Raw genomic sequence first — 53,077 nt, forward strand, 5'->3', positions numbered from 1 at the left:
ATAATAAAACAGCCTCCTATGATTTTTTATTTTATCATAGAAAGCTGCATTTTACAGACTTTTCTTCACAGGCTCCAAATTTTAATTAATAATAACTCCTTCTGCGTCTTGAGTATTTCCTTTATATTTCCCTGCCAATGCTTTTTAAAAATTCTATATATAATCTTCTTTAAAATTAATAAATTTTTACATTAGCAGCCATAGGCCCTTTTTTTCCTTCTACTAGTTCAAATTGAACTTCTTGACCAGACTCTAATTGCTTATCCATAAGAACTGCACTATGATGAACAAAAACGTCCTCTCCTCCATCTTGAGCAATGAAACCAAAACCAATTCTTGGATCAAACCATTTTACCACACCTGTTTCCATGTAACTCACTTCCTTTGCATAATAAAATTATTCAAAATTATTATGCCAAAAGTTTTAGTTTATCATACTATTTTAATAAACATATACTTTGTGAGGAAATGCCTTCACCTCTTCCTGTAAAACCCAAACCTTCTTCAGTGGTTGCTTTTACGTTAACTTTATCCTTTGGAATTTCTAAAGCATTCGATATATTTTCTACCATAGTAGAAATATGAGGAGCCATTTTAGGCATTTGAGCTATAATGGTAGAATCTATATTTACTATTTCATAGCCTTTATCTTTAACAAGCCTTCCAACTTCCTTAAGCAAAAGCAAACTAGAAACTCCTTTATACTTTATATCAGTATCAGGAAAGTGCTTCCCTATATCTCCAAGAGCGGCCGCTCCAAGTAGGCTATCCATAATTGCATGTAAAAGTACATCAGCATCTGAGTGCCCTAAAAGTCCTTTTTCATATTTAATATTTACTCCGCCGATTATAAGCTGCCTTTCTTTCACTAATTTATGTACATCATAACCCATACCTATCCGCATAGCATCAACTCCTTTGTATTTCTTATTATTCTCACAAGTATTATCAACCTTTGATTTGATACCTTTATTTCCGCTGCATATAAATACATTAATATTTGTTACACTTACTTTTAATTATATTTATATTCTACCATAAGTAAATTTTTAAATGAAGAATGAAAAAGGTCGAGAAACCATGAAAAATAAGGAACGAATTTAAGAATAAAAATCATTAAATAGCTTTCAATAAAAGGGATTAATAGGTAAAATATAAAATAGATATATCAGGCATAAGTTACATATAAGTTTTGAATTTAAATATAAATTTAGAGAAGCAGTATTTGGTGGTAATAACAGGAGGATAAGGATGAAGTTTAAATTGTCTCCTAAGGGAAAAAAAATCATCATTGGTATTACTTTTATTTTATTTATAATTATTACTTACATAATTAGCACTGAAAGTTATAATCTAATTCAATATGCAATTGAATTAGCTACTATTATCATTGGTTTTAGTATATTTATAATGGCGAAAAATACACATAAAGTATCCCAAAACAACTACTTTTTATTTCTTGGGACTACTTTCTTTATAGTATCTGCCTTTGATATAGTACATATTTTAACTATAATGAATATGTCAATATTCAATTATGATACTACAAATATTTCACTGCAATTAAGAGCTGCTGCTAGATGTTTTCAAGCTAGCTCTTTGATTGTCTTTAGTATTCTCTTATCTAGGGAAGAAAAACCGGTTAGAATTAATCGCATAATAAATATATATTATATAACAGCCATAATATTTTTAAGTGAAATAATATACGGGAATTTAATTTTTAAGCATAATTTATATAATATTAGGGATCTACCAATTAAATATATTAGTGAAGCAATTATCTGTGCTTTTTTTCTAATTGCATTAATATTAATTGTTAAAAATAAGAAGAAGATGCATGATGACATAATATTATATTTGCTATTATCAGTTTCATTTTTACTATTTTCTGAGCTTTGTTTTACCTTTTCTAAAAATAGCTATGATGTCTTAAATATCTCTGAGCATATAGCCAAATTAATCAGCTATTATCTTATTTATAAGGCGATTATTCAGACTACACTTGAAAATCCTTATAATATTTTATTTTATAAGTTAACAGAGACAAATAGCAGCCTTGAAATTAAGACCAGACTTTTAATGCAAATAAATAAAAAGCTAAACGGTGAAATAAATGAGCGTAAATCTATTGAAGAAAATTTAAGAGAAAGCAAAAGAAAATACCAAGTACTATTAGATTACCTTCCATTTGCAGTACTTACAAATACAGAAGGGAAAATAGCATATGTTAATAATGCTGCCTTAAGTCTTTTAAAAGCTAAAAAGTATAAGGACCTTTTAGGGAAGGATATATCAGAGATAATTCATCCTGAATTTCGCGATTTATCCATTCAATCTATAGAAGAAGGGTATGAGAATGATTCTAAAGAAATGCATGAATTTAAATTTATTGCCATGGATAATTCAGTTATTGATGTAGAAATCAAAGCTGTTCCTCATATTTTTAATGATAAGGTTTCTAGCCTGATTGTAATAAGGGATATAAGTGAAAGAAAAGAGGCGTTAAAGAAGGAAGAAGCTTTAAAGGAAGCAAAAGAGTACGATAGAATTAAAAATGAGTTTATGGCGAACATATCTCACGAACTTAGAACTCCTCTTAATGTAATATTTAGTTCTGCTCAGATTATTGAACTCTATTCACAAAACAATAATAACAACGAAAATAGTAAAAATATATTAAAATATTCTAAGAGTCTAAAGCAAAATTGTAATAGAATGTTGAGGTTAGTTAATAATTTAATAGATTTAACAAAGATTGATTCTGGTTTCTTAAAGCTTAATATGCAAAATCATAATATAGTAAATGTTGTGGAGGAGATAACTCTTTCTGTTGCAGAATATATTGAAAATAAAAAAATTAACTTAATATTTGATACCGATATAGAAGAAAAATACATGGCCTTTGACGTGGACATGATTGAGAGGATTATCCTTAATCTACTATCTAATGCCGTAAAATTCACACCACCTGAAGGTAATATTAAAGTAAGTATAAGTGATGAAGATAATTTTATTACTATATCCGTTAAGGATTCAGGTATTGGTATTCCAAATGATAAGCTTGAAATGATTTTTGACCGTTTTAGACAGGTGGATAAATCCCTTACAAGAAATACTGAGGGAAGCGGAATCGGCTTAAATCTTGTTAAATCACTTATAGAATTACATGGAGGAGAAATTAAGGCTTATAGCACTGAAGGGGTTGGAAGCGAATTTATTATTAAGCTTCCTGTGACTCTAACAGCAGAAGATGAGGTGGCTGCGGCTATAGACATTAGAGAAGAAAAGGTTGAGAGAATTCATATTGAATTCTCAGATATATATAATTAATTTAGCGGGGGAAAGTATGATTGAAGTAAAAAATTTAAGTAAGGCATTTAAAAACATAATGGCTGTAGACAACATTAGTTTTAAGGTTAGCAATGGTGAAATAGTTGGACTTTTAGGTGAAAATGGGGCAGGAAAAACAACTACCTTAAGACTCTTAGCTACTATGCTAAAACCTACAGGTGGAACTGCAGCTATTAATGGATATGATATTGTAAAGGATGCAGGTAAAGTAAGAGGTGAAATTGGAATTCTTTTTGGAGGAGAAGTAGGACTTTATGATAGGCTCACAGCAAAGGAAAATATAAAATATTTTGCAGAGCTAAATGGAATGAGTAAAGAGGAAACAGATAAAAGTATAAACAATTTAACTGAAATACTAGAAATGTGTGAATACATAAATAGACGAGTTGGAAAGTTCTCTAGAGGCATGAAGCAAAAGGTTGCAGTTGCACGTTCCATAGTTCATAAACCAACAGTAATGCTTTTTGATGAGCCTACTGCAGGCCTAGATGTAACTGCCTCAAGAATCGTACAGGATTTTATAATAAAATGTAAGGAAGACAACAAGGCCATAATATTTTCAAGCCACAGCATGGCTGAAGTTGAGAAATTATGTGATAGAATAGTCATTATTCATAAGGGGAAAATTTTTGAGGAAGGAACTGTGGAGGATTTTAAAAGAAAATATAATAATGAAAACATGGAAGACATATTTATGCAGTTAGTGGGTGATAGTAATGGGAAATAATATTATTTGGATAGTTTTTAAAAAAGAATTGATAGATATCTTTAGAGATAAGAAAACACTCATTATGAGCATATTAATTCCTCTTATAATTTTCCCGGTACTTTTTGGAGTCATTGGAAAAAGTATTGATAAAAATACAAAGCAGGTGGAAAATAATTTAAAGATTGCAATTATAGATGAAAGTGAAAATAGTAGTTTAGCAAAGTTTTTAAAAGAGCAAAAGAATATAAATGTTATAGCCTCAGCAAATATTGCTGAAGATGTTAAAAACGGAAAAATTTTAGCTGCCCTGCAAATTCCAAGTGATTTTGATGTGAATATGGGAAAGGAAACTGCAGTAAACATAAAATTAACTTATGATAACTCAAGTCAGCAGTCTCAAATGACTATGAGCAGTATTAATTCCTATATTGATGCCTATTCAAAGGCTATTGTTGCTGAAAGACTTGGAAAAAGAAACATAAGTGCCGAAATATTAAATCCAATTAAGGTAGAAACTATAACCTCAGTTAAAGAAGACGAAGGAACAGGAAAGCTAATGCTTTCATTAATGCTTCCTCTACTCCTTGTTGTATATAGTGTTTCAGGACCTATGAGTGCTGCTGTAGATTTAGGTGCCGGAGAAAAAGAAAGAGGAACCTTGGAGCCATTGTTAACCACTCAAGCGGGCAGAATGTCCTTATTATGGGGAAAATTTTTAGCCATTACAATAATGGGACTTATAAGTACCTTATCATCTTTAGCTGGCCTTTTTATTGCAATGAAACAAAAGAATGGATTTTTTAATGGGGCTCAAGGAAGTTTAAGTACAGAGGTTATCTTATTAATAGGCTTAGTTACATTGCTGCTTACTATGGTATTTGGAGCCCTTGAATTATCAATAAGCATTTATGCAAGATCCTTCAAGGAGGCACAAACCTATATAGCTCCGCTTCTGATGATATCCTTTATACCCACATACGCTACTTATATGCTGGACGCAAAGAGTATAGACAATTTCTACTTTCATATACCCCTTGCAAATGCTGTATGTTTATTAAAAGAATTTATAGCGGGTATTTACAATTATTCACACATTGGAATTACCTTTGGTTGGATAACGGTATATATTGTTACAGCAGTTTTATTTGCAAGATACATGTTTAGTAAAGAAACTGTAATTTTTAGAACCTAAAAGGCTCGCCCTAGGTATTAATGGCCTAGGACGAGCTTTTCACATAGTTGATTTATTATAATTGTTATTATATTGCGGTTTCTTATTATGTCTATCCTTATAATAAAATAAATTTTTAATTTTATTAAGTAATAAAGAAAAAAACTTTTTAAACTTAGCCCTTCTTTTTTGTGCTGCAGTGAAATTGACCTTAATTATATTATTTCTCATAAATGCACCGCCCCCCAAATATTAAATCCCCTTTTTACTATTATAGCATGTTCATGAAAATATAGGAATGTATTTCCAAAATTTTCTGACAAGTTTTATTTCTTTTATGATATAATTAATATAACTAAATATGTAGTATTTTAGATTAATTACTTAAAAAGCTTTAATAATGAGGTGAAGAAATGAGAAGAAAAATTGGTATTATTTTTATCGTAATTGGACTAGCAGTTATAGGAACTGCATTTTATATGAGGTATAGTGCAGAAAAAGTGCAAAGGGCAATGATAGATAGTTTTGAACATACTATAGAAGATATTGATAAAGGAAGTAATGATGCATCCCCTTCTGAAAAGCCGCCCATTGATGATATTAGTGCAGCTATTGGTATTATGAAAATCCCTAAAATTGATTTAAAGGTGGCAATTGGTGAAGGGATAGATAATAAAACCTTAAAATATGCTGTAGGGCATTTTACAGGTACTGCAATGCCTGGAGAAAAGGGTAACTTTTCTGTAGCAGGTCATAGAAGTTATACCTATAGTGAATACTTTAATAGATTAGATGAACTAAAAGATGGAGACGAAATTATTGTACAAACTAAAAAAGGGGAGTTTACTTATAAAATCTACGAAAAGGAGGTAGTTGAACCTACTGAAGTATCTGTACTTAACAGTACTAAGGATGCTACTATTACTTTGGTTACATGTACACCTATAAGAATAGCAACCCATAGACTTATCATTAAAGGAAAGCTGGAAGGGTAAAAAGTTATCCACAAGATATCCACATATAAGTTAATAATGTGTATAAATCAGCAAATATTTAGCTAGAAACCTAGAATATAAACAATGATTTTTGTTAAAATGTATAAAAAAGATAATTCAGCATAATACATTTTTGAATATTAACATCATATTAACAAGTTACACACAGTATATTGTGGATAATGTTGAAAGAATAATTAAAATTAAGATAATTCATGAAATATTATGTGCAAATTTTAGAATAAATACCTGTAAACTAACAGGTATTTATCTTTTTTCAGACAATTAATAGTAATTATTATGTAAAAATAACAACTTATCAACATTACTGATGTGGATAATGTTAATAATTCTTAGAAGCTTCTTCTGTTTTTGTTGAGTTAGCAATTAGATTATTTAAGGTTATTAATTCTTCACTTGTTAAGTCTCGCCACTTCCCTATGGACAGATTTTTTAGGTTGATGTTCATTATTCTAAGTCTTTTAAGCTTTGTTACTGTAAAGCCTAGAGCCTCACACATCCTTCTAATCTGCCTGTTTAAACCTTGAGTAAGAATAATTCTAAAGGTATATTTGCCTTCTTTTTTTATAATACAAGGTTTTGTAATTGTATTTAATATTCTTACACCTTTTGACATGCAGTCTAAGAATTCTGCAGTCAGGGGTTTATCCACAGTAACTACATATTCCTTGTCATGATTATTTCCTGCTCTTAATATCTTATTTACAATATCTCCATCATTAGTTAGTAGAATTAAGCCTTCAGAGTCTTTATCTAGCCTTCCTATAGGGAAAATTCTCTTTTCATGATTAATATAATCTACTATGTTGCCTTTTATTTTATGTTCAGTAGTACAAGTTATGCCAACAGGCTTATTAAAAGCTAAATACACAAGGTCTTCTCTATTTTTAAGAAGCTTACCATCTAGCTTAACTATATCAGATAGCTTAACCTTTGATCCAGTAAGCGCCTTTATATCATTTATTGTGACTCTCCCTTGCTCAACAATCTTATCTGCTTCTCTTCTAGAGCAAAAACCCATTTCACTAATGAATTTATTAATTCTTACTTCAGATGTTTTTTCTTTGTGATTTATGATACTTTCTTTATTAATAACCATATTAACCTCTCAAACTCTATTTAGAAATAAAATTTATAATATCTTATATTATTGTATAAAATTCTTATGAATAATCCAACCTAAAAATAATATTTGACAAAGAAATATAGTAGATATAAAATATAATTAATAATTATTATCAATTGATATTGACGTAAGATTATTGTAAAGAGGTTAAAGTCCTAAAAGGGCTTTAATGTATAATTTGTGAGTGGAACGAAGGTGGTTGTTACCCTATGTTCCGACAAAAGGAGGCAAGTGTAATGAAAAATGTAGTAGTTTATACTTCAAATACATGCACATATTGTGCACAAGCAAAGGAATATTTAAAAGATAACAATGTGGCTTATGAAGAAAGGAATATTAAAGAGCCTGCTTTTAGAAAAGAATTAATGGCAATGGGTTTTATGAGTGTTCCAGTTATTAAAATTGATGATGAAACAGTTTTAGGTTTTGACAGAGAAAAAATAGATTCAATTTTAGGACTATAATAAATGACTTCTAAATAATTAAATATTAAAGCTACTTTTATTTCTTATAGCAGCTTATGCTGTGAATTACTACAGCAATAAAAAAGTTACTGAAAAAGTAACTTTTTTTATTTTCCATATTGACAAAGTTTCCAAATGTGATATTATAATACATGTAGGAAGTAATTATTAATTAATAATTACTATTAAAAATTTAATTGTTAAAAAATAATATTAATTATAAAATGAAAGTGGAGGAATGAAAAATGAAAAAATTTGTATGTAAGGTTTGTGGTTATATTTATGAAGGAGAAGCAGCACCAGAAAAGTGTCCAGTATGTGGAGCACCTAGCGATAAATTTGAAGAGCAAGCAGGTAATTTAGTGTGGGCAGATGAACATAGAGTTGGTATTGCTAAGGATTTAGATGAAAGAGTTGTAGAAGGATTAAAAGCTAATCTTCAAGGAGAGTGCTTTGAAGTAGGTCTATATTTAGCAATGGCAAGACAAGCATTTAGAGAAGGTTATCCAGAAGTTGGTCTTTACTATGAAAAGGCAGCTTACGAAGAAGCAGAACATGCATCTAAATTCTGTGAACTATTAGGTGAAGTAGTTACAGATTCAACAAAGAAGAACCTTGAGATGAGAGTTGCTGCTGAAAATGGAGCTACAGCTGGAAAGAAAGAACTAGCTACTTTAGCAAAAGAATTAGGCTACGATGCTGTTCATGATACAGTACATGAAATGGCAAAGGATGAAGCTAGACACGGAAAAGCATTCCTAGGTTTATTGAACAGATATTTTAAATAAAATTGAATAAATAAAAAATGACTCGAGACATCGAGTCATTTTTTTATATAATTCCTTCGGATTTTAAAATAGATTCAAGTTCAGTGAGTTTTTTAGTTAAAATTAAAAACTTTTCCTTAACAGCATCTTTTACAAGCTCTTCACCATTTAAATTGCTTTCCATTTCTTCAATAGTTTCTAATGCTTCATTAATATCATTTTGAACTTTTTTTAAATTGTCTTCCTTCATTGTATTCTCCTCTAATTTAAATTCATTTTCAATTTGCTAGTATGCTTCTCATCAATAAATGGGGCGATGAATTCAAAGGCTCTTTCGTGGCCACAGTTTGAACAAACACAAGAACAAATATCAAAAGGTATATCGTCAATAAGAGCTAGCTCTATTTCCTCAGTGATAAAATCACCGCCGCAAACTTCACATGGTGTATGATTTATTACCTTATATTCGCTTTCAATATATTTCATTATTTCCCTTACGGTCATAATATCCTCCTAGCATTCCTTATTAGCACTCAACAATTATTTATTGTTGAGCTCCAAATCATTAGAATATATAAATGGTATCACTTTATTGTTACAAATGCAATAATTCTTCATTCTCCATTCTTAATTCCTACTTAATTCTCATATATATTAAAAGTAACCAATTTTCTCTATAAAATAACTAATGAAATATTTATTTAGATAAAAAGTAAGGGAGGATAAAAGTTGATAAATGTAATTTGGTTTGTAATTTTAACCTTTGGCTTAGGTTTTGGACTTATCACAGGTAAGGGGGATATAGTTTCCAAGTCTGTAGTTACTACGGCTGGTTCAACAGTAGAATTTATAATTAAGCTAGCTGGGCTTATGTGTATTTGGTGTGGAATTATGAAAATAGCTGAACAAAGCGGCCTTACTGATAAATTAGCCAAGCTTTTAAGGCCGCTGCTAAAACATATTTTTAAGGAGGCAGCAAAGGATGAAAAAGCTATGGGGGCCATTGTTATGAACCTAACTGCCAATATGATGGGCCTTTCTAATGCAGCAACTCCCTTTGGAATTAAGGCTATGGAAGAAATGGATAGATTAAACAAAGACAAGGGAATTGCAAGTAATGACATGGCATTATTTTTAGTTTTAAATGCTGCATGCATTCAGCTAGTACCAACCACCGTATTGTCCATAAGGGCAGCAACCGGCTCTTCAAATCCAGGTGCAATTATTATCCCTGCAATGATAGCTACATTAGCAGCGGCTATTATGGGAGTGATATTTGCTAAAATTCTGCAAAGATATTTTTAATGGAGGCTTTTATGATTTTTAACTATATAATTAAATCAATAATGGCAATAATAATTTTAGCAACTGTAGTTTATGGAATGATAAAAAAGGTAAAGGTATATGAATGTTTTGTTGAGGGAGCTAAAGATGGCTTAAACATCTGCCTTAGGATTTTTCCTTACCTACTAGCAATGCTGGTAGCCATAGCTGCATTTAGAGAATCAAAGGCTTTAGATTATTTTATAGCTATTGTAAAGCCAGTAGTAAAGCTAATAGGGCTTCCTCCAGAAATAGTACCATTGGTGCTTGTTAAACCCCTTTCAGGGAGTGGAGCACTTGGGGTCCTTTCTGATTTATTATTAAAATATGGGCCGGACAGCCACATAGGTATGCTTTCTTCCATCATCATGGGAACTACTGAAACAATTTTTTATACACTTACAGTTTATTTTGGTGCTGTAGGAATAAAAAAAATCAGACACACTCTTTGGGCAGCAATGTTAGCTGATTTTGTTGCAATAATTATGGCTATAACTTTGGTAAGATTAATTTTTTAGTTATTACTTTTAAAGCTTTATTTAGCTTAAAGTAAGTATTAGAAATACTTCAGCAATATTGGAAACGTTGCAAAATAAAGAAAGCTGGAGATAATATAAGCTTGTAATAGCTTAAATAATAAAAGTTAACTAGCAAAGGGAAATAAGTTATTAAATAACTCTTAATGCTGACTAGTCTAGCTTGATTCCATAGGAAAGTACATATATAATAATGACATAGTTGTTAAAGTATTTACATAATTACAAAATTTAACACTATAATATTTATTTTCTGTAGATTAATATTAATAATGTTTATGAACAGAAAAGATACGGGGGAAAATTATGATTGAAATTAGTAATGTAAGTAAAAGTTACAATGGCACTACAAAAGCTGTAGACAACTTAAATTTAACAATTCCTAATGGTTTAGTATTTGGCTTCTTAGGACCAAATGGAGCTGGGAAAAGTACAACAATAAAAATGATAACTGGTATTTTAAATCCAGACAGCGGGGATATCAAAGTAAATGATATAAGTATAAAACAAAAACCACTTGAGGCCAAAAAACAATTTGGTTATGTTCCGGATAATCCAGATATGTTCTTAAGACTAAAGGGGTTAGAGTATTTAAACTTTATGGCAGATATTTATGAAGTACCTAAGGAAGTGCGAAAGGAAAGGATTGAAAACTTAGCGAAAAGATTTGAGCTTTCTGATGCACTTGGAGATAAAATACAAAGCTATTCTCACGGCATGAGGCAAAAAATAGTTTTAATGGGCGCACTAATTCATGATCCCTCTGTGTGGGTGTTAGATGAGCCAATGACTGGACTTGACCCTAAAGCATCCTTTACCTTAAAGGAAATGATGAGGGAACATGCTGAAAATGGAAAGACTGTATTTTTCTCAACTCATGTATTAGAAGTGGCTGAAAAGATTTGTGATAAGGTTGCAATTATTAACAAAGGAAATGTTTTGTTCTGCGGAACACTTGAGGAAATGAGGGAGCACTTTAAATCAAATGAATCCTTAGAAAATATGTTCTTGGAGCTTACTGAAAATGAATAAGTTTTTGACCTTAACAAAGGTACTTTTTAAAAGCACTGGTGAGAGTTTAATACAAAAGGACAAAAAGAAGCTCCCAAGAACTATTGGACTTTTAGTATTACTTGCCATAGGTTTTATTCCAATGATAATCTCCTTTGTTGCCATGGCTGCAGCTTCCTATAATGGACTTGCGATGATGGATCAGGAAGGCATTATTATTTCCTTTGGAGTAGTGGCTGCCTGTTTAATTGTATTTATATTTGGTATTTTTTATGTAATGGCTACTTTTTATTTTTCCTCGGATATAGAAAGCCTTCTGCCGCTGCCATTAAAACCTTCTACAATTTTAGGTGCTAAATTCACCGTAGTACTTATATATGAATATTTAACAGAACTATTATTTATGCTTCCTATATGCGTTACTTATGGAGTTTTAAGCCACTCAGGAATTGTATTCTATCTATATTTAATAGTTACCTTTCTAACCTTACCTATAGTTCCACTTGTACTAGCAAGTTTTATAAGTATGATTATAATGAGGTTTACTCCTTTTGCAAAGAATAAAGATGCCTTTAAAACTATTGCAGGCATATTGGGACTTGCAATTGCCTTAGGAGTTAATTTTGCATTTCAAAGACTTGGTTCTAGTATGAGTAACGAAAAGCAAATGCTTGATCTTATGACAATGGGAAATAATTCTTTGATTCAAACGACTTCTAGCTTGTTTCCAACAGCTAAGCTTGCAACTACTGCATTAGTCTTTAATACATCTTTAAATGGACTACTAAATATGCTTTTATATTTAGTAATTACAATTGCCCTTTTAGCTGTTCTATTAATCTTAGGGGAGGCTATATATTTTAAGGGGGTAATTGGAATTTCAGAAGCAGCCTCAAAAAGGAAGAAGCTTAGCAGTAAAGAATTAGACGAAAGCACTGCTCAAAGCTCTGCTTTAAAGTCCTATACTATAAAGGAACTAAAACTTTTATATAGGACACCAGCCTATTTTATGAACTGCGTGCTAATAACTTTCTTATTACCAATATTTTTATTAATTCCTTTGTTTTCAGAGAAGAAACTAGGCCTTCAGCTAAACGCGGCAAGAACGTTTCTTAATCAGCCTGTAATTCCCGGAGTTTTAATTGCAATTGCTTTCGGGGTAATGGTATTTATTTCCGTAACAAACCCAACTGCTTGTACTGCAATATCCAGGGAAGGGAAAAATTTATTTACATGTAAATACATGCCTATAGGTTATGGAAAGCAAATAGCAGCGAAAATACTATCAGCAATTATGCTAAATCTTATAGGTGTAGGCCTTTTAATAATAGCAGCAATGGTAATATTAATACCCCCAGTATATCTATTGCTTCAGTTGATTATAATTGCAATTTTAGTAGTATTATTTTCAGCTTTTCTAGGAATTTTAATTGACTTAACCTATCCAAAGCTAGATTGGGATAATGAACAAAGAGCTGTAAAACAAAATATGAATGTTATTATTACAATGCTTTTAGGTGTTGTAATAGCAGGCCTAACTATAGCTGCTATAATCTACTTTAAATTAAGCTTATGGCAAGCCTTTGGGGCTATAGTTATAGTTTTCGGGGTTCTAGACTGTATTTTGTATTGGCTTGTAAGCACCTATGGTGTTAATAAATTTAAGAATATTTAAAGGCGCAGCAAAAGAAACGTAACTCTGCCGCGCAAGAAACATCCCTATGACACACTAAAAAAAGTGAATGGAGGCTATAGCCTCCATTCACTTTTTTTATTCAAAGACGCTTACTGTTATTCCAAAGATGCCTTTATTTGCTTTGATTTTTTCCTCGTTTCCTAAAACACAGAAATAATTTTTTTGCATTGTTTCTTCAACTAGATTGGAAAATGCTTTAATATCTTCTACCTTTGTACTTAATATCTCGTCTCTTTCTTTTTGTATATCTTCCTGTTTTATATGTCTTATATAATACTCATCAGCAACTATACCCTTCATTGCTGGAGTTAGAGGAGAGTCATGCTCACTAATAGTTCCGATTATATATTTTGTCATTTCCCTATTATCTGCATTAAAGCCTTCTACAAATTTTCCTGCTTTATTGTAAGCATCTAAGGTTTCAACTATATTTGGATCTCTATAAGAGGCAAATACTGCGTTACCGCCCCACTGGAAGCTGGCGAAGGCCCCATAAGCACCGCCTTGTACTCTCACTCTGTTCCATAGATAATCATAGCCTATTATTGTTTTTAAAACCTGAAGGCTGCCGGAATACTTATAACCAAGGTCCTTAAAGTTAAAGGCCTTCGCTACATATTGAACATCAGAAGAAGTCATAAGTCCTTCGTTAAATGCCCTAAGGTCAAAGCTATACTGTACAGTTGGAAGGTCTTCGTTATTTAAATTAGCATATAACATATTGAAGCTTTCTTCAAAACTTGAGTAGTCTTTTTCCTCACCTGTAAAGCTTAGTAGTAAATTTGTCTTATTGAATATACCATTACACATAATTGTAAGTACTTTAGAAACTTCCTCAAATTTTTCATCATAATTTTTTTCAATATCAGTTATAAATTTATAGTAGGAAAGTCCCATTAAGGTTTCTTCATACTTTGCTACAGGTGAAAAATATGAAGTGGCTCTTTTTGAAGCTATAGTGTGCCCTCTTTGAAGCATCCTCATCTCAATACGAGATTTAAGCTCTTCAATAATTTCACGCATTCTATCCTTATCTTGAAATTTTGTGTTTCTAGTAATTTCATTTATGATTTCCATTAACTTTGGAAGCTTATCTATAAGCACCTTGGCTCTTATGGATAATTTAGGATAATAGGTTTTGCTGCTGCCGTTTTCTGCAAAGCTATCACCTGAAAATCTTATTCCACCTGTATTAATGTTAATTAAATTTGAAAGCTCCTCATAGCTGTAATTTTCAGTTCCAAGTTTTCCAAGCATTGAGCATAATAAACTTATGAATGGAAGTCTATTTTGAGGAACTACTGTTGAATCAAAGTAAATATTTATATAGCCTATGCCGCTTGTGAAAATTGGATGAAATAAAACCTTTGTTTCATCAATACTTTTTTCTATAGTTGGAAGGACATCTGCTTCAGGTGCTATATCCTCTAAGGATAAAAGGGGCAGCTTTTCTAAGTCTTTTTGACTATCAGGAGTTTCCTGTCTCTTTTTTAAATTTTTAGTTTCTTCTATTATATTATTCAAATCTGCTTCTGATAGATTTGATTTATAGGCAGCAAGCTTATTTCTTAAGGCTTCAGATTTTTTCTCAGACAAGCCTTTCATTGGCTTAACAACTACTAAAGCACAATGATTGTTATTTAAAAGATGTTTTTCTATAAGTTTTTCAAAGTAGTTTGTAGTTAAGGCTTGCTTAATCCTTTCTAAAGTTTCCTCATATTCTAAGTGCATAACTGGATCACTATCATAAAGCCAGCTGTCCATGCACTTTATTCCATAGATAAGCCCCTTTGGATAACCTTCAAATTCTGCTTCTCTAAGCTGGAATTCCTTTATGTTAATTGAAGATTCTATAAGAGCTTTATCAATGCCATTAGTTACTAAATCCTTTAGAACTGTGTATACTATTTTCTTAAATTCCTCAATTTTGTCTTCATTGGAATTTTTAATAACTACACTAAAGGTTGGCTGAAGCACGCTGTTGTCGTAGGAACCAAAGACATCCTTACCAAGCCTTGCAGCTATAAGTGCCTTTTTAAGTGGTGCTGCAGGGGTCTCTAAGAGCAGGTGCTCCAAAATATCAAAGGCTAAGTAAAGCTCCTTATCTGTTGCTTTTCCTATTGCAAAGTTTAGGCTTAAAAAGGTTTTATCTTCTTCCTTCTCCTTTTCAGATATTGGGTAATTTAAAATAAGCTTTTTTTCTTCTTTAAAAGGCTTTTGCTCTTTAATAGAAGAATCAACATTTATCCTGTTAAAATTCTTTAAGTATTCGTTATCAATGAAGCTTAACTTTTCTAATATATCCATATCTCCATATAAGAAGATATAGCTGTTAGAAGGATGATAATATTTTTTATGAAAGGCGATAAAATGCTCCTGTGTTAATTCAGGTATAAATTCAGGGTCACCGCCGGATTCATAGCTATAGGAATTATCAGGGAAAAGTGCTTCCTGCACCTTTCTCATAAGTATGGATTCAGGGGAAGATAAGGCACCCTTCATTTCGTTATAAACTACACCTTTGTATGTAAGTTCTCCGTCCTTTGTTTCAAGCTCATAATGCCAGCCCTCCTGCATCATGATTTCTTTAGTCTTATAAATATTTGGATAAAATACAGCATCTAAATAAACATCCATTAAATTATTGAAATCCTTTTGATTCCTGCTTGCAACAGGATACATTGTTTTATCTGGGAAGGTCATGGCGTTTAAAAAGGTATTAAGAGATCCTTTAACAAGCTCTACAAAAGGTTCCTTTGAAGGGAACTTTCGTGAACCGCAGAGCACGGAATGCTCTAAAATATGGGTAAGTCCGCTGTTATCTTCTGGAGGAGTTCTAAAGCTTATGGAAAAAACCTTATTATCATCCTCATTTTGCAGATAAAATAGCTTTGCTCCAGATTTTATATGCTCAAAATACATTGCAGTAGAATTTAATTCTTTAATTTGTTTTTCTCTAAGAAGTTTAAAACCGTTATATACTTTATTTATTTCTAAACTCATAAAATAAGTCTCCTTTCGCTACCTTCTAAACTTATAATGTGCATAATATGGTATTTATATTATAAACTCATTATAAATTATTTATTATTATAAAGCTATATCCTTTGTATTCTAGATCATTAATAATTTGATGAAGAGCAGAATGCTGTGAATAAGTATAAGAGGTATATCCATTTGCTTCTTTTATTATTTTAATATTATTAAATTCAATATTAGGATGAAAGAAAAAACTTGCTATAACTCCTGATTTTAAGATGCTTATTTTTTTAAACATAATAGGGAGATTACTTTTTCCATCTATAATTGAAATTATTTTCTATTACCTTTAACTGATCAGAGGTTCTGGAATAATGAAGGGTTTCAAAAAAATCAATTGGGATATTAAGCTTTTTTGCTGATTCTTTTGCCATATCGATTCTCTTTAAAGCAAATCCATTTGTAAAAGACTCTTTATTTTTTGAATTCCTAAATTCAGCGCTAACTATGCTTCTTTCATTGCCAGCTTGATGTGTATAGCCATGTAGTCCAATAATACCACCTCTACTTATGAAATAGTCCAAGGTATATAAAAAGTCAGCGTTATTTAAGGAGTTTATATTGGCCAAATCATTATCTATATGCTCTTCCATTTCATTATCTATGTATCTTGGTACCCATGCAGCATGAAATGGTACTCCCTTTGAATAAAGATAATCTGCAATTATTCTCAGTTTATATTTAGCTTCGGCGGTGTGGTATCTATAGGTTTTCCCTGCTGCTATATCCTCAAGTCTTAAAAGAGCGGTCTTATTTGAATTATTTTTCTTTGAAACAGATAAAACTTCTTTGTTTTTATAAAAGAAAATGGTATTTTTATCATAATCAAAGCTAGGCTTAATACCAAATATATTAGTAAAATCAAATAAAGAAATATAAGATGTATTCTCAAAGTATATTATTTTCTGCATAAATCTATACGTAAGTTTATCTTTTTTCATAAAATCCTCCAGATTAATGATGGGGATATATATGGGTTTTTAGCAATTATTTTTAATTGTTTAAATTAATATAACTTTATTTATTTTATTATTTTGCTTTTTTGTATAAAATATAAGTTATGAAGTAAAAATTGAGGTGTAAAAATGTTTGATATAGATGAAAATAGACTTAAAGAGGCAGCAGGTAAGGTAATGTATGCTAGGGGCCTGGATGTTTATTTAAGAAATAAAATAAGAAGCTTGGATACTGAGAATGAAGAGGAAAATGGCAAGGAGAGGCTGATAGTAAAATCAGTTGTACAATCCTCCTATGGCTTGGATAGTTATAATGTTATAGTTAGTATCCCTAAAGACTTTGGAACTTTAGGCTATACCTGTGACTGCAGCTATGGAAAGAATAATAATAATATATGCAAGCATTCAGTGGCAGTACTTTTAAAGTGGTCAAGGGAAAAGGATAGAATCTTAAAAAAAGAAAATAGAGCCCTAAGCAGAAGGACAGAGGAACTTATAGAATATTTTAAAAGCTCTATGAAAAATAGGGAAATGGCGGCCTACAAAGAGCTCAATTTAGAGATAAAATATGAATTTGAGGCTGAGTATGAAAGGGTTTCCTCAATTGAACTAAAGATTGGAGAAGAAAGAACCTATGTAGTAAGAGGTATGAGGGATTTTTTATCAGCAATATATAAAAAAGATAGAGAGATAGAGTATGGTAAGAACTTTACCTTTAATCCCCTAAATCAAGGTTTTAAGACTGCAGATAAGGAACTTATTGGTCTGCTGCTTGAAATATATGAATTTGATGCCCTGTTTTCAAATGGTGGTTCAGCTTCAAGGTATTGGGGCGCACCTCCTGCAGCCATTTCAGGCAAGAAAATTTACTTAACAGATTCTCATACAAAGAGATTTTTCGAAATTATGAAAAAAAGAAGCTTTGATGCTATAATAAATAAAATTCCTTGTAATAATATTTCTGTGCTTGAAGAAAATATGCCCTTAGAATTCGATATTAAACTTAATAAGAATTCTTTAATTATAAAACAGGAAAAGGAGATTCCAGTGCCCCTGACGGAAGATGGAAGCTACTTTTTTTATGAGAAGAATATATATAATGTAGACGGTGAGCAGTCAAGAATTTACATTCCATTTTTTAATGAAATTAATAAATCTAAAACTTCAAATTTATCCTTTAATAAAGAAGAGCTAAGTAAAATTGCTTCTTATATATTGCCCAATTTAAAATATATAAGCAAAAATATTAGAATAGATAAGACATTAGAAAGCAGTCTATACGAAGAACCCTTAAGTGCCATGATCTATTTAGATAGACCTAATGATGGAATTACTGCGGATATAATATTCAAATATGGAGAAGAAGAAATAAGTCCCTTTAATGAAAAGGATAAGGAACAAAGTTCCAGGGTTCTAGTAAGAGACATTAATAAAGAACTTCAATTAACATCAATATTAGAGGCAGCTGGTTTTGAAAAGACAAGAACTAATTATCTTTTAATGGATGAGGAAGCACTAGTGGGATTTTTAGCTGAGGGAATTAATAAAGTTCAGGAAATTGCTGAAGTATATTATTCTGATAGCTTTAAAAACATGAAAATATATACTTCTTCCAATATAAAATCCAGCATAAGGCTAAATGATGAAGACCTACTAGAATTCTCCTTCAATATTGAAGGAGTAGAAAAAAGTGAATTAAAAGACATTCTTGATGCCTTAAGGCAAAGAAGAAAATATCATAAGCTTAAAAAAGGCGGCTTTGTTGCCCTTCAAAGTAAGGAACTGCAGGATATGGGCAGCATGCTGGATTACTTAGATGTTAAGGATTCTGAATTAGAAAAAGATAAAATCATATTAGCAAAATATAATGCACTATACGTGGATCAGGCTTTGAAAGGCAGCAATATAGCTGTTATAGAAAGGAATAAAAAATTTAGAGAGCTAGTAAACAATATAAAGGAAGTTCAAGATTTAGACTTTAAGCTTCCAGAACATTTAGAAGGAATTATGAGAGGTTATCAAAAGTTTGGCTTTAAATGGTTTAAAACCTTAGCCAGTTGCGGCTTTGGCGGAATTCTGGCAGATGAAATGGGATTGGGTAAAACCCTTCAAACCATTGCCTTCATAGAAGCAGAGGTTATAGAAAATGAAGAAGAAAAAAAGCCATCTCTAGTAATAGCACCAAGTTCGCTAGTTTATAATTGGAAAAATGAAGTGGAGAAATTTGCACCTAATTTAAAAGCCTTGATTATTTCAGGTTCAAAGGATGAAAGAGAAGAAAAAAGAAAGGAAATTGAGGAAGCAGATTTAGTTATAACCTCATATCCGCTTATTAGAAGAGATATTGAAGATTATAAGGAAATAAGTTTCAGGTACTGCATTTTAGATGAGGCTCAGCAAATTAAGAATCCAACCTCCATTAATGCTCAGTCCGTTAAAGATATAAAGGCTAAAGGCTACTTTGCCCTTACAGGAACTCCAATTGAAAATTCATTGACTGAGCTATGGTCTATTTTTGACTTTATAATGCCTGGCTACCTTTTAAATCATAATAAATTTTTAAGGAAATATGAAACTCCAATAGTTAAGAATAAGGATAATACAGCTTTAGAAGAACTAAATAAGCATGTTAAACCCTTTATTTTAAGAAGACTTAAAAAGGATGTAATAAAGGAACTGCCTCCTAAAATAGAACATAAACTTATAGTAGAAATGACAGAGGAACAAAAGAAACTCTACGCAGCCTATATAGCAGAAGCAAAAAGCGAAATAGACAGTGAAATTAAAGAAAAGGGCTTTAATAAAAGTAAAATTAAAATTCTTTCTACTCTTACTAGGTTAAGACAGATTTGCTGCGATCCTTCTACCTTTGTGGAAAATTATAAGGGGGAAAGCGGCAAACTTATGGCCTTAGATGACTTACTAGAGGACAGCATTAATGAAGGACATAGAATACTATTATTTTCACAATTTACCACAGTGCTTAAAAATATAGCAAAAAGGTTTCATAAAAACGAAATAAGCTATCAATACTTAGATGGGCAAACTAAAATAGAAGATAGGGGAATTAGAGTTAAGGAATTTAATGAAGGCAAAGGCAGTGTATTCTTAATATCACTTAAGGCAGGAGGAACCGGTCTTAATCTTACCGGGGCTGATGTTGTAATACACTTTGACCCCTGGTGGAATCCGGCAGTTGAGGAACAAGCAACAGACAGAGCTCACAGAATTGGACAGCATAAAACTGTAGAGGTAATAAAGCTAATTGCACAAGGAACCATAGAGGAAAAAATATATAATCTTCAGGAAAAGAAAAAGGCCATAATAAATTCTGTAATGAGTGAGGAAAGCACAGAAGAAAGCTTAATTTCACAAATGTCACAGGAGGATATTGAGGAATTATTCAGGGTTTAAAAGGATTAAGAATGACATTTGTAATCTTATGCCGAAAAGCTCTTAGGCTATGAACTAAAAATATGCAGGTATTGCTGAATGAATTTTAAATAAATCAATCAGTAATATCTGCATTTTCTACGGGAAAAAGATTTTTATTCAGCCAATACCTTATTAGTTAAATTTTTGCGCCTATATATACTTGATATTATGCCTATTTCCATGAAATTAATTACTAAAGCTGTACCGCCATAGCTTATAAATGGCATAGATACTCCGGTAATTACAATTATTCCTAAGGTCATAAATATGCTTAGCACAAACTGGCTTGAAAATAATGCTGCAAGTCCGTATAATATGAGTTTTCCATAGCCATCAGCTACAGTACTTGTACTATTTATTATTCTTATGATAAATATAAGAATTAAAGTAACAATGACTGCAAAGGCTGTCCATCCAAATGTGTATATTATATATGTTAATATTAAATCTGTTTGATAATTTGGCAATTTTACTGGTTGTATAAAAATACCTTTACCAAAGATACCGGAAGAATAAATTAACTTATCTATTTGGGTATTTATATAACCAATTCCTTGAGGATCACTTTTCCAGTTAAGTAAACCAAGTATTCTATGAAACCTAAAAGGTTCCTTAAAGATAAATAAATAAGCTATAATTATTACCGGTGAAATTACTCCTACAACATGCTTTATTTTAGCACCTGAGGCTAATATTAACATTAAGAAAACAGTTGAATAAATGATGCATGTAGTGAGAGAAGGAAGCAGTACAAATAAAAAATTTGGAATTATAAATAAAGCAAAGGCATAGAGTAGGTTCTTTTTATCCTCCCAATTTAATTTGTAAAAAATACCGCTAAGACTTATTAAAAATAAAAGAAGTACTATGGATGAAATATTTATACTTAATGAACTTATACTTAAATATTGTTTTACTCCATTTACTGGTGAGCCTACAAATATTAGATAAATTAATATGAAGATTGAGGCATAATAAAGATATTTAGAATAATTATTTAATTTTCTATAGTCAAAGAAATATAAGCCAATTGATATGGCTATTCCAATAAATGAAAAAATTAAACTCTTTCCTAAAATAGCACTGTAACCAGAACTTAGGAGTTCATTTGTCTGTAAGAGATATAAGCACACAAGACCAAATATTGAAAATACAAGGCTAATTGCTATAATCGGCCAATCGGGCCTTTGCTTATGAACTTTATTCAGATCCCTGCCTACTAAAAGGGCATCGCCCATATTAGAAATAGATTTTTGCAGGGCTTCTTCTTCATTATTTCCAGCCTCAATATAAGCTTCTGCAGTTTCAATAATATGATTTTCTAGTTCTAAAGCTATATCTTCATGGGCTTCTCGACATTTTATTAAGGAACATACTTCACTAATATAATTTTTTATTAACGGATTATTATTTAAGCTCATATTAATCCCTCCATAGCCAAATTATCAAGACTTTGAGAAGTTAATATATGTTTATTATCTAGAAGCACCTTATCAACTGTAGAACGAAACAAGTCCCATTCTTTTTCCTTTTCTTTAAGAGAAAGCCTGCCCTTATCTGTAAGCTTATAATATTTTCTTTTTCGTCCTTCTTCACTTTCAAACCAATAGGCTTCAACTAAGTTTTCATTTTCAAGGGTATGGAGAATGGGGTATAAGGTACCTTCCTTAAAGGAAAAAACTCCATTAGATTTTTCATCCATAGCTTTAATCATTTCATAACCATACATGGATTTTTTATCTAACAGGCTTAGAATAAGTATAACTGTACTTCCCTTTAAAAGTTCTTTATTAACTTTCATATAAATCACCCTTCATACATTGAATTACTATGCATAGTATATCTAGGTATATAATAAGAAAATTTTGGAATAAAGTCAAGAGAAATTTTAGAGACTTCTTAGTAAAATACGGTTAAAAATTGTATTTGTTAATATTAAATAAGAATATTGACATAATAAGTATAATGGAATATTATAATAATTAATAAATGCAGTGATGGGAAGAGTAGTGAAGGAAAATACTTAAAGAGAGCTGGGTATGGTGAAAACTGGCAGTATGAAAATTTACGAACATGGCCCCAGAGCAGATTGTCTGAAGAAAATATTTAAATACTTGACTTCATTATAAATGAACTTTTAATTAATTATGGGTGAAGATTCCATAACTAATTAAAAGAATAAGGAATGAAATCAAATATTATAAGTAGGACAATACGGAAGCAGCCGTTATTTTGCAGGGTGATAAAAGCTTTTATAAAGCGGAGTCACTTATGGAGTTATCTATGGTGACATGGATATAAATTAGAGTGGTATCGCGTACATTACGTCTCTATGTGGATTTTTCTGCATAGGGATTTTTTATTTTACTAGAGCCATAACCTTATAGGAATACACATTATTTATGCATATTGCAAAAGAAAATGGAAAAAATTTAATTATAAAATTGGAGGAGATAAACATGACTAAGAAACCATTTTACATTACAACACCAATATATTATCCATCAGCAAACTTACACATTGGAAATACTTATACTACTGTAGCAGCCGATGCCTTAGCTAGATTTAAAAGACTTACAGGTTATGAGGTGTTCTTTTTAACTGGGTCAGATGAACATGGTGAAAAAATTCAAAGAATTGCAGAAGCAAAAGGGGTTACTCCAAAGGCCTATGTGGATGAAATTGTAGCAGGAATTAAGGACCTTTGGAAGCTAATGAACATAAGCTATGACAAGTTTATTAGAACCACAGATGATTATCATGAAAAAGCAGTTCAAAAGATAGTTACTAAGCTTTATGACCAGGGAGATATTTATAAAAGCGCCTATGAAGGGAATTATTGTGTTCCTTGTGAATCCTTCTGGACTGACACTCAGCTTGTAAACGGCAACTGTCCTGATTGTGGAAGACCAGTAGAGAAAAGAACTGAAGAAGCTTACTTTTTTAAAATGTCAAAATATGCTGACAGGCTTATTGAATATATAGAATCTCATCCTGAGTTTATACAGCCAGAATCAAGAAAAAATGAAATGTTAAATAATTTCCTAAGACCAGGCCTACAGGATTTATGTATTTCAAGAAACTCCTTTAACTGGGGAGTTCCTCTTGAGTTTGATCCAGGTCATGTAGTTTACGTATGGATAGATGCTTTATCTAATTATATAACTGCCCTTGGTTACAATGGCGAAGATACAGAGCTTTATGAAAAATTTTGGCCTGCAGATGTTCATCTTGTAGGAAAGGACATTATAAGATTTCACACCATTTATTGGCCAATTATGCTTATGGCTTTAGATCTTCCGCTTCCAAAGCAGGTATTTGGGCACGGCTGGCTTTTAGTTGATGGTGGAAAGATGTCTAAATCCAAGGGTAATGTGGTAGACCCAGTGATTTTAGCACAGCACTTTGGAGTTGATGCTATAAGATATTACCTTCTTAGAGAAATACCTTTTGGTTCAGATGGACTATTTAACAATGAAATATTTATTAAAAAGGTAAATTCTGATTTAGCTAATGACTTAGGAAATCTGCTTTCAAGAACAGTAGCAATGATTGAAAAATACTTTAATGGTATTATTCCAGCTCCTACTGCTAAGGAAGCTATTGATAATGAACTTATAGAACTGGCACTTGAAACACCTAAAAAGGTAGAAGCTCATATTGATAACTTAAGAATTCCAGAGGCACTAGGAGAAGTTTGGGCGCTTATTAGAAGAGCAAATAAATATATCGATGAAACAACTCCATGGATTTTAGCAAAGGAAGAAAGCAAGAAAGAAAGACTAGGAACAGTTTTATATAATCTTTCTGAAACCTTAAGATTTGTTTCAGTTTTAGTTTCCTCCTTCCTGCCTTCAACTGCTGAAAAGATTAATGAGCAGCTTAATGTAAATCTTACAGCTTGGGATAGTCTTGCTGCCTTTGATGGAACTGAAGCTAATACAAAGGTTAAAAAGGGAGATGCTATCTTCCCAAGAATTGATGTAGATGCTAAGCTTAAGGAATTAGATGCCTTAAAGGAAGAAGCTAAAGAAGAGCCAAAGCCTGCAATGCAGCCTCTTAAAGAAGAAATTACAATAGATGATTTCGATAAATTAGATTTAAGAGTTGTTAAGGTTTTAGCTTGCGAACCAGTTAAAGGAGCAAAGAAGCTTTTAAAACTTAAGGTGGATTTAGCTGGTGAAGAAAGACAGGTTGTTTCTGGTATAGCTCAATATTACAAACCAGATGACTTAGTTGGAAAGTATGTAGTTCTTGTAGCTAACCTAAAACCAGTTACTTTAAGAGGAGAGCTATCTCAAGGTATGATACTAGCTGCTGCTACAGATGACGACAGCAAGCTGTTTACAGTAAGCATTCCTGGAGAACTTCCTACTGGAAGCCAAGTTAGGTAGTTAATAAAACTTATATAAATAAAAGATTTTGCTATAGGGCAAAGTCTTTTATTTTTTAACTTTCTTATGGAATTTATTATCATATGAGATATATAATGTAATTACATAATAACTAAGGAGACTGCTTATGAAATTAAATAAATGGTTTTATATAACTTTTTTTATAACTTATATTATAATCGGGTGCTATTTATCATCGATGGTAGGTATTAAATATCCTGGATATGTAACTTTTTATACTAGTTTTTATGATAAATTTAAAGTAGGATTTATCGACCACTGGATGGTGAAAGCTTTAGTATCATTAGCTTGCTCTTTTGGTGTTAATCATTTATGTAGTAATAAGAGAAGCGTTTAAAATAAGGAGGGAAAAAATGAGTAAAAAAATATATTTGAATTTAATAAAATGCAATTAATTAGGTGGTACGAGAAATAGTCTCGTACCACCCTTTGCCAAATTACATTAAATTATCCTCAATATCAATATATAATTCTCTGGAATCATGATCAAAATTAAATAATTCAGCATATCTGCCCCAATCAATAATTGGGTCCATAGTATTTTCTACCTCATAAGTTGAAAAATGCTGCATAAATAACTCTTCAAAAAATTCTTCCTTCATAGTTTTATTTTTCTTACTATTTAGGACATTCTCAATAACTCTAAAGGTTGAAATGTTTTTGATTTGATTTTTAAATATTAATTTACTATCATCGATATCAGCTTCAACAAATTCTTTACCAAGCTCTGTAATTAGAATATCCCCCTCTTTTATTTCTGCAAAATTCAGCATACAGATTCCTTCTATATTTGGCAGCAAATCATCAATCTCCATTAATAGGTCTCTGCCTAGCTGGTAAATATCCATTTTACCATCATTATCATCTATAAGTTCTAGAAGCCCTGACATTACACCTATATATGCCTTTGGTATTAACACAGGCTTTTCCATGGTACCTTTATTTCCATTTACAACTTCAACGGCTTCCTTTTCCGCCTTTTCATCTAATCTTCCTCTAGTTAATATATTATAAATATTATCACTGATGCTTTCAAATTCTGGAGACTTTCTATTTCTTGGATGAGGAAGATCAACTTTTAATTCTTTAATAACCCTGGCTGGATTCTTACTTAATATAATAATTTTATCAGCCATAAGCACAGCTTCTTCTATATTATGAGTTATCATAATAATACTTTTAATTGGCATCCTTTTATCTGTCCATAAATCTATAAGTTCAGTTCTTAAATTCTCAGCTGTTAAAAAGTCCAGTGCTGAAAAAGGCTCATCCAGACATAAAAGTTTAGGCTCAACAGCTAGTGCTCTAGCAAAACCAACTCTTTGTCTCATACCACCGGATAGTTCTTTAGGGTAGGCTTCCTCAAAGCCATCTAAGCCTATTAAATCTATTAAATCTTCTGCCTTTTGTCTAGCATAGTCTTTAGGAAATCCCTTGGCTTTTAGTCCAATTTCTACATTTTCAAGTACTGTTAACCATGGGTATAATGCAAAGCTTTGAAAAACTATTGAGGCATATGGATTTACCCCATTAACTCTTTTTCCATCAAATATAACTTCACCCTTATCTGGCTGAATTAATCCTGTTACTGTTCTTAATATTGTAGATTTACCTGAGCCTGAAGGCCCTAGAATCGCAACAAATTCACCTTCATTAATATTTATGTTTATATTCTCAATTGTTGGTTTATCAGAACCACCAAAATATTTTGTTATTCCATTTACTTTTATAAATTCTTTAGCCATTATTATCCCTCCTCCTATTTCTATTAAAGCTCTATTTTATATTTAACTTCCGATAAGGTATATAATCTTTTCCATATCAATTTATTAAAGCTGACTACCACTACACACATAACAATAGTGCTAAGTAAAAGCATTGGAAAATCGCCCTTATTAGTGGCATCTGATATTAAGGCTCCAAGACCAACAGTACTAACAGAATTGCTGCCAAAGTTTACATATTCAGATACTATACTAGCATTCCAGCAGCCGCCTGTGGCTGTAATCATTCCTGTTATTAAATAAGGGAATATTGCTGGAAGTATTAATGTTTTCCACTTTTTAAAACCCTTAAGACTAAAGGTTTTACTAGCTGCAATTAAATCATCTGGTATAGCCATTGCTCCTGCAATTACGTTAAACAATATATACCACTGGGTTCCCATTAACATTAAGAAAACTGAAGCTATGTTTAGGCCTCCTACTGCACTCATAAAAAAGCCTAATACTACTGGAAATAGTGCTGTAGCAGGAACTGAAGCTATAACTTGTATGATTGGCTGAAGTATATTTGCCAATTTTTTATTCATTCCAATAGCAACACCAACTGGTACCGTCCATATTAGTGCTATAAGCTGTGCTGCTAAAACTCTTAATAATGAGGCAAGAACGGCTTTAGGAAGCTTACTTAAGTCATTAGGGGAAACGGTAATTATAAGTTTTAAAGCATTAAATAGTGAATAGGCAAATATAATAATTGCTAGAATTCGTACCAGCCATTTGATAAACATTCCTAAAAGGCTGGACTTTTCATTTTTTTTGGTACTAAGTTTACTTATCATTTTATCAATAGCATTGTTTATTCTAAAGCTGATTTTACTAATTATCTTTTCTGATATAAATTCAATAATAACTGAACGCCTTATCATTGTAAGAATTAAGGAATGAGATTTTTCATCATTTTCAGTAAGCTCTACTTTAAATTTGTCTGCCCATACAGTTACAGGCTTCCAAACTAGCTCATTTAAAAGTACAATTACTAAAATCAATGTAAACAATCCCCATAAAAGTGCTTTTGTATCCCCATTATTAGCTGCAGTTTGAAGATATGAACCTAGTCCTTCAAGTCTAAAATCTTTACCCTTTAAAGTAGACATTTCACATGCCATAAGAAAGAACCAGCCACCTGCCCAAGACATCATACTGTTCCAAACAAGACCTATAGCTGAAAATGGAAGCTCAAGTGTTTTAAATTGCTGCCATTTATTTAATTGAAAAACCCTAGTTGCTTCTTTCAGATCCTTAGGGATAATTTTTATTGAATGATAAAAACTAAAGGTCATATTCCACGCTTGCCCAGTAAAAATAAGAATAATTGAAGCAAGCTCAATTCCTACGTTGCTACTGGGAAATACTGATATTAATCCCAAGACAACTGCGGGTAAAAATGATAGTACAGGAATTGATTGCAATATATCAAGTATAGGTACTAAAAGCTTCTCTGCTCTTTCATTATGAGCGGCTACATACCCATATATGAAGGTAAACAGCAAGGATAAAATATAGGCTGCTGTCATTCGCCCAATTGACTTTAAAGCATAAATAGGAAGCTTTGAAAGACTAGTTGAAATTTCTATATTTTGTCCACTGGCAGCATGGTTAATACTTGGTGAAACAAAAATATATAATAGGCCGATTATTGCTAAAAATATAATAATATCAAGTAGTCCAAATTTCCTTTTAATAATATTTGCTGTAATTTTCATCTTAAAATCCTCCTATGATTTGTATTTATAATTTGTAATATTAATTAAAATAAACACATTTCATAGTAATTTAATTAAACTTCATTTTTTATGAACTTTAACTCCTTCCATAACAAACCTATATGTAAAATAGGGATTGGCTATGGTTATGGTACTAAATTTCTTAATTCGGTTTATTAAATTACTATTATAAGGACCATCGTCCATATCCAATCACCTCCTGTATTCGTAACGATTATTAATTGTTACCATCCATGAATTCCTCTGCACTGGGCAACCTGTACTCGCCGCTTCTCATCGGCTAGGTTACCCGTAAAAGTCCATTTAGGACTTTTACCTCATAAAATAAAAAATCTCTTCGCAACAAGCGAAGAGATTCTCAAAACGAATCAAATAAAACCTTCTCCACTCGTTGAGTTTTAGCACTGTATAGCTTAGAGATGTTTACTCAGCTACATTAGGTAAAACCTTAATCCGGTAGTACCTGCTGACCCATTGGCGTCTCTCGACATTTCTGGGCAGTAGCGTGTGTCTAATACAGTAACCTCACCTAACAAGATTATTAAATTATGTACATTAAGTTTAATATAAAATGTATATTATCATTTTATATCAACCTTACACCTTCATTATATGGCCATAATTCATTATGGTCAACAGTTTTTCAATTATTATTAAATACTTTTTTACAAGACACGGATAATGCTGAGTAAGAATAAACTGAAGTCTTAATACTTGACGAATCCAGAGCAAAATAGTAAGATATACTTAATCATGTATTCCGAGTAAAATTATCGGATATATTATATAATAATTAAAATTTGATTTCAATCACAGTAATGATTGGAAATAAATTTTATAATTAAATCATAGTAAATTAGTCGGATATAAAGGAGAATTAAAATGGATGAGAAGCTTTTAAAAATAGAAAATCTAAAAACTGAAATAGAAGGTAAAGAAATCTTAAAGGGTTTAAATTTAGAAATTAAAAAAGGTGAAGTCCATGTAATAATGGGACCAAACGGAGCGGGAAAGTCCACTTTAGCTAATACACTAATGGGACACCCAAAATATAAAATAACTGATGGTAAGATCTTATTTGAAAATGAAGAAATAAATGAATTAAAGGCAGATGAAAGAGCTAAAAAAGGGATTTTCTTATCCTTTCAATATCCAGAAGAAATTCCTGGTGTAACTGTAGAAAACTTTTTAAGAACTGCTAAGATGGCGGTTACAGGAAAACCTTTAAAGATTCTATCCTTTAAAAGAGCCTTAAAGGAAAAGATGGAGCTGCTTGAAATGAAAGAAGAATATGCTGAGAGATATTTGAATCTAGGCTTTTCCGGCGGTGAAAAGAAAAAGAATGAAATACTACAAATGGCCATACTTGAACCTAAGCTTGCTATTTTAGATGAAACTGATTCAGGGCTTGATGTAGACGCCATAAGAATTGTGTCACAAGGAGTAAATGCACTTAAAAACAGCCAAAACTCCATACTTATAATAACCCACCACAATAAAATATTAGATTATTTAAAACCAGATTATGTACACATTCTTGTTGATGGAAAAATAGTTAAAACAGGAGATTTCTCTTTAGCAAAAGAAATAGAAGCAAACGGGTATGAGAGCTATAAGGAGTAATCAGCGAGATTAGATTCAATAAAGGAGGTAATTACATGGAAGAGAAAATTAAAAAGAAAACTTATATAGATGATTTAGATAGAGGCATTTACGATGTTAAAAATGATTTTAATTATAGCTTTAAGGCTGACAGCGGTTTAACTCCGGAAATAGTAATGGAAATTTCCAAAGAAAAAAATGAGCCTCAGTGGATGACAGATTTTAGATTAAAGTCTCTAGAAATATACAACAACATTGATACTCCCCCTTGGGGACCAGATTTAACTGATCTTCATATGGAGAATATTGTAACCTATGTTAAGCCAAATACAGAGATGAAGGGCAAGTGGGAGGAGGTACCTGAGGATATTAAAAAAACCTTTGATCTTCTAGGTATACCAAAGGCTGAAAGAACATCTCTTGCTGGTGTTGGTGCACAATATGATTCAGAGGTGGTTTACCACAGCATTAGAGAAGATTTAGTTAAAATGGGTGTTGTTTATACAGATATGGAAACTGCCATAAGAGATTACGAGGATATAGTTAAAGAATACTTTATGACCTGTGTACCTCCTAGCGATCACAAATTTGCAGCCCTTCATGGAGCGGTTTGGTCAGGTGGTTCCTTTGTATATGTTCCGGAAGGGGTTCAGGTAGATATTCCACTACAATCCTATTTTAGATTAAATGCACCGGGAGCAGGACAGTTTGAACATACATTAATTATAGTTGAAAAGGGTGCAAAGCTTCACTTTATAGAAGGCTGTTCGGCACCAAAGTATAACGTAAATAATCTTCATGCCGGCTGCGTGGAGCTATTTGTAAAGGAAGGTGCAAGACTTAGATACAGCACCATAGAAAACTGGTCTAAGAATATGTATAACCTTAATACTAAGAGAGCCATAGTTGAAAAGGACGGACTAATAGAATGGGTTTCAGGCTCCTTCGGCTCAAAGGTTTCCATGCTTTATCCAATGAGTATACTTAAAGGAGAAAGGGCTAGAGCAGAATTTACAGGAGTTACTTTTGCAGGAAAAGGTCAGCACTTAGATACAGGCTGTAAGGTTGTGCATGCAGCACCTTATACCACTTCAAATGTAAATTCAAAGTCCATATCTAAGGATGGAGGAGTAGCACTTTATAGAGGAGCACTAAGAGTAGCACCAAATGCTCATCATGTTAAAGCCACAGTAGCCTGTGAATCCTTAATGCTTGATAATATATCCAGATCAGATACCATTCCAGTAATTGATTTGATGAATGATGAAGTGGATATTGGACATGAAGCAAAGATAGGTAGAATTAGCGATGAAGCTATATTTTATCTAATGAGCAGAGGCATAAGTGAAAAGGAAGCTAAAGCTATGATAGTAAGAGGCTTTGTTGAGCCAATAGCTAAGGAACTTCCACTAGAATATGCAGTTGAAATGAATAATTTAATTAAAATAGAACTTGAAGGTGCAATTGGATAAAGGAGGGACGGTTAATGACTAATAGTACTTTAACTAAATTCAATGAAAAAGAAAGTAAAACCTTAAATACCCTCCCAGTTATAACTTGGAGATGGCTTAAGGTTAATGAGTTAAATTTAAAAGATATTAAGCTTTCTCAGATTCCAGCTTATAATAAGTCCTATATTAATGAAATGGACTTCAAAGATGTTATAGTTAAAAAGATGAATTCTAAGCTAAAGCCTAATGAAAATATAAAATATTTTATTAATAAGGAAGAAAACTATGGGGTTTCAGAAGAGTTCACTTCACTTGGTGAAAAACATTATAACACAGGAATCTATGTGCATGCTCCTAAAAATGCAAAGTTAACTGAACCTATTAGGCTTTCATATAACATGGATAATGAAAATCCTATGGTAATGGACTTGAATTTTATAGTTGCTGAAGAAAACAGTGAAATTACCCTAGTTATAGATTACAGTACGGATGATAAGGCAGAAGCCTTCCATAATGGAGTTACTAAAGTTTATGCAAAGGACAACTCTATAGTCAATGTAATAAAAGTTCAGAGAATGAATGATAAAAGCTATCACTTCGACTCTCACATAGCTTACAGCGGCTATAATGCAAAGGTAAACTGGCTGCAAATTGAACTTGGAGCTAAAAACAGCGTTACCAATTATGTTAATAATTTAGATGAAGAAAATAGTGAGGCAAATATTAGCTCTATATATTTTGCCGATGGTGATAGAAATGTTGATTTAAGCTACTTAATGAATCATAGAGGCAGAAGAAGTATAAGCAATATAGAAACAAGAGGGGCCCTAAAGGATAAAGCTAAAAAGGTATTTAGAGGCACCCTTGATTTTAAAAAAGGAGCCGTAAGCTCTAAGGGAAATGAAGAAGAATTTGCTATTCTTTTAGATAAAACTGTTAAATCAGATGCCATACCACTGCTCCTTTGCAGAGAAGATGATGTTCAAGGCCAGCATGCAGCAAGTGCAGGGCAGATAGACAGTAATAAATTGTTTTATTTAATGAGCCGCGGACTAGATGAGAAAGAGGCAAAGAAGCTTATAATAGAGGCTTCCTATGCACCAATTATAGATAAAATTCCTTTAGAGGATTTAAGAAATATTATCAGCGAGGAAATACACAGGAGGCTTTTAAATGCGTGAATTCAAGGTTGATGAAATAAGAAAAGACTTTCCTATTCTATCTCAAATTGTAAATGATAAACCTTTAGTTTACCTTGATAATGCAGCTACTACCCATAAGCCAATACAGGTATTAGAAGCTATGAGTGCTTATCATCATCTGCATAATGGGAACCCACATAGAGGTGCTCATTATCTTTCTGTTAAAGCTACAGAGGATTATGAAAATACTAGAGAAAAGGTAAGAAAATTTATAAATGCAGCTTCTGTAAAGGAAATAATATTTACAAAAAATGCAACAGAGTCCTTAAATTTATTAGCTTATTCCTATGGCATGAACTTTATTAATGCAGGCGATGAAATAGTTCTCTGCATATCCGAGCATCACAGCAACTTAGTACCATGGCAGAAGGTAGCTAAAGCTAAAGGTGCAGTTTTAAAGTTTATGTATTTAAATAGTGATTACAGGCTTACCATGGAGGAAGTTAAGACAAAAATAACAGATAAAACAAAGCTTGTGAGTCTTGCATTTATGTCAAATGTGCTTGGAACTATTTATCCTGTGCGTGAAGTAGCTGAGTATGCACATTCAAAGGGAGCAGTAGTAATAGTAGATGGAGCTCAGGCAGTACCACATATGAAGGTGGATGTAAGAGCTATAGATGCAGACTTCTTTGTATTTTCTGGTCATAAGATGTTAGCTCCTATGGGAATTGGAGTACTTTATGGAAAGGAAAGCTTACTTGAAAAAATGCCTCCATTCTTAATGGGTGGAGATATGATAGAATACGTTGAGGAGCAGGATACTACCTTTGCAGAGCTACCCTTTAAATTTGAAGCAGGTACTCAAAATGTGGAAGGAGCTGTAGGCTTATCGGCAGCCATAGATTACTTAGAGAATATAGGCCTTGACAAAATTCATGAATATGAACTTCAACTTACAGGTTATGCGCTAGGAAAAATGGGTGAGCTTCCCAATGTTAAAATATATGGACCAAGGGACCTTGAAAACAGAGGTGGAGTAATATCCTTTAGCATAGAAGGCTGTCATCCTCACGATACAGCAAGTATTGTTGATACCTATGGAGTAGCTATAAGAGCTGGACATCACTGTGCACAGCCTCTTATGAAATACCTGGGAGCACCTGCAACATCAAGAGCAAGCTTTTATTTTTACAATACAAAAGAAGAAATAGATATATTTATAGAAAGTTTAAAAAGCGTAAGGAAGTGGTTAGGTTATGGATCTTAGTCAAATTTATACAGAACTTATTATGGAGCATAGCCAAAGCGCACATAATAGAAGGCATTTAGATCATGTTGATGCCTGTGAAAGAGGACATAATCCAAGCTGTGGAGATGATATAACCTTAGAGGTAAAATTTAATGGAGACATTATAGAAGAAGCAGCCTTCACTGGTAGCGGCTGTGCCATATCTCAAGCTTCAACCTCCATGATGATAGACCTAATTACAGGAAAATCAAAGGAAGAAGCTTTAGACTTGGTTGAAACCTTTATAAGCATGATAAAAAGAGAAATTACAGATGACGTAGAACTTGAAAAGCTAGAAGATGCCATGGTACTTAAAAATATATCCAACATGCCTGCCAGAGTAAAATGTGCTGTGCTTGCTTGGCACACACTAAAGGAAGCAATAGATAAATAAGGGCAACGGGGACGTTTTTGATACCAAGCAACGTCCCCCGTGTCACGCCCATTTTTTATTTAAATGTCCACAATTTATTTAAGGTATAGTTAATCAAAATACCTATTAATGTGGATATTATTTGAGCTATGTACTTACTTAAATTAAATCTGTCAACTCCAATGTACAATATTAATGATGTTATTCCCAAGGTAATTAAATTTACTATTACAAATTTAATAAGTAAATTAAAACTTCTTGAAGACTTTTTAAACACCCAGCTGCTGTTCCAAAAGAAGCTGTTAATAATACCGGCAATATAGCCTATTACGTTAGCAGTTACATAATAAACCTTTAACTTTACAAGAAGGAAATAAACTATAAAGGTTATTAATGTGTTCCCTAATCCCACGATGCCGAATTTTATGAATTGAATATACTTTCCCATAAGTACGCCTCTATAATATATTAATAATAATCAAATTATGGTTAATTATAACATAAATCATAATTTAATTATTATTATTTTTTTGTGAAAATATTATGTACATACACAAGTGAGTTTATATTGTCATATTATATATGGAAACATCAATGAAAAATTAATATTGTATAAAATTTTAATTTTTCATTGACTAAATAGACTTTAATTAAATATAATATATAGGACGATGTTATTACGAAGAAGGTAAAGTATAATTAAAGGAGGATAGAAGAAAGCATAGTAACATTAAGCGCCAGAACTTAAGCAGAGTTACAAGACTTAAGTTGACGAGGATGGGAAGTATCGAAATATTCGGCGGATGTCCCACGGTACCGCACTACCGTTAAAGACTGATAAACCTGAAAAGTGATTTTCAGAACAACATCAGTCAGGTGTTAAAGCCTTTCTTTGTATGACCCTTAGTTTAAATTGGTTTTAAGCTAAGGTCTATTAGCGTCGTCTAATAATAAAAAAGGAAGGTATATTAATATGTGCGGAATAGTAGGGTATATAGGAAAAAGAGAGGCAGCATCAGTTTTAATAAACGGACTTTCAAAATTAGAGTATAGAGGCTATGACTCAGCTGGAGTAGCTATAATTGAAAATGAAATTTTAAAGGTTACAAAATGTAAAGGTAGACTTGCTAATTTAGAAGAAAAACTAAAAAATGAACCAATTCACGGAACCGTAGGAATTGGTCATACAAGATGGGCTACCCATGGTGAGCCATCAGACTTAAACTCACATCCACATTCTAATACAAATGGAACTATAAGCGTAGTTCATAATGGAATTATAGAAAACTATATTCGCTTAAGAGAATGGCTTTCAGCAAAAGGTTATAAATTCATGTCAGAAACTGACACTGAAGTTATACCTCACCTTGTAGACTATTTCTATGAAGGTAATTTAGAAGAAGCTGTAATGAAGGCAATTTCTAAAATGGAAGGAAGCTATGCTATTGCCGTAGTATCCACTCACGAGCCTGAAAAAGTAGTTGCTGTTAGAAAGGATAGTCCTCTTATAGCTGGATTAGGAGAAAATGAATTCTTTGTAGCTTCAGATATTCCTGCAATACTAAACTATACAAGAGATGTATATTTATTAAATGATAAGGAAATCGTTGTTTTAACTAGAGATGGAATTAAACTTCTTACTGAAGATGGAGAAGAAATTAAAAAGGATATTTTCCATGTAACCTGGAATGCAGATGCTGCTGAAAGAGGCGGTTATGAGCACTTCATGATAAAGGAAATCCATGAGCAGCCAAAGGCTATTAGAGATACTATGACTTCTAGAATAGCTCTTGGAAAGCCAATTACCTTAGACAAAATAAAATTAACTAAAGAAGAACTTGAGAATATAGATAAGGTTTATATAGTTGCCTGCGGAACTGCTTACCATGCTGGAGTAGTAGGTAAATATGTAATAGAGAAAATAGCTAGAATCCCAGTTGAAATAGATATAGCTTCAGAGTTTAGATATAGAAATCCTATAATAAATGAAAAGACATTAATGATAGTTATGAGCCAATCTGGTGAAACAGCAGATACCTTAGCAGCACTTAGAGAAGCAAAAAAACATGGAGCAAGAGTATTAGCTATAACAAATGTAGTTGGAAGCTCAGTTTCAAGAGAAGCTGACGATGTATTATACACTTGGGCAGGTCCTGAAATAGCTGTAGCTTCAACTAAGGCTTATGTAACCCAGCTAATAGCTATGTATATTGTTGCACTATTCTTTGCTGAATATAAAAACACTCTAACCTCAGAGCAAATAGAAGCTCTTAAGAAGGAAATGCTTGAGCTTCCAGAAAAGGCTGAAGAGGCATTAAAGCATAAGGAAGTACTTCAAAAATTTGCATCAAAGACCTATATGCACAAGGATATGTTCTTCTTAGGAAGAGGCTTAGATTACGCTGTAGCAATGGAAGGTTCTTTAAAGGTAAAGGAAATTTCCTATATTCACTCAGAAGCCTATGCAGCAGGTGAACTTAAGCATGGACCAATAGCATTAATAGAAAATGGTACAGTAGTAATAGCACTTGCAACTCAAGAAGAACTCTTTGACAAGATGGTTAGCAATATCAAAGAAGTTAAAACAAGAGGTGCCAATGTTCTTGCCTTCGCCTTTGAAGGTAATGAAACCATAGAAAAAACAGTAGATTCAGCATTATATATTCCAAAAACAGTAGAAATTTTTGCACCTGTGTTATCCGTAATACCACTGCAATTGCTTTCCTATTATATGGCAGTGCAAAAAGGCTGTGACGTAGATAAGCCTAGGAATTTAGCTAAATCAGTTACTGTAGAATAGGAATAGGGCTTGTCCTATTAGATATTTATTGAAAGACAAAATGAATTGGACATAAACAAAAAGAACGGTACACTGACAAAAAGAATGGGACACAAACAAAAAGAACGGTACACAAATATTATAGCATAATTATACTAAGTATTTTATAAATATACACCTGAGTTTTTAGGTGTATATTTTCTTTATTAAAAATATATCTTAACATCAAGTATTGACATAACAATAATAGATTATACATTTGGATGGTGATTTTATGGTACGCCATTTTCCTATGCCATACCCTGATGAAAGTGTTTATAGTATTTTTGTTAGATATGACAAATCAACAGGAAATAATAACTATTTTGTAACAGCAAAAGACTTAATGGGGCAGATGCATTTGAAAATTAATTTTTCATTTGCAAATAATTTGGAGTTTTTAAGAAAAAAGCTTCCAGAAGGCACTACATTTACACCAGAGTATTTTATACTAAATCATACTGTATTACCCATTTATAAGTCTTTTATACCCGAAGAAAGATATGAAAATGCAGTAAAAAGCTTAAAGAATGGTTCTATTACATCGGCTCTTTCAGCTATAGGTTATACTGCAGGTTCTTTATTTGATATAAGTGGATTTAAATATTGCCCAGAATGCATAGAAATAGATAAAAAAATATATAAAAAGGCATATTTACATAGAACACATCAAATAGACGGGAACTTAGTTTGCAGTAAGCATAAATCATTATTGCAAGTATATGATGTACCTAAAATAGTGGATAATATAATGTTTTATGATGTAGATAAGCTTAAAACTCATGATGTAAAGCAATCTATTTCCAATAGGGTAATTGAAGAACTTTATAACTTAAGTTGCGATATAGATATATTAATTGATAAGTATAATGAGTTACCTGATTTTGATATAACAAGGGAAAAATATTATTCTAAAATTGATGATAAAGGCTACTTTTCTAAAAGTGGATTGGTAAATCAGATAGAATTGCATAAGGACTTTATTAATTATTACTCTAAAGAGTTTTTAGATACTTTGAAATCTAATGTTGATGTAAATAATGAAAGTAGTTGGTTAAGAATAATTACAAGAAGAAAAGTAAAAGCAGTACATCCTATAAGAAATTTGTTACTTATAAGATTCCTATTTGGAAACATAAATAATTTTATAGATTATGAATGGCATAAAACATTTGGAATAAAAGAAACTAAAAGTAATTCAAAAGTGATAAATAATAAAACTAATCCTTACAATATCAGTCTTGAAGAACCATATAAAAATGAGTTGCTAAAGTTGATAAAAGCAGAGCCAAATTTATCAAGGCGTGAAATTTCAAGAAGGCTAAGAAAAGAATGTATATGGCTATCTAATCATGAAAAAGAGTGGTTAGAGGGGGTACTTCCTAAACCATTAAAACATGAGGAGTTTTATAAGAATGATAGAGTTGATTGGAATGAAAGGGACTTAAATTATTATAATGTAGTTAAAAATGTTATATATAATATTTTGAAAAATAATATTTCAGACAGGATTAATATAACGCAAATTTCAAAACATATTAATTATACTGTCTTAAATAGAGATATAAGTAAAATGCCTAAAACAAAGGCTCTAATTGAAAAATTAACTGAAACAATACCAGAATTTCATAAAAGAAAAATAAGAATAGCTTTAGATGAATTAATGAAAGGTGACAAAAAAATAAAACCATATATGATTTTAAAGAAGGCTCATATTTCGGATAAGTATTTTCATGACTATGATGATTATATAAATCAGCTATTAGAAGAAAATTATAAGAACAGGAAAAACTAAAGATTTAAGCTTTTGAACAGAATAAAAGCAGTATATGAATGTAATACTGCTTTTATAGTATTGATAACAAAGAAACTATATCTTTTTATTAATTATTATTTGCATTTAGGGTTGGAACATTTAGGATTAGGACTTCCTTGACGAAATGCATCAATAAAATTAGACCAACGTCTTGTAAATGTTGTACCACATGATAAATGTTTGAATGTATAGTCTTCATTTGAACCTTTATAAGGACTTATTAATTCATAATCACCATTTCCTAAGTTTTTTACTATATTTTCTGCTTCCTCTTGGGTATACATTTTTCCCATATTTATTACCTCCAGTCCAAACTAATATACTTATAGTATATCAAATCATATAAGTTCACTATATGAACTAAAAAACTAATAATGTATAATCAATTTTTGGGGATGTATATGTAAAATAGTTAGATGTTCTTTTATAAAATGTAAAAATGCTTGTCAAGAGGTTTTTATTATTATTTAAAAAAATTTACTGGAGTGTTTATAATAAGCAGATTATATAATTTGAGTATCAGAAAGGGTTTTTTTATTAATTAGTGCAGTTATTTCTGATTTTACTTTATTTGAGCAATTCTTTCTAAGACCAGCTTTTCTATATACTTTCCATTCAATGAGCTTTTCTTCATTATTTATCATTTTTTCAATAATTAATCTTGCTCTTCTAATCTGGTATGGTTCAATGGACTCAGCAGATTTTTTTATTAATAATTTTGTTTTTGGAAGTTTGTCTAAATGATGTTCCAATAATGAGGATATTCCTAAAGCGTTTCCAAGTTTATTTTTAGTAATCCTGCAAGGGTTTTCAGAAGATAGTATGTATTTTATTTCTTTAGATATTAATGAGTAAAACTTAGAATCCCTCTCTTCCCAATTAACTTTAGCATTGGTATGTTGTATGTTAGATACTCTCTTGCATCCTTTTAAAATGGATTCCAATAATGCTTTATTATTTCTATAAAGGTATGAATATTCTTTCTGATATAAACGTCTCACTTCACTTATAGTTGGTGGCTCAGTGTGTGATAAAATGTAATTTTGAATGCACTTAGAATATTCAATAGTCATATCAGTATTAGACTTTACTTTAAAGCTATTTGTGCTAACTTTTTCATTAAATTCAGATGTACTTTGCCATGAATATTCTATTCCTAATTTTTTTGCATACTTTTTTATAGTAATTGGGTCGGCTTTCATCTTTTGAGCAATTGAACGAAGGCTACCACCTTCAGTTAAAATAATAGTTTTGAGTTTGTTTTCCCATATAGAACCAAAAGATTTAATCCTACCTAACTTATATCTATCACTTTCATTTGTATCACAACCACGCCTTGAATAAATAAATCCACAGCTACATTTAAATGTTCCTACAGGCTTTCTGGTGTCAGAACAGGTGGTAATAGTACAAACAGTAACAACATCTTTTAAATAGTGTTCAGCAACAGGATTTAAACAAGGCCATGGTGCTTTCCCAAAAGGATTTATTGAAAAGTCATTCCTACCAGATAGTAATTCCGTAATTTCTGTGTCTCTATTTTTACACAAAAATATTATAAAAAGTATATGTTTTATTGGGTGTGAAGATTTAAATTTTTTATGTAACAGCTCTTCAATCCAGCTATATTTTTCATTAATATCAAAATTTAAATTTACACTTTTAAGAAATGAAGAACCATAAAAGCTTATAAACTGTTCCTTTAAATCAATTTGATGAATTGAACCATTAGGTGAAAGTAAATCTAATTTTGAAAGTTTAAAAAGATATCTTTCGTATATATCCTTGATAGAAATATTCAGGTCATTAATATCTAAATTTAAAATATAATTTACTACTTTTGCCACTGATATATAGTATAGCAAGTCTTTATAAGAGCTTATGGAATTATCAAATTTTAAATTTGGGGTAGATAAGGTATGCCCATTAATACATTTATCTTCTAAGGGTAGTAATTTAAATTTGTCCTTAAGATTAATAGGTGCATTACATGTTGGACAATGAGTCCTTAGAACTTTATTGTGCTTATGGCATACAATAACCCCTTCTATATTATGACTTCTATGAAAATATGCTTCTTTATATAATTTAATATCTTCATTAATACAATCAGGGCAATACCTTAAAGTTTGAATAGATTTTAAGCTACTTGCCATAACGCCAAGCTTCATAAATAAGCCTTTCCCATTGTTGCCTTTCATATTATTAATAGAGTAAATTTGTCTTTCTTTATCAAGGAAAGGATAGAAAAGAGGAAGCATAGTAAATTTAAACATGATGTCCTCGGCTGTATAATAATCAATATTTTTAAATTGATTTATAAAAGAATCTATATGACTTGGAAAATATATTGCTGAAACTATATTATCAGCATCAAATAATTCAGAAAAGGTAGCTTTCACACTACCTTTCCCTGTATGTTTGTAATATCTGCTATATGCACTATAAAGCAATTCATCGGGATAAATATTCGGGAAATATCTAATCGTAATAATTACTACCTTTTAAGATATAAATTCATTTATATCTGCAATATAATTTGAGTTTTTTAAAGTTTCGTAAACAGGCATCTTAGCTTGAATTGCTTCATCATATATTTTTAGCATACCAGTAGGTTGTTTAATATTATTTTTTTCTTTATCTCTTAAAAGTTTTTCTTCTTGTTGCAAATCTTTTTTACTTAACAGAAGTTGATAAGCTTGTCGATTTAATATATTTACATCTGTATCAGCCCCAAACTTTTCTACCACTTCTGTAGCTACTATTTCACTTTCTCTCATAGAGAAGCCTCCTTGTATAAGCCAGGCTGAAACAGTGGTTAGCTTATTATTGATAATAAATTCATTGCTCTTTTCAACATCAACTAATGTTTTTTGTCCATTGCCATATATTAGTGCTTTATTTTGTTCAGAATTAAGAATATCATCCCAATTTTTTTTACTTAAATATATATCTTGATACTGACTTAGCAGGTTTTCATCATTCTTTTTCAAGGCATCTAACATTGGTTTTATTGGCTTTAAACATTCTTTAGCAACAGAAGAAATAACTCCTTTTGTAATTTTTTCGTGATTTGAGGATATAGCTCTATATTGAGCTAACATAAATAATTTTAAAACTACATCTGTTATTCCTTGTGATTCTTCATATAGTAAATTTATTAGTTCATCATTAATTTCAACATGATTTTTCGTATATTGAAATTTAAATAATTCTGTAACAAATGCTTTCCATTCAGCATCTTTTTCAATTCTGTTCCAAATTACTATTTCGTCACCACATATCCTTCTTGCATTTCTAAATTCTCTATTAAATAAAGGTATTGCTTTAAGAGTCCCTATAAAGACTATTGGTACTTGTAAGGTGTTAGAAATTTCGACAAAAAAGTTAAGTAGTTGCTCTTGCTTTTTACCTTCAATACCTCTAAGATTTTGAAGTTCATCAAATACAAGTAAGCCAATGGAATGCTGTTGCACAACTGTTTTTATATAATTTAGTAGCTCATAAGAATTTTTATTTGCTCCTTTTCTGTAATATACATTTTCTCCAAATATTTCGTCTATCTGAGATAATAAATTTAAACACAAGCCTTTTGAAGTACAACTTGCAGGGGTTTCTACATGTAACCATGTTATTTGATACCTTACTGTTTTGTCTCCCTTGTAATCAGTGTGAAGAATAACTTGGGGATACATAGATAATATGTTTTTAACAAGAGTAGTTTTTCCAATACCGCTAATGCCAAAAATACCAAGCTCAGGGGTTGTAGAAGAAGAAACACCTTGAGTAGGATACTTCTGCCATTCATACTTGGTAGTATTATTTTTAAATATAAATGGATTTCTATTTACATAGCCATAACGCATGAGTCTTGATATAATTTGCTCAACAGCATAATGTGTTGAAAGAGGTTTAAAAAATCTTTCAATTTCTTTCACCAAATGAATTCTATACATAGCTGGTAAATTTAAATCGTCTTTATTATATTGTGGATATCTTGTTAATTGTTTAGCCATTTTTATTGGGTTATCTATAATCTCAGGTAAAGCTTCAATTAACGGATTGTTCTTATATTCGCTTATTTTTTGCTCTGTATATATGGCATTAACTATATCTATTTTCTTATTATCCATTACTTAAATCCTCACTTTCTAAATCCATAGTAACAATATCAACATATTTAGGTCTTGGAACATATTCATCATCAGTTGCATTATTTAAACTTACTACCTTATTTTCACTTATGATAGGCTCTTTTTTATCAAGTTCCCATGCTTCTTCTTGCCTGTTAATACTTTTCTCATTAAATCTATTTTCTCTGATATTCTCAATTTTTTCTTTTTTGGATTTGATTAATTCTTTTTCACGTTTATTAGCTGAAGAGATTATTTGTTCAATATTTGCATTTAAATTTGCTGTGTTTTGAATTTGGCTATCACCGTAGTTAGCATGTTCAGAGTTTTCTATTTCGTGAAGACATTCGAGTTCTTCATAATATAAGTTCCTATAAGTTTTATCTAAAGAGTTTAGTTTAATAAATTTATTACCTTCATTTATATAAACAAAATCAGGATTTCTTGGGTCATAGGATATTACAGTCTTAATTCTTCCGTATTTCCTTATATGTTCAAATATTCCAGACTCAACTGCCTCTTGACAACTATATCTTCTGTTTTGAAATAATAGCCCTCTTTCTGTTATACTACATTCCTTTGAAGGCATTAGATTTAGTTTTATTATATCTTCACTGAATGTTTTTAATGAACCACTTCTGTTCTTAATACCCCAATTCCAAAGTTCATTTGGAATTGGAGGAACATTATCTTTAATCATTTGCAAATCTCTTTCGTAATAATTCATATAACTGCTGTTGAAGTATAAAATACTATGAATAATTAATTGAGTAAATTCATGCAAATTGAGTAAAGCACCTAACCTATAATCTTCATCGCCTCTTACTCTAAATTCTTTTTTTATTGAACCAGGTAACCAATGTAGAGTTTTATTATTAAACCTTCGGAAGTTTTGTTCCACGATACCTTTCCAATCAGCTCTAAAAGGTGGAAGAATCTTTATATTTACTCCAAGATTAGCTTTCAAATTAAATGTTTTATTACTTTCAAATTCCCCTCTGTCTGCTATTATGTTTTCAGGTAAGTGATTGCACATCCAATCTTCATCAGTTATTGAAATACCATATTCTTTACATAACTCAACCTTATTTCTTGTAGTATTATATATTGCCATCATTGCACCTAACCAGCTTGGACCTTCTAAACCAACATAAAATCCAACAATTTTTCTTGAAAATACATCAATTACCATGTATATAACAGGGCGACCGATTATCCAGTTAGGATTTATTCGGCTTACTAAATAAATATCAGCAATTGTAGCATCAACTTGAAAAAGTCTTCCAGGAGCAAATGCTTCAGAAGTGGATTCTCCTAAAATGCTTCTATGATTTAATTCGAAATTTCGTTGTCCTTTTCTTGAAATTATTAAATCCTTTGTTGAAAACATTTTTTTACCCCAATATTCGAATTGCCTAAAACTTGGAGAGTTATCTTTATCAATAAGAGGGACTAATATACCTTGATTGTTAGTGTAGTATCCATGGCTAAAATAAGTCTCAAGCATTTTTTGGTATGCTTTTGTAAGAGTAAGTTCGTTACCATTGTTATAAAACTTTTTGTAAGAGTTTTTGATTATGTTTCTGATATCTTCAGTAACATTAATCCCTTTTTTATTATCTTTTCTTGGAGTACCTCGTTTCAATTCACCAGAACCTTTATTACTACCTATCGACCTTAGATTAAAATAGTTAGGTAAAAGAGAATTAATAGTTTTACCACCTGACCAATATAATCTTAAATATCTGTATACAAGTTTATGCTGATGTATTTGATTTTTAATCATTAAATCTTTAATGATTTTTCCTCGCTTAGACTTTATATAAATATCTGGTTCACAAAAAACAATATCTTTTATTAAGTTCCATCTATTATCCCTTATTTGCTTGTGTTTCTCTGTAATATTTTCTTCGCAAATAGGGTTAATATTGGGGTTATCTATAATAATTATTTCTTTAGAAATTAAAAGTGCTTTAATATGACTTAATTCTTTTATTTGTGGAATTGAAGTATTGTTATTAAGTTCAAATGTAATAATTGAATTAGATTGACTTTCAATCCATAAAATTACTTCTAATGTTGGTTGTTCGGAAGCTGAGATATATTTAATAACAGAATTAATAGCTATATCCACTTTATTAAATTGCCACCTCCTTATTCGTAGTTAAGTTCTTAAATTCTTTGACAACAAATATTTTATCTGTATTAATTGGTTTTAGCATATCAATCAACCAGTATTTATTGGCTATTAAGTATTTTATACAGAATAGAGAGTCACCAGGGATTAAACCGAGCTTCATGTCTATAACTTCGGTTAATTTAGATAAGTTCTTTGGTTCGCTTAATAAATCTTTACGAAGAGCATCTTCTACATAGATTATTTTTTCAAAGTCAAAATTTGACCCCCTTAGAAAATAAGCATTATGAATAAACTCCACATTAAATGAAAATGCACTATCTATATCTTTTTCAGTTACTATCTTCCAATCAATACCTCGATTTGTCCAAAAAATTCTTTCAATTTCAAACTTTTCAATTACTCTTCTATCAGATAAATCTTTTGAATATTTAATGGTTCTTGCCTTTAGCTCAGTTTTCCCATTAATATTTAGTGTTATAAGAAAATCTGTAGTTTGAACATTTTTTGTACCTATTTTAGGAATAGTAGGATACTTAACACCAATTGATTCAGCAATTTGTAATGTTTCTGAGATAGATTTATCTTCATCAAGCAAAGGAAATTGTTCTCTGATATCTGTTATTTCAGAAGTAAACTCTAAAATATAAAAGTATTTAGTTTCTAAATCAGATAAGAGTTGATGAACTCTTGAATTTGTTTTCCAGCCACTTATCTCAGAGCATCTACCTAATGAAGACAAATCTCTAATTGTAATCCAAGGTAAGTATTTATCTCTTTCTCCAAAGCCACGCCCTTCTTTTATTCTTCTTTCAATAGTTTTATCTGTAAATAGTCCCCTATGTTTAGCCAACGACACTACCTCCTCCTCTATGTTACAAAATATAGTATGATTCGATAAAATAAACCTTAGAAGAAGTATAGCATAAGAAAAACTAATTGTAAATATATGTAAAAATATAAACAATGGATGTATTTTTTTGACTATTGTCAATAATTTTATTAGTGAATTATGGAAACATATTTAGATAAGGTGTATAATATTGTAAAATAAAGCTAAAGAGGGGAATTTTATGAAGAGTGTTTTTTCTAATGGGGCTGAATGGATAAGGGCTGATTTCCACTTACATACAAAAGAAGATAAGGAATTTAAGTATGATAAAGATAATAAAGAATACTATAAAGACTACATTGATAAACTGGAAGAAGAAAACATAAAAATCGGCATAATAACTAACCATAATAAGTTTAATAAATTTGAATTTACAAATTTAAAGAAAGAAGCTTCTAAGAGAGGAATATTTTTAATTCCAGGGGTAGAGTTATCTGTAAATGACGGAGCGAATGGAATACACACACTCATAGCTTTTAAAGAAGAGGATTGGATTTGTAATGGTAATGACCATATTAATTCATTTATTGGAAGTGCATTCTTAGGCAAAGATAATTATGAAAATGAGAATGGAAGATGTAAATTCGGATTAATAGAGACAATTAAAATACTAAATTCAATGAACAAAGACTATTTTATTGTTATGGCTCATATAGAACAAAATAGTGGATTCTATAATGAATTAAATGGTGGAAGAATAGAAGAAATAGCTGTAGATTTAAATTTTGATAATATATTAGGATTTCAAAAAGTAAGAACAAGGAAGTTTGTTGACAACTTGAAGCAATGGATTGGTAAAGATAAATTACCAGCGTTTGTAGAAGGTTCTGACCCTAAGTGCATTGATGAAATAGGTAAAGGTGAAAAGACATTTTTAAAAGTTGGAGACTTTAGTTTTGATGCAGTGAAATTGGCTTTGTGTGATTATGAAAATAGGACAAGTAAAGAAGAATTTCAATTAAGTAGACCCATTATTAAATCCATAAGCTTTCAAGGTGGGAAATTAGAGGGTAAAGAAATTGATTTTTCTCCATTTTTAAATACGTTAATTGGAATTAGAGGAAGTGGAAAATCAACAATATTAGAGTTGTTGAGATATGGATTAGATTATAATTTTGATGGAGAAATAATAGATAAGAATTATAAAGATAATCTTATTTATAATAGTATTGGAAGTGGAGGGAAAATAAGTATTGATGTCATTGATATTTATGGAAAAAAGTATAACATAGAGCGATTATATAATCATGGAGTACATATAACAAATGAAGCAGGGGAGGAATTAAGTATTTCTGTTGATTCGCTAATTGACAATGTTCTATATTTTGGTCAAAAGGACCTTTCTGTTAGTAAAGATGGATATGAGCATCAAATACTTGATAAACTGTTAGGAAATTCAAGAGTTACAGTAATTAAAAAAATTGATGATAAAGCTAATGAATTAGTAGACAGAATAAGAGAATGGAATAAAATAAGCAATACACAAGATAAAATAGAAGAATTAAATACTAATATTAGTAATTATGAATATAAGCTGAACTTGTATAAAGAATTAGGCATAGAAAATAAATTAGATAAACAAGTTGAATTCAAGAAGGATGGTTTGCATTTAAAAAATTCAAAAAAGGCAGTTAATGATTTTTACACAAACTTAATGACTGGATTTCAAGACAAAAAAGCTAAAATTGAAGGTCTGTTATCATATGAATCCAAATATAACCAAGAACTTAATAAAGAAACAAATAACTACATTACAGCGATTATACAATTTATTAATAAAATATCAGAAGAAGTTGATAAGATAAAGAGCAATGAGGAACTATTAAAAAATAAATATGATGAATTTAAAAAATTAAATGAAAGCTTAGAAGAAGAATTCGCTGATATAAAAAGGAAAATTAATATTCCGAATATAAATCCTGATGAATTTGTTACTATTAGTACAAAGCTGGAAGAAACAAAAAATGAAAAAGAAAATTTAAATAAACTAAAAAGTCAGAGTGAAGAACTTAAAAATAAAATAAATAAAGTTATTAAAGAATTAAATGACCTTTGGTTAGAAGATTACAAGTTATATGAAAATAAAATAACTAAGATTAACGAAAGTCAAAAAGAGTTGAAAATTGAAATTAAATTTAAAGATAACAAAGCTCATTATAAAAATGATTTAAAAGAAAAATTGAAAGGTACTGGAATTAGAGATAATATTTTTGAACTAATAGTAAATGAATATGCTGATTACTTAGAAATTTTTAGAGATGTATATTTAGGCAAGAATGAATTTTCATCAAAATTATCACCAGCTAATTATTCTAAATTTATAGAGAAATTTGAAGCTAATTTTGAAGATTGGGCTAAATATAAGACTCCAAATACAATAAATATATACTATCATAATAAGCCTTTACATGAACATTCTATAGGACAAAGAGCTTCTGCATTATTATTGTTTTTATTAACACAGGAAGATAACAATTTAATAATTATTGACCAACCAGAGGATGATTTAGATAATCAAATTATTTACAAGGAATTAATAACCAAAATAAAAGAAATGAAGCCTCAAGTACAATTCATATTTGCTACACACAATGCTAATATACCTGTATTGGGTGATGCAGAACAAGTAATTTCATGTAAATATAGTGATAAAAGCATTAATTTCAATTTTGGCAGTATAGATAAAAGTAATATAAGAGAGAATGTTGTAAATATAATGGAAGGTGGAAAAGAAGCTTTTAGACGAAGAAATGAAATATATAAGTTGTGGAACTGCTAAAGAAGAAAAATAAAACTTTACTATGTATCAAAATTATATAAGATTTACATACAATGTATGAAACTATTATAAATAATTTATATATAAGTTATTAGTAAAATCTAAAATATACTATAGTTGTGTAAAAGTTATAAAATAAGTGCATATATCTTATGCATTTATTTTATAACAAGTATTAACTTGGAGTGCTTTAAGATAGCTTATTGGAGGCAATATATGTTAAACGATGTGTTATCATCAGAATTAAGAGAACAGGCGGGGGCTAATTCCTTTAATAGATTTGACTACCAGGTTCATTGGATAGTGTATCACATGATTCAAGAGTTCAAAAAAGGAAAAGAATTCTTAATATTTTGTGAGTTTCATGATGATATGGCTGAGAGCAGTTGCATTGATAAGCCCGATTGTCTTGAATTTTTTCAAATAAAAACAAATGATACAAAAAAGAAATGGAAATTGAAGGACTTATTAAAAATTGACAAAAAGAGCCATTCCTTTTTAGGGTTCATATTTTACAATTTTATGAAGTTCAATTCGGAATGTAAAAAGTGTCATTTTGTATCTAATATAGAACCAGATGAAAATATACTTAAATGGCAGTCTGTTATAGAAGATGGAAAAATACTAAAAGATGAAAACTTACAACTTTATGAATATATAAAAAATCTTATAAGAAAAGAATTTAATAGTGAAGCAGAAAATGTCTTTGATACTACTTATGATAAATTTATTCAAAATACATTTATATATTATGGGGATTTACCTTTACAACAATATGAGAAAATTGTTCTTGGTGAATTTAGTGATTTATTAAATGATAAGAATATATATGTATCAAGTAGTAATAAAATTCTTAGAGATATTATTGAAAATGTCAGAAAGAAAAGTAAAACCAAAATAAGTACACCCATTAGTTTCAAAACATTAAAAGATAAAAAGGCAGTATCTTCAGAAGTTTTTAAAATAGTTCAAGAAAAGATGGAAAAGCTTCCGAAAAAGGAACAACTTTATGATGAAATAGAAGAAGTCCTAATGGAAAAGGGCTATAGTAAATTGTATTCCAGAAATTTAATAAGAATTCTTAGAAAACATCATAGTAAAATGTTAGATGTATCAAACTCTTTATACATAGATAATTGTGAAGAAGCTTATTTAAGTATAGAAAATATGATTGAAGATAATGCTTTTAGAATAGAAGAGCTATCAGTTCTTAAAGATAAAGCTATATTAGCATGTAAAAATATTATAGATGATAATGATGATATAAACGAATTTTTGGTGGAGGCAATGCTGTATGAAAGATTACTCTCAGAATAATCTAACTAACTATAAAAAGTTAGTTAGATATTTAAGATTAAAAAAGGAAGATGGTGAAAAGGATGGAAAGATTTCTTCTAAAAAAGCTAATAGTAATAAGTGATGAAGAAAAAGCATCCTATGAGACAGAATTTGAAAAAGGGCTTAATGTAGTAATTGGAGCTAATAAAACTGGAAAATCATCTATAATAAAAAGTATTTTCTATACATTGGGCTGTGATACAGACATGGAAAGTTCTTGGAAAAAGCTTATAAGTACATATATGTTATTCTTTTATTATGGAAATGAAAAGTTTTGTTTAATTAGACAAAATAAAAAATATAGATTATATAAAACAAATGAAAATGATTCTGAGTTTTTACTGTTATGTAATGCTGAAAATTATGCTGACTACACAAATTATCTACTAAAGAAGATTTTTAAAATAGATGCAGAATTAATTAGTAAAAAGGGCGAGACGGTGAGCTTTATTCCTCCTGTGCTGTTTAGATTTCAATATATTGACCAGGATGGAGGATGGCGTAAATTAGGAGAAAGTTTTATAAATGTTGGTTACATAAAAGATTGGAGAAAGTATAGTATAAAATTTATAATAGGATATCAAGGAGAAGAATATTATAAATTAAAAAAACAAATAGATATTATAGGAAATAAGGTAGGAGAATTAAAGATTAAACACAATCATTTTAGTGAACTTTTTAATAGTATGAAAGAATCTATAAGCAACAAAAATGAATCTAAAATTGAAGGAAGTTCAGTAAATGAGCTTAAAGAAAAGGCAGATAAAATATTATCAGATTTAAGCATATTTGAAAGAGAAGAAGTAGGACTAAACGAAAAAATATCAAGTTTGAGAAATGAAATATATGAAAAGACACTTGAACTTAATGTTTTAAAAAAATCACTTGAACATATAGATAAAGACCATGAGTTTGCGTTTAACCAAGAGGATACAATCAAGTGTCCTACTTGTGGAATGATATATGATAATTCCATTATCGAAAGAATTGAATTAGTTAAAGATATGCAATCTGGAGAAGAACTACTAAATGGATATAAAACAGATATAGAATTTTTGCAGAATAATTTAAATGAAATGATAAATAATAGACATGCTCTAAATAGAAATATTAGCGAGTTTAAAATCCAATTTGAAAAAATAAAAGAATCCATAGACATTCCAGAATTATATAAAGAAGAAGGAAGAAAAGAAATTATTAATGTTAGTGAACATGAAAGAGAAAAAATATCAAAAGAGATTGAAGTTAAAGAGTTTGAAAAGGTTGGTTATGAGTTAGATGTTAAGAGTCTTGAATCAAGAAAAAGAATAAATAAGATAAAAAATGATTTTATAGATATATACCAAAATGTATTAGAAAAAGTGAACATAGGCAATACCTATATAAAACTGACTAATTTTGTTCAAAAGCTTGAAAATACAGGAAGTGAAAGACCAAGAATTATTTTATCATACCATTTAGCATTATATTTATATAATTTAGGCAGAGGAACAAATCTTTATAATTGGCTTGTTATAGATACTCCTAATCAGCAAGGTCAAGATGCAAAAAATTTAAAAAACATAGATTCTTTAATAGATTTGATGTTAGCTGAAAAAGGACAAGTTATTATTGGGACTGAAAGAGAAACAGGTTATGAAGAATCTGCAAATAGAATCATACAGCTAACTGAATATAAAAGATGCTTAAGTCCAAATAGTTATTTTATACATAAAGAATTACTTTATGAATTAGATAAATATATTATTAATCTAAATTAATTAAATTAAAAATAGTAAGGATACAAGTTTTGATATATTACAATAGGCGTTAAAAATGTTATTATGACAATAGATTAATTTTATTAAAGATACAAAATAATTATATAAGATGGGAGTATATTATGGAAAATAAACAAGAATGGTTTAAGCCTGAATATAATTTAAGTAGGGATGCTTTTGTTGGAGTTGGTAGAGGAGTTGTTTTTGAAAATAAATTAGAGGCGTTAGCAATTATGGCTAAAGAAGAACCATGGAATTTCAAAGAAGAAAGATATAAAACTAATAGTAAATTTCCTATATTAACTAATTATCTTTTTTATACATATGATAGATTAAAAGAAGAAAATAAGATAACTATTTCAGAAGACAATGAATATATGTGTTTTAATACAGGGTTACAAACTCGTGATTATGAAAAGGATATTTATGCATATTTTATAAAAAACATAAATAAGCCTCAAAATTCAACTCAGGATTGGATGCTATCAAGATTTTATACAGAAAAAGATAAGGCATTGTCAGTTTTTAAAGTTTTGCCTGATATTGCAGAATACTGTGAAAATCCATCTGATTTAATATTTGATAAAAGATTAGATATAAGAATAGATTATGAACATATTGTTGATGAAAATTTACAAAGATTTACGGAAATAGGATTGCCCAATTATGATGAACATGCTTTAGAAGCACTTTTAGAATCTCAAGCAAAAAAAGCTGTAGCAAAAGTTAAAAGAAATTATAAAGTAGCAATTCCTCAATATTATGCAGATAGAAATTCTACAAATCCAAGAATACAATTATTATTACCTTTATGCTTTGCAGTTGCAGGAAAAGCTGATTTGGCATTGGTAATATCAAAAGAAGGACAAACATATATAGGAAAAACAATTCTTCATTTAGATTGGGCTTATATGAATTCAAGAAGAATTGTCACACCAGATGTGTGTTTTGCAAGTAGAAAATGCATAGTGTAGCTTCCTAATTGTGCATAGGACACTTGCCTTATTTTTTACTGTTTT

General features: G+C 30.6%; 43 protein-coding genes and 1 riboswitch. Of the genes, 24 read left to right on the forward strand and 19 right to left on the reverse strand.

Features of this window, described 5'->3' with window-relative positions; translation table 11 throughout:
* Nucleotides 1-175: 175 nt before the first annotated feature.
* Nucleotides 176-370 (reverse strand): cold-shock protein, encoded by a 195-nt coding sequence (locus ACJDUG_RS15745; protein ID WP_406770821.1) that lies wholly within the window; start codon nucleotides 368-370, stop codon nucleotides 176-178.
* Nucleotides 371-437: 67 nt separating this feature from the next.
* Nucleotides 438-905, reverse strand: coding sequence for a 2-C-methyl-D-erythritol 2,4-cyclodiphosphate synthase (gene ispF / locus ACJDUG_RS15750; protein ID WP_406770822.1), 468 nt, complete (start codon nucleotides 903-905; stop codon nucleotides 438-440).
* 346 nt (nucleotides 906-1,251) lie between these two features.
* On the opposite strand from ispF, the gene ACJDUG_RS15755 reads away from it, so the two are divergent.
* The 4 genes from ACJDUG_RS15755 (at nucleotide 1,252) to ACJDUG_RS15770 (ending at nucleotide 6,229) form a co-directional block, all read left to right on the forward strand.
* Entirely contained in the window at nucleotides 1,252-3,333 is a 2,082-nt protein-coding gene (locus tag ACJDUG_RS15755; protein ID WP_406770823.1) for a sensor histidine kinase, read from the forward strand.
* Between the two features lie 16 nt (nucleotides 3,334-3,349).
* The gene (locus ACJDUG_RS15760; RefSeq protein ID WP_406770824.1) at nucleotides 3,350-4,081 is read left to right on the forward strand and encodes an ABC transporter ATP-binding protein; all 732 of its coding nucleotides are present in this window, start codon (nucleotides 3,350-3,352) and stop codon (nucleotides 4,079-4,081) included.
* Complete coding sequence (locus ACJDUG_RS15765; protein WP_406770825.1) at nucleotides 4,071-5,255, forward strand: ABC transporter permease; 1,185 nt, start codon at nucleotides 4,071-4,073, stop codon at nucleotides 5,253-5,255. The genes ACJDUG_RS15760 and ACJDUG_RS15765 overlap by 11 nt, the downstream gene beginning before the upstream one ends.
* Before the next feature lie 392 nt (nucleotides 5,256-5,647).
* Nucleotides 5,648-6,229 (forward strand): class D sortase, encoded by a 582-nt coding sequence (locus ACJDUG_RS15770; RefSeq protein WP_406770826.1) that lies wholly within the window; start codon nucleotides 5,648-5,650, stop codon nucleotides 6,227-6,229.
* Between the two features lie 343 nt (nucleotides 6,230-6,572).
* Here ACJDUG_RS15770 and rluF read toward each other — a convergent pair whose 3' ends face one another.
* A complete protein-coding gene (gene rluF, locus ACJDUG_RS15775) occupies nucleotides 6,573-7,349 on the reverse strand; it encodes a 23S rRNA pseudouridine(2604) synthase RluF (protein WP_406770827.1) in 777 nt (258 codons plus the stop codon).
* Nucleotides 7,350-7,612: 263 nt separating this feature from the next.
* Between rluF and ACJDUG_RS15780 the strand changes: the two genes are divergently transcribed.
* Nucleotides 7,613-7,840 carry a glutaredoxin family protein gene (locus ACJDUG_RS15780; protein ID WP_406770828.1) on the forward strand — a complete coding sequence of 76 codons (228 nt, stop codon included), beginning with the start codon at nucleotides 7,613-7,615 and terminating at the stop codon, nucleotides 7,838-7,840.
* Nucleotides 7,841-8,085: 245 nt separating this feature from the next.
* Nucleotides 8,086-8,628 carry an NADH peroxidase gene (locus ACJDUG_RS15785; RefSeq protein WP_406770829.1) on the forward strand — a complete coding sequence of 181 codons (543 nt, stop codon included), beginning with the start codon at nucleotides 8,086-8,088 and terminating at the stop codon, nucleotides 8,626-8,628.
* Nucleotides 8,629-8,671: 43 nt separating this feature from the next.
* Here ACJDUG_RS15785 and ACJDUG_RS15790 read toward each other — a convergent pair whose 3' ends face one another.
* Nucleotides 8,672-8,857, reverse strand: coding sequence for a hypothetical protein (locus tag ACJDUG_RS15790; protein WP_406770830.1), 186 nt, complete (start codon nucleotides 8,855-8,857; stop codon nucleotides 8,672-8,674).
* A gap of 11 nt (nucleotides 8,858-8,868) precedes the next feature.
* Nucleotides 8,869-9,111 carry a metal-binding protein gene (locus tag ACJDUG_RS15795; protein ID WP_406765751.1) on the reverse strand — a complete coding sequence of 81 codons (243 nt, stop codon included), beginning with the start codon at nucleotides 9,109-9,111 and terminating at the stop codon, nucleotides 8,869-8,871.
* Between the two features lie 225 nt (nucleotides 9,112-9,336).
* Between ACJDUG_RS15795 and ACJDUG_RS15800 the strand changes: the two genes are divergently transcribed.
* The 4 genes from ACJDUG_RS15800 (at nucleotide 9,337) to ACJDUG_RS15815 (ending at nucleotide 13,152) form a co-directional block, all read left to right on the forward strand.
* Nucleotides 9,337-9,912 (forward strand): nucleoside recognition domain-containing protein, encoded by a 576-nt coding sequence (locus ACJDUG_RS15800; protein ID WP_406770831.1) that lies wholly within the window; start codon nucleotides 9,337-9,339, stop codon nucleotides 9,910-9,912.
* 11 nt (nucleotides 9,913-9,923) lie between these two features.
* Nucleotides 9,924-10,448, forward strand: a complete 525-nt coding sequence (locus tag ACJDUG_RS15805; protein WP_406770832.1) for a spore maturation protein — start codon at nucleotides 9,924-9,926, stop codon at nucleotides 10,446-10,448.
* A 324-nt stretch (nucleotides 10,449-10,772) separates the two neighbouring features.
* Nucleotides 10,773-11,498: an ABC transporter ATP-binding protein gene (locus tag ACJDUG_RS15810; protein ID WP_406770833.1), complete on the forward strand. Its 726-nt coding sequence runs from the start codon at nucleotides 10,773-10,775 to the stop codon at nucleotides 11,496-11,498.
* The gene (locus ACJDUG_RS15815; RefSeq protein WP_406770834.1) at nucleotides 11,491-13,152 is read left to right on the forward strand and encodes a putative ABC transporter permease subunit; all 1,662 of its coding nucleotides are present in this window, start codon (nucleotides 11,491-11,493) and stop codon (nucleotides 13,150-13,152) included. The genes ACJDUG_RS15810 and ACJDUG_RS15815 overlap by 8 nt, the downstream gene beginning before the upstream one ends.
* A gap of 96 nt (nucleotides 13,153-13,248) precedes the next feature.
* On the opposite strand, the gene ACJDUG_RS15820 is transcribed toward ACJDUG_RS15815, so the two are convergent.
* The 3 genes from ACJDUG_RS15820 to ACJDUG_RS15830 all read right to left on the reverse strand — a co-directional run bounded on the left by ACJDUG_RS15820 (nucleotide 13,249) and on the right by ACJDUG_RS15830 (nucleotide 17,153).
* The gene (locus tag ACJDUG_RS15820) at nucleotides 13,249-16,176 is read right to left on the reverse strand and encodes an insulinase family protein (protein WP_406770835.1); all 2,928 of its coding nucleotides are present in this window, start codon (nucleotides 16,174-16,176) and stop codon (nucleotides 13,249-13,251) included.
* 70 nt (nucleotides 16,177-16,246) lie between these two features.
* Complete coding sequence (locus ACJDUG_RS15825) at nucleotides 16,247-16,450, reverse strand: hypothetical protein (RefSeq protein ID WP_406770836.1); 204 nt, start codon at nucleotides 16,448-16,450, stop codon at nucleotides 16,247-16,249.
* Between the two features lie 10 nt (nucleotides 16,451-16,460).
* Nucleotides 16,461-17,153 (reverse strand): DUF2334 domain-containing protein, encoded by a 693-nt coding sequence (locus ACJDUG_RS15830; RefSeq protein ID WP_406770837.1) that lies wholly within the window; start codon nucleotides 17,151-17,153, stop codon nucleotides 16,461-16,463.
* Between the two features lie 144 nt (nucleotides 17,154-17,297).
* On the opposite strand from ACJDUG_RS15830, the gene ACJDUG_RS15835 reads away from it, so the two are divergent.
* On the forward strand, nucleotides 17,298-20,582 hold the full coding sequence (locus ACJDUG_RS15835) for an SNF2 helicase associated domain-containing protein (protein WP_406770838.1): 3,285 nt from the start codon (nucleotides 17,298-17,300) through the stop codon (nucleotides 20,580-20,582).
* Between the two features lie 134 nt (nucleotides 20,583-20,716).
* Here ACJDUG_RS15835 and ACJDUG_RS15840 read toward each other — a convergent pair whose 3' ends face one another.
* A complete protein-coding gene (locus ACJDUG_RS15840) occupies nucleotides 20,717-22,024 on the reverse strand; it encodes an FtsW/RodA/SpoVE family cell cycle protein (protein WP_406770839.1) in 1,308 nt (435 codons plus the stop codon).
* The gene (locus ACJDUG_RS15845; RefSeq protein ID WP_406770840.1) at nucleotides 22,021-22,404 is read right to left on the reverse strand and encodes a PadR family transcriptional regulator; all 384 of its coding nucleotides are present in this window, start codon (nucleotides 22,402-22,404) and stop codon (nucleotides 22,021-22,023) included. The genes ACJDUG_RS15840 and ACJDUG_RS15845 overlap by 4 nt, the downstream gene beginning before the upstream one ends.
* 658 nt (nucleotides 22,405-23,062) lie before the next feature.
* On the opposite strand from ACJDUG_RS15845, the gene metG reads away from it, so the two are divergent.
* Nucleotides 23,063-24,997 (forward strand): methionine--tRNA ligase, encoded by a 1,935-nt coding sequence (gene metG / locus ACJDUG_RS15850; protein WP_406770841.1) that lies wholly within the window; start codon nucleotides 23,063-23,065, stop codon nucleotides 24,995-24,997.
* Between the two features lie 458 nt (nucleotides 24,998-25,455).
* Here the strand turns inward: metG and ACJDUG_RS15855 are convergent, their stop codons facing one another.
* From ACJDUG_RS15855 to ACJDUG_RS15865, 3 genes are all read right to left on the reverse strand, one after another.
* A complete protein-coding gene (locus ACJDUG_RS15855) occupies nucleotides 25,456-26,763 on the reverse strand; it encodes an ABC transporter ATP-binding protein (RefSeq protein ID WP_406770842.1) in 1,308 nt (435 codons plus the stop codon).
* A gap of 23 nt (nucleotides 26,764-26,786) precedes the next feature.
* Complete coding sequence (locus ACJDUG_RS15860; RefSeq protein ID WP_406770843.1) at nucleotides 26,787-28,505, reverse strand: ABC transporter permease; 1,719 nt, start codon at nucleotides 28,503-28,505, stop codon at nucleotides 26,787-26,789.
* 81 nt (nucleotides 28,506-28,586) lie between these two features.
* Complete coding sequence (locus ACJDUG_RS15865) at nucleotides 28,587-28,712, reverse strand: hypothetical protein (protein ID WP_406770844.1); 126 nt, start codon at nucleotides 28,710-28,712, stop codon at nucleotides 28,587-28,589.
* Between the two features lie 189 nt (nucleotides 28,713-28,901).
* Nucleotides 28,902-29,070, reverse strand: a riboswitch (M-box (ykoK) riboswitch).
* A 338-nt stretch (nucleotides 29,071-29,408) separates the two neighbouring features.
* On the opposite strand from ACJDUG_RS15865, the gene sufC reads away from it, so the two are divergent.
* From sufC to sufU, 5 genes are read left to right on the forward strand one after another with little or no spacing between them, the layout of a single operon-like run.
* Entirely contained in the window at nucleotides 29,409-30,149 is a 741-nt protein-coding gene (sufC, locus tag ACJDUG_RS15870) for a Fe-S cluster assembly ATPase SufC (RefSeq protein WP_406770845.1), read from the forward strand.
* A gap of 35 nt (nucleotides 30,150-30,184) precedes the next feature.
* Complete coding sequence (sufB, locus tag ACJDUG_RS15875; RefSeq protein WP_406770846.1) at nucleotides 30,185-31,600, forward strand: Fe-S cluster assembly protein SufB; 1,416 nt, start codon at nucleotides 30,185-30,187, stop codon at nucleotides 31,598-31,600.
* 14 nt (nucleotides 31,601-31,614) lie between these two features.
* On the forward strand, nucleotides 31,615-32,760 hold the full coding sequence (gene sufD, locus ACJDUG_RS15880; RefSeq protein ID WP_406770847.1) for a Fe-S cluster assembly protein SufD: 1,146 nt from the start codon (nucleotides 31,615-31,617) through the stop codon (nucleotides 32,758-32,760).
* Nucleotides 32,753-33,991, forward strand: coding sequence for a cysteine desulfurase (locus tag ACJDUG_RS15885; RefSeq protein WP_406770848.1), 1,239 nt, complete (start codon nucleotides 32,753-32,755; stop codon nucleotides 33,989-33,991). Before sufD ends, ACJDUG_RS15885 begins: the two co-directional genes overlap by 8 nt.
* Entirely contained in the window at nucleotides 33,981-34,406 is a 426-nt protein-coding gene (sufU, locus tag ACJDUG_RS15890) for a Fe-S cluster assembly sulfur transfer protein SufU (protein WP_406770849.1), read from the forward strand. Before ACJDUG_RS15885 ends, sufU begins: the two co-directional genes overlap by 11 nt.
* A 55-nt stretch (nucleotides 34,407-34,461) precedes the next feature.
* Here sufU and ACJDUG_RS15895 read toward each other — a convergent pair whose 3' ends face one another.
* Nucleotides 34,462-34,833, reverse strand: coding sequence for a GtrA family protein (locus tag ACJDUG_RS15895; protein WP_406770850.1), 372 nt, complete (start codon nucleotides 34,831-34,833; stop codon nucleotides 34,462-34,464).
* Between the two features lie 525 nt (nucleotides 34,834-35,358).
* Between ACJDUG_RS15895 and glmS the strand changes: the two genes are divergently transcribed.
* Entirely contained in the window at nucleotides 35,359-37,185 is a 1,827-nt protein-coding gene (gene glmS, locus ACJDUG_RS15900; RefSeq protein ID WP_406770851.1) for a glutamine--fructose-6-phosphate transaminase (isomerizing), read from the forward strand.
* A 253-nt stretch (nucleotides 37,186-37,438) separates the two neighbouring features.
* Nucleotides 37,439-38,998, forward strand: a complete 1,560-nt coding sequence (locus ACJDUG_RS15905; RefSeq protein ID WP_406770852.1) for a TnsD family Tn7-like transposition protein — start codon at nucleotides 37,439-37,441, stop codon at nucleotides 38,996-38,998.
* A gap of 95 nt (nucleotides 38,999-39,093) precedes the next feature.
* Here the strand turns inward: ACJDUG_RS15905 and ACJDUG_RS15910 are convergent, their stop codons facing one another.
* From ACJDUG_RS15910 to ACJDUG_RS15930, 5 genes are all read right to left on the reverse strand, one after another.
* Nucleotides 39,094-39,312: a hypothetical protein gene (locus ACJDUG_RS15910; RefSeq protein WP_406770854.1), complete on the reverse strand. Its 219-nt coding sequence runs from the start codon at nucleotides 39,310-39,312 to the stop codon at nucleotides 39,094-39,096.
* A gap of 210 nt (nucleotides 39,313-39,522) precedes the next feature.
* Nucleotides 39,523-41,514, reverse strand: a complete 1,992-nt coding sequence (locus tag ACJDUG_RS15915; RefSeq protein WP_406770865.1) for a TnsD family Tn7-like transposition protein — start codon at nucleotides 41,512-41,514, stop codon at nucleotides 39,523-39,525.
* Between the two features lie 9 nt (nucleotides 41,515-41,523).
* Nucleotides 41,524-43,152 carry an ATP-binding protein gene (locus ACJDUG_RS15920; RefSeq protein WP_406770855.1) on the reverse strand — a complete coding sequence of 543 codons (1,629 nt, stop codon included), beginning with the start codon at nucleotides 43,150-43,152 and terminating at the stop codon, nucleotides 41,524-41,526.
* Nucleotides 43,145-45,286 carry a Mu transposase C-terminal domain-containing protein gene (locus tag ACJDUG_RS15925; protein ID WP_406770856.1) on the reverse strand — a complete coding sequence of 714 codons (2,142 nt, stop codon included), beginning with the start codon at nucleotides 45,284-45,286 and terminating at the stop codon, nucleotides 43,145-43,147. The genes ACJDUG_RS15920 and ACJDUG_RS15925 overlap by 8 nt, the downstream gene beginning before the upstream one ends.
* Before the next feature lie 4 nt (nucleotides 45,287-45,290).
* Complete coding sequence (locus tag ACJDUG_RS15930; protein ID WP_406770858.1) at nucleotides 45,291-46,142, reverse strand: TnsA endonuclease N-terminal domain-containing protein; 852 nt, start codon at nucleotides 46,140-46,142, stop codon at nucleotides 45,291-45,293.
* A gap of 220 nt (nucleotides 46,143-46,362) precedes the next feature.
* Here ACJDUG_RS15930 and ACJDUG_RS15935 point away from each other — a divergent pair, with 220 nt between their 5' ends.
* The 5 genes from ACJDUG_RS15935 to ACJDUG_RS15955 all read left to right on the forward strand — a co-directional run bounded on the left by ACJDUG_RS15935 (nucleotide 46,363) and on the right by ACJDUG_RS15955 (nucleotide 53,032).
* Nucleotides 46,363-48,960, forward strand: coding sequence for a TrlF family AAA-like ATPase (locus tag ACJDUG_RS15935; RefSeq protein WP_406770859.1), 2,598 nt, complete (start codon nucleotides 46,363-46,365; stop codon nucleotides 48,958-48,960).
* Between the two features lie 216 nt (nucleotides 48,961-49,176).
* Nucleotides 49,177-50,277, forward strand: a complete 1,101-nt coding sequence (locus ACJDUG_RS15940; protein ID WP_406770861.1) for a dsDNA nuclease domain-containing protein — start codon at nucleotides 49,177-49,179, stop codon at nucleotides 50,275-50,277.
* Nucleotides 50,255-50,380, forward strand: a complete 126-nt coding sequence (locus ACJDUG_RS15945) for a hypothetical protein (RefSeq protein ID WP_406770862.1) — start codon at nucleotides 50,255-50,257, stop codon at nucleotides 50,378-50,380. The genes ACJDUG_RS15940 and ACJDUG_RS15945 overlap by 23 nt, the downstream gene beginning before the upstream one ends.
* Entirely contained in the window at nucleotides 50,340-52,058 is a 1,719-nt protein-coding gene (locus ACJDUG_RS15950) for a hypothetical protein (RefSeq protein ID WP_406770863.1), read from the forward strand. Before ACJDUG_RS15945 ends, ACJDUG_RS15950 begins: the two co-directional genes overlap by 41 nt.
* Nucleotides 52,059-52,180: 122 nt before the next feature.
* Complete coding sequence (locus ACJDUG_RS15955) at nucleotides 52,181-53,032, forward strand: DUF3825 domain-containing protein (RefSeq protein ID WP_406770864.1); 852 nt, start codon at nucleotides 52,181-52,183, stop codon at nucleotides 53,030-53,032.
* Nucleotides 53,033-53,077: the final 45 nt, after the last annotated feature.

The sequence above is a fragment of the Candidatus Clostridium stratigraminis genome (assembly GCF_045310675.1).
Lineage (GTDB): Bacteria > Bacillota > Clostridia > Clostridiales > Clostridiaceae > Clostridium_AT > Clostridium_AT stratigraminis.

Coding starts and splice junctions, on each gene's coding strand:
- ACJDUG_RS15835 (WP_406770838.1), top strand. CDS start 17,298: ATGTTTGATATAGATGAAAATAGACTTAAAGAGGCAGCAGGTAAGGTA.
- ACJDUG_RS15860 (WP_406770843.1), bottom strand. CDS start 28,505: ATGAAAATTACAGCAAATATTATTAAAAGGAAATTTGGACTACTTGAT.
- ACJDUG_RS15765 (WP_406770825.1), top strand. CDS start 4,071: ATGGGAAATAATATTATTTGGATAGTTTTTAAAAAAGAATTGATAGAT.
- ACJDUG_RS15855 (WP_406770842.1), bottom strand. CDS start 26,763: ATGGCTAAAGAATTTATAAAAGTAAATGGAATAACAAAATATTTTGGT.
- ACJDUG_RS15780 (WP_406770828.1), top strand. CDS start 7,613: ATGAAAAATGTAGTAGTTTATACTTCAAATACATGCACATATTGTGCA.
- ACJDUG_RS15790 (WP_406770830.1), bottom strand. CDS start 8,857: ATGAAGGAAGACAATTTAAAAAAAGTTCAAAATGATATTAATGAAGCA.
- ACJDUG_RS15745 (WP_406770821.1), bottom strand. CDS start 370: ATGGAAACAGGTGTGGTAAAATGGTTTGATCCAAGAATTGGTTTTGGT.
- glmS (WP_406770851.1), top strand. CDS start 35,359: ATGTGCGGAATAGTAGGGTATATAGGAAAAAGAGAGGCAGCATCAGTT.
- ACJDUG_RS15815 (WP_406770834.1), top strand. CDS start 11,491: ATGAATAAGTTTTTGACCTTAACAAAGGTACTTTTTAAAAGCACTGGT.
- ACJDUG_RS15920 (WP_406770855.1), bottom strand. CDS start 43,152: ATGGATAATAAGAAAATAGATATAGTTAATGCCATATATACAGAGCAA.
- ispF (WP_406770822.1), bottom strand. CDS start 905: ATGCGGATAGGTATGGGTTATGATGTACATAAATTAGTGAAAGAAAGG.
- ACJDUG_RS15810 (WP_406770833.1), top strand. CDS start 10,773: ATGATTGAAATTAGTAATGTAAGTAAAAGTTACAATGGCACTACAAAA.
- ACJDUG_RS15865 (WP_406770844.1), bottom strand. CDS start 28,712: ATGGACGATGGTCCTTATAATAGTAATTTAATAAACCGAATTAAGAAA.
- ACJDUG_RS15825 (WP_406770836.1), bottom strand. CDS start 16,450: ATGTTTAAAAAAATAAGCATCTTAAAATCAGGAGTTATAGCAAGTTTT.
- ACJDUG_RS15840 (WP_406770839.1), bottom strand. CDS start 22,024: ATGAGCTTAAATAATAATCCGTTAATAAAAAATTATATTAGTGAAGTA.
- sufU (WP_406770849.1), top strand. CDS start 33,981: ATGGATCTTAGTCAAATTTATACAGAACTTATTATGGAGCATAGCCAA.
- ACJDUG_RS15755 (WP_406770823.1), top strand. CDS start 1,252: ATGAAGTTTAAATTGTCTCCTAAGGGAAAAAAAATCATCATTGGTATT.
- ACJDUG_RS15785 (WP_406770829.1), top strand. CDS start 8,086: ATGAAAAAATTTGTATGTAAGGTTTGTGGTTATATTTATGAAGGAGAA.
- ACJDUG_RS15820 (WP_406770835.1), bottom strand. CDS start 16,176: ATGAGTTTAGAAATAAATAAAGTATATAACGGTTTTAAACTTCTTAGA.
- ACJDUG_RS15935 (WP_406770859.1), top strand. CDS start 46,363: ATGAAGAGTGTTTTTTCTAATGGGGCTGAATGGATAAGGGCTGATTTC.
- ACJDUG_RS15910 (WP_406770854.1), bottom strand. CDS start 39,312: ATGGGAAAAATGTATACCCAAGAGGAAGCAGAAAATATAGTAAAAAAC.
- ACJDUG_RS15830 (WP_406770837.1), bottom strand. CDS start 17,153: ATGAAAAAAGATAAACTTACGTATAGATTTATGCAGAAAATAATATAC.
- ACJDUG_RS15945 (WP_406770862.1), top strand. CDS start 50,255: ATGAAAGATTACTCTCAGAATAATCTAACTAACTATAAAAAGTTAGTT.
- ACJDUG_RS15905 (WP_406770852.1), top strand. CDS start 37,439: ATGGTACGCCATTTTCCTATGCCATACCCTGATGAAAGTGTTTATAGT.
- ACJDUG_RS15955 (WP_406770864.1), top strand. CDS start 52,181: ATGGAAAATAAACAAGAATGGTTTAAGCCTGAATATAATTTAAGTAGG.
- ACJDUG_RS15760 (WP_406770824.1), top strand. CDS start 3,350: ATGATTGAAGTAAAAAATTTAAGTAAGGCATTTAAAAACATAATGGCT.
- ACJDUG_RS15845 (WP_406770840.1), bottom strand. CDS start 22,404: ATGAAAGTTAATAAAGAACTTTTAAAGGGAAGTACAGTTATACTTATT.
- sufB (WP_406770846.1), top strand. CDS start 30,185: ATGGAAGAGAAAATTAAAAAGAAAACTTATATAGATGATTTAGATAGA.
- sufC (WP_406770845.1), top strand. CDS start 29,409: ATGGATGAGAAGCTTTTAAAAATAGAAAATCTAAAAACTGAAATAGAA.
- ACJDUG_RS15940 (WP_406770861.1), top strand. CDS start 49,177: ATGTTAAACGATGTGTTATCATCAGAATTAAGAGAACAGGCGGGGGCT.
- ACJDUG_RS15895 (WP_406770850.1), bottom strand. CDS start 34,833: ATGGGAAAGTATATTCAATTCATAAAATTCGGCATCGTGGGATTAGGG.
- rluF (WP_406770827.1), bottom strand. CDS start 7,349: ATGGTTATTAATAAAGAAAGTATCATAAATCACAAAGAAAAAACATCT.
- ACJDUG_RS15805 (WP_406770832.1), top strand. CDS start 9,924: ATGATTTTTAACTATATAATTAAATCAATAATGGCAATAATAATTTTA.
- ACJDUG_RS15795 (WP_406765751.1), bottom strand. CDS start 9,111: ATGACCGTAAGGGAAATAATGAAATATATTGAAAGCGAATATAAGGTA.
- ACJDUG_RS15950 (WP_406770863.1), top strand. CDS start 50,340: ATGGAAAGATTTCTTCTAAAAAAGCTAATAGTAATAAGTGATGAAGAA.
- ACJDUG_RS15770 (WP_406770826.1), top strand. CDS start 5,648: ATGAGAAGAAAAATTGGTATTATTTTTATCGTAATTGGACTAGCAGTT.
- sufD (WP_406770847.1), top strand. CDS start 31,615: ATGACTAATAGTACTTTAACTAAATTCAATGAAAAAGAAAGTAAAACC.
- ACJDUG_RS15885 (WP_406770848.1), top strand. CDS start 32,753: ATGCGTGAATTCAAGGTTGATGAAATAAGAAAAGACTTTCCTATTCTA.
- metG (WP_406770841.1), top strand. CDS start 23,063: ATGACTAAGAAACCATTTTACATTACAACACCAATATATTATCCATCA.